Raw genomic sequence first — 57671 nt, 5'->3', positions numbered from 1 at the left:
GGTGGGAGATATGAGCAGCCCGGCCGAAACCCCGCCGCCGCCACCGGAATTCGGACACTTCTCCGACTGGGTCGAACGATGGCTGACCCAGGTGGTCTCCCGGCGCCTGCTGACCGGGAACCGAGAAGGAACCTACAGCTGGTGTGCGCAGTGGTGGCGGCACACCGAAGTCTGCTTCCGGCTCGCGGCCCTGCATCAGGGCTGGGAAGAGGCGCGCGCCAAGGGCGGGTCGGCGATGTCCGGGTGGTGTGTGTACCACCTGGACCCGCAGCTGCGGGTGCTGCTGGACGCGGCGAACGGGCCGATGTGGCGGTGTACCGCCGAACACCACGTCGGAGAACAGACCCTGCCGAGCGAACCCGTCCCCCCTGCCTGGTTCACCATCGACGACCCGCCCAACGCTCCAGCGGGCGACGCGATGGCGGTCGTAGGCACCGACATTTCGACGAAAGAGTAGCGGGCCGATGGATCCAGCACAAGAACAGGCCATGCGTACCGCGTTCGCCGAGGTGTACCGGCTACGCGGCGCGGCAGCCACCACCGACAGCGAGACCGGGGCCCGACAACTCACGGACCAGGCCGAGGCAATATCCGCAGCCTGGCACAGCGGCCCGGACGCGGCCGCGTGGGAGTGGCTCGACCAGGTGACCGAGGACTGGCCCGACGCACCGGATCGAATGCGCCAGATCACCGACAACGTCCGACACGATCTGCGGCTCGGCGAATCACCGTTCACCCCACTCGAATACCGAAGCCTGGACCAGGCCGGCACGCTCGTCGACGCCGTTTATCGAGACGAAAAACGCTGGCGGGCAGAACATCTCGCACTGGCAGCGGAACAGGCGCGGCTGGACGCGCGACTGCACAGCACCGGGGCGAGCGCCGATCTCACAGCAGCCGTGGCGGCAGCGAAAGGCGAAGCCTGGGACGCGGTCTGGGGCCTATACACCGATCAGTGGTCACCCAAACGCCGAGCGTGGGAAATGACCTACGCGATGGACGGCGCCAACCGGGACGAGGAACGCGAGATCTACCTGTCTGTCTACGACAGCGAACGCCATCGCCTCGCGCATCCGGAGATGAACGAGGCCGCCGAAGTGGCCGTCGACATGGCTGCGCGCGGCGCGCGGATCGGCCGGTTGCTGGCCACTGCCACCCCGGCGGCCGACCCGACAACAGCACCATCGGCGGAGCTCTCCCCGGAAGCATCGGCAGCCACAGCGCTGGGCTACCAGCAACCAGACCCCGGAGCAGGCCATGAGCTCGGCTGAGAAGACACCCGACCAGATCATCACCAGCCCGGCCGATATCGACCACAGCCGCTACCGAGTGCTGCTCGGCCCGATCAGGCATATCGCACGGCCGTTCCACGAGATCGGGGAAGTCCGCGTCGTGGGCACCGACTCGCTGAGCACGGCACACTCGTGGCTGCACACGGAACTGGCGCGATACCTCGAACCCGATCACCGCGAACGAGCCGACGGTGCGCGCGCGGCGATCGTCGACGTGGACCGCGCCGCGGCGACAGCCACACTGGTTTCCTCACTGCACGGACCCACCGCGGCGATACTGGACAAGGTCACAGCACTGATGGCCGCGGCCCCGCCTGCATTGTTGCCGGACTTCTCCCGGCCGTACCGTGCCCGCCTCTACAACCGCCTGGATCTGATCACCTACGAGTCCGCGCCCTTCCACACCGAAGCAGCAGCGCGACTATGGCTCCAACACAAAGGTGAGCAGGCGCACAGTGACGGCGTCCAAGCATCCATCACCCGCCTGGACCCCACCCTCGGATGGCCCCGACCGGTATTCGAATTCGCCGCCCTGCGACCAGATTTCGGAGCGAAACTGCACAGCAACCTGACCAACTTGGACAACGCCGACAACGCGTTCCTGCCCCGGGTGCAGCCGGGCGCACCATCGAGCATGCTCGGTGCCGACAGCAACACCGAACCCGTACTGCAGGAGCAAACCTCAGCCAGCGACCTGTTCGGGGAGACGGTCTACCGAGACCGGCTTGCCTACCACCGACATTCCACCCCCGCGCTCGACCAGCCCACCGCAGCCGATTCACATCCGGCGGCGTTCGCGCTACAGGATCATTACCGGGTCCGCCGCGACAACCCAGTACACGCCACCTGGGACACCGCGATGATCACCGCCGCACGCCACGAGGCCGACCGGGCCTTGACCCCACGGCGAGTGTTCCGGTTCCACGACCGCCGCGATACCTCCCGCATCATCGAGGTCCTGTGGACCGGCAGCGCAGTACCTTTGCACCGGCGAGGCTGGTTCGCCACCGAACACCGGCAGACCCCCGAAGCGACGACGTTCGTCGCGATACTCGGGCAGCGCTCGAGCGGGCTCGAGATCCTTACCATGCTGACCGACCGCATGGCCGCATTCAGTACGACCACGCCCGTACTACGCCCCGCGGTCGATATCCCTCGCGAACCGAACCAGGCGATTCTCGCGCTCGATGCCCTGCACAACCGTCTCACATCCCAGGTTCATGAGCTCACCCGCCAATCCGACATTCTCCGGCGGCCGTTCGCCGTGCACAGCAGCGGCCCGGCGAGCACGGCCGAATCGGGCTCGCAGACAGACCGGGACTACCCACCGGACCGTGTTTTCGACTTCTGGCGTGACGGACTATTCCCCGGATCACGAACAGGAGCAATCACCCACAACCCATTGGTCCGGCACAACGATCGCGCCGAGCAGGCCCTGGAGCCGGCGGCCGGTCGAGCAGCAGAACAGCCTGCCGAGCATTCGACGGGCACCGATCCGGCCACACGCACCGAGCGCGGAGGGCGGATCACCGGACTGATCGAGATCACTCATGCACAACAGCCACCCGAACACCACAGCACGCCGACCTTGGAAACCAACCCGCAAGCGATGCCTGACGCCCTCGACCGCAAGCAGGGCCCCGCCGCTAGCCACGAACTCGACTGAAACCACCAGCCATGGTTTCCACGTCCGCCACCTACACGAACCTCACACCTCGAATACCTTGTGTCGCAAGGTATTCGACTCATTTGTGCATGCGGATCACGACAATCACCCGGCTATCCATTTCCAGCATTCAGAGGCGATCGCATGTCTAATCCCCTGTCCGACAACACATCATCGGATCCCGCCGAGGCTGCGCGCGCCGCGATAAGTGGCCGGCTGGACCACTACCACCGGTTGGCCAGCCTGCATCACGTCATCATCACGCTATTCGACGAGCGTGACCAGGAGCGAGTCCAGCGCGGCGAATTTCTCCGGGCCACCGCCAAAGATATCGCTGAAACCGCTCGCACCGCCGGGCTGGACGAGGCAGCCCGAGCCGCCGTGAACGAAGCGCTGCACTTTTATCCCGTCACGCACCGCAACCACTGGCTCGCCCGAAAACCCGGCGACCTGCGCAGCGAATGGGAAACCCTCTGCGTTACGACCGTACCGAGCCTCACGGTGGGGCAGGCATATCCCCCGGGTATCGGTGGTCAGTCCGTGGTGGCGACGGCCCTGGCGTTGGAGAACCGGCTGTTCGAGCTGTACGACATCGAGAACGCTCCTGACGTGGTGCACACCGAAGACGGCCCGAAGCATGTTGTGCTGGATTCCGAGCCGGACCCGGGGCTGGCCGAGTCGATCGCGGATGTGGAGAAGCGGCTCGACAACTACCTTCGGAGCCACCGCGAGGAGTTGGAGAGCGTCGCGGGGTTCGCCGCCTACTACGCCGATCAGGACCGTCGCGCTGCCCGGTTGATGAGCACCCCGCCAGATCTGCACGAACACACTGTGACCATCGGCTACGACGACGAGCCCCCATCGTTCGCTCCCAGGTGGCTGCCCGGCCCACAACTCCAGGCACCCGATCTGACCTCGGCCTATGCTGCGGCCCAGACGATCATTCGGTTCACCCCACCACGCGAGCGGATTCGACTGCGGATCAGCCGGGAAGTCGCTATGCCAGGCGACAGCATGACCGTGACCCACGAGACGGCACACGACCTTGTCGGCACCGCCGAGGAGGTCCTCGGGAAGCTCACCACCTTGCGCGAACAGCACACCAACACCGAGCAGGGCGAAGTGGTGAACGTGATCGACAACCGGATCCCACTATGCCAGCGCGATCCCCAGGCGCACCCGGACCGCGAAGTGTTCGTGGGGTGGGACCGAAGCACGGGAAGCTTCTTCGCGCAAGTCATCGACGGGACGGACCCCGACGGCGAGGATGTGCTGACCGTGAACGTCGGCGCCGACACCATCGGTGAGGTCACCGACCCCCGCCGGGTGATCGACATGGTGCGGCCCTACGCCGCAATTCCCAGCGATCTGCTCGACCGATTGACGAGCCAGCAACGCGGACGGAACTCCGAGGCAGCACTGACCGCGGCGGCGCACGCCGGACACCACTTGACCGCGCCCAGCGCGAGGACCTCGGACGCCGAGACAGACGGAGAACGCATCGGCCGACTGCTCGACTCCACAGCCCGCAGCGAACCACGGCCGTCGACCTCGGCGCCACCCCAGGTGGGTCCGGACACGCCGGCCCCAGCAGACGTGCTCGATGTGCACGCGCCGCACCCCAGGCAGGGCCATGAGCTGGGCTGAATCGACATCGGCCAGCAAACTGGCTGGTCAGGAATAGAGATGGACCGACGAACCTCGATCAGGAGCCATCGGTCCCGGCGTCGCTCGACATGGAGCCGCACCGCAGGGCCGGGGATGCACTCGACGGACGCCGCCGGACACGCAACCGGGAACCCACGCGGATCGGCCCGGAGTGGAGTCAGATGTGAGTACTGACTCGACCGTGCACCAGGATCCATCAGCGATCGACCGCACTCGCTACCGGGTGGCGATCGGGGAGGTCGGACGATTCGACCGTGCCGTTCGCGAGTACGGCCCGCTGCACGTGGCGGGCACAGACTCACTGCACAGCGCCTACGCTTGGATGGCCGAACGGCTGGCCGGATACACCTCCGAGCGAGACGGGAACCGATCCTCTTGGGGCGCGCGAGCGGCCGTGCTGGATGTCAACCAACATCGGGAAACCGTCACCCTGATGCACTCGCTGCACGGGTACCCCGCCCAATTACACACCCAGGTGACACAGCTGATGTCCGGCGAGACCACGGGTGTCACGGACCTCGGGCACCCGTACCGGGCCCGGTTCTACAACGCCGAAGATCGATACACCGCGGAATCTCCACCGTTCAGCAGTGAAGCCGCCGCGCGGATGTGGCTCTCGGACAAGGCCGAAACGTACCTGTCCGACGGCGTAGAAGCAGCGATCACCCGCCTCGACCCGACCAACGGATGGCCGAGACCGATCCTGGAACTGGGCCGAGAACCAGACGGATGGCTGTTCGGTGCCACGGTCAGCAACGACCTGACCGACCTCACGGACGCCGAAGCCGCCTCATTCCTCTCTTTCTCCTTCACGCAGCACGAGGATCTCATCGCCCCCTTGATCGACGCATACCATGACGCCGATAAGACCGTCCACGAACAACGCTCAGCGCACGACCGATTCCTGGCAACGGTCTACCGCGACAGACTTCTGCATCTACTCCACAGCGCCGCCGACGAGCGCACCGCCGGATTCGGGCACGACCATGGGGTCGAGTTCCCGCTACCGGACTCCTACCAGGTTCTCGATCTCAGCGGCGAGCAGCCGAACTGGATAGACGCCTTTGTGCACCAGCTCGACAGGGACCGAGCCGATGCGTTGCGCCCCAGCGAGCAGTTCGTATTCCGCGACCACGACGACCGGTCGCGCGTCATCGAGGTGACCTGGCACCCCGAGCACACCGGAAGTGACCGCCGAGGCTGGTATGCCACCGAATCGGTCGATACCCCGGACGGGCCGCACTTCGTGGCCATGCTGGGGCGCCGCGAGACCGCCGTGCAAATACTCGACATGCTCGCCGACCGGATGATCGGATTCGCCAGCACCCAACCCGTGCAGCGGCCAGCAGTCAACGTGCCGCAAGACCACTGGCAGGCCATCTTGGCTGTGGGCTTGCGGCAGAGACGTTTCACCGGGCAAGCTGAGGCCGTTGCGCAGCAAGCCGACACCCTGCGACGGCCCCTGGGCACCGTCCCCGGGCAGCTGGACAACCCTGGTGAGGCCGGTCCGAGAAATGACGCCACACCACCGTTCGACTTCTGGCGCGACGGGGTGTTCCCGGGCATGCACGTCGACAACGTTGCCTACAACCCGGCCGTATGGGATCTCGCCGACAACGGAACTCTCACACGCAAGGGTATCGGCGCACACACTCACGGCGGCGAAAACACCGACAACGGTCGCCGTATCACCAGGCTACTCGACGCAGCGATTCGAGACCGTGACCGTACCTCGGAGACCAAACCCGCGAGGACGGCTGACCCGGTCGCCGAGGACACGATCACTATCGCTCTCGATCAACAGCAACCCGAGACCGGACATGAACTCGGCTGACCTCGTTCCATTCCGGCAACGAGTACGGCGGAATCAAGCCCAACAGAATCGCCAAAAGGTATTGAAGCGCAATACTATTCGGCAGTCTGCCCAGAAGAGCCTGACGCCGAAAACTGCGCCGCACAGCGAGATCGGTTGTGTTCCTGAGTATCTCACCTTCGGGGTCCGGGTCTTTTCAGGAGGGACTCCATAGGCGGGGCGGCGGGCCGGGTTGGTGTTGTCGGAGCGCAACGGGGCTGCCCCTTCTGCCGGTTTACTCGCGTGGGGTTGCTCCCAGGTCTGCGTTACGGTCCGGGGCGACCGGAGCCGCAGCCGCCGCAGGCGAGATGTCGGCGTCGACCAGCGACTCCGGCGGTGTCAGGTCGGTCTTGCGCGCTTCGGCGATAACCTGTGCTTGGGCGAGAACGGTTCGCCCCTGCTCGGGGTCGTCGAACAGTGCTTCAAGAAGCTGGCCCGAATCCGCGCCGGGAGGCAGGCGGTAGATGACGAATGCGAGCCACGCCACGTGGCTGCGGTCGACCCATTGCTGCTCCGGTTGCCCGCCGAAGGATTCGATCCGCCGCTCGGTGCGCGGGGCGGTGTCGGGATCGAGTACGCACAGCGCCGCGGTGTCCTCATAGAGGAGGCTGTTGATCGTGATATTGCGCGTCAGTTTGTCCATGCCGGGCGCATGGTGTTCGATCACGGCCTCGAGGCGGCCGATCGTCTCGGCTTCCCCCTCACGCCATGCGGCGTAGATTCGCCGAAGCAGGGATTCCCGATACTGTCGATCCGGCGGAATCCGCAGCCGCACCGGCCGGTCCACCAACGGGGTCACCACGACGTGTTGAGAAGGCGCCCTGTCGTCTCTCTCGAGCACATCTTCCGGCACCTCGGCGGCCGGGCGGGCCCGGTCCCGGCAACGCACGTAGACGACCTCCGGCTTCCCCGCGCCGGGGCGACGCTGGCTGATGTCGAACACACCGAGCGCTTGTATTAGTGGCTTGAGCTTGGTGTAGCCGTAGGTGCGGGTATCGAAGTCGGGCTGCTTCTTCGACAGATAATGGCCCACAGCCCCCAGATTCGCCCACCCGGCCTCGTCGGAAGACGCCTCGACTGCCGTGCTCACCATGGCGATCAACTCCGGGCCCGGCACGGCGGCGGCGCGGTCTTCCCGAGCCACCGATGCGGGATGCTCTGGCGCAGTAAGGTTTTCGATATACACGAACTTGTCGCATGCTGCGACGAAGGCGCGGGGCGTCTTGCGTTCGCCCATTCCGAACACCGTCAGACCGGACTCACGCAACCGTGCCGCCAACCGGGTGAAGTCCGAATCGCTGCTCACCAGACAGAACCCGTCGAACCGGCCGGAATACAACAAATCCATCGCGTCGATGATCAAGGCCGCGTCGGTGGCGTTGCGCCCAGTAGTCCAGCCGAACTGTTGTACCGGCTGAATCGACAGCGTCAGCAGATGAGACTTCCATCCCGTGAGATTCGTACTGGTCCAATCACCATAGGCGCGCTTCACATGCGCAGTTCCGTACTTCGCGACCTCAGCCAGCAACAAATCCGCAATCGCCGGTGAGGCGTTGTCGGCATCAATCAGTACGGCCAACCGCATCGATGCCTCCGTCGACACCAGCAGTCCCCCTTCCCTCACCCACGAACACCATTTTCCAGCACGGACGCCGCGACCGGCAGCAGAATCACATGTTCTTCCGAACTCAACCGATCGCACCGAGAACAAGACCGGCCCCTGCCACCATAACGGCAGGCGAAGTCCACACATACCGAAACCCACTGCGGCACAATCCCTTCAACAAAGCACAGCCGCATCGCGAGGTACCGGCTGCGACGCGCGCGAGGCAGCGCCGCCGGAATCAGGGCAGCCACGTATGACTTGTCAGCTCCACCAGCTCGTCATCAACCTTCACCGTGACTTCATCCACCGGCACCACTTCAACACGTGGACCGCGGATTCGCACATGTTCGTCGGGTGACACATAGCCAGATCTCAGACAGCCCCGTAAAGTTTGGTGATCTCACGCAGGGGAGCAAGGGATTTGATTCGAGGGGGACGATCGCGGTGACGGGGTGGGCACAGTGGTGCGCCAGGGTCGAAGACCTCGCCGATACACAGCATGACATGTTCACCACAGGCCAAGTGGTGACGTTGGGTGCTCCCGCACAGATGGTGAAACGATTGACCGGCCCGCACGGTCCCTGGACCCGGCACACACGCGGGGTGTACCGCCTGAACCCGGCCCGTGAAGATCCACACCTACGGACGCGAACGGCCTGGCTGATCCTGGATCGCAGAACGACCGTGGCGCAACGGCTTTCCACATCCAGTGTTCGCGCCCAGGTCGGCGGGCTGTCCGCGGTCTACCTCTACGGCCTCGGGCCCGAACCCGCCGTGCCGCAGTTCGTGGCCCGTGAATCAGTATCACGAGAGTACCGCGACGACATGCTGGTGCAGCGGTGCCGTGACATCCGCACCGAGGAGATCACGGTCGTCGACGACATGACCGTCACTACCGTCGAACGCACCATACGCGACCTCATCCAGCAGCGGACCAGCCCCGATCTGCTGGCCCAGTTCATGATCGACGCGGCCGAGGCCGCCTGCAGGATCCAGCCGCGATCGCCTCCGGTGTGGCGCCGGTACTCGCCGCGGGAGAACGCACGATGCACGACGGCCCCATGCTGCTGCTGAAGATCGCCGCACTGCTGGACCACATGCCACCGGCCATGCACACCCACCGCATGCGCTCCCCCGCATGGTTCGACACACTGACGGTGACCGAGCGCACCAGCCGCCTCGAACAAGCGTTACACGAACTGCTCGCCGCCGCGGAATCACACGGCGCCCGCACCCGCTCCACTCACGTCCCCGCCATCAAGGCAGTGCCCATCGACACCACACCCTCACCTCGAGCCCGTGAAAACACCGAATCGGTTCTGGCGCGGCCGGTCTCGAACGAGGATCGAGATCTGCTCGGCTACGGCGACCTCGACGGCTACGGCCGGTTCGGGATTCTCGACGACGACGGCCACACCATCATGTGCCACGAATGCGGCGTCCGATTGAAATGCCTCACCGCCCACGTCCCCCGTCGGCACGGTATCGCGGTGCGTGAGTACAAGATTCGTCACGGCCTGCCACTTCGTCAGCCCCTGCTGGCCCAAGCCAGCCGAGACAAACAAGCCCACCGCGCCCGCGCCCGCGGGCACACAACAATGCACGCACTACGAGAACGCATCGCCCCCGACACACGCGGCGGAATCCAGCCCGCCTACCGGTCAGCACGCCGACGCCGCACCGGCCGCGAGCAACTCGCCGCCGGTAACCGCCCCACCGTGCACACCTGCCCGATCTGCGGCGCGCAATGGACCAACCGCCGCAACGGCATCACACGCAAGACCTGCTCCGAACCCTGCCGCCGCCAACTCACCGCCCGCACAAACCAGCACAACCGCCACCAACACCGTATCGGCACCGACTCCACCTGAAAGCACTCCGCACCGCTACGCACCGACCCCGGACACCACCGCCACCGCAGCACGAAACACTGATTCGACGCCGCGCCAGTGCCTACCCATCCCGGAATCGGATCAGCGCCCCGCTGGCAGACCTGGCGACGCAATGGGCATTGGACAAGGACCACTATGCCCGCGATCTCGAGGTCGGTGATGTGCATCGCTCTGTGGTGACGAGCGAAAATGCGGCTGCTGTGTGTGGCTGCTCGTTGTAGTGTCGTTGGCTTCGGCATTGGAATGGCGCTCTGTGGGAAGGCGGCAGTTGGTGACCGAGTTCGATCGCAGACTCGATGATTTCGACGCCTATCAGCACACCCCATGGGGGCGGCTGCGGTATGAGCAGGTCCTGCACAATCTGACGCCGCACCTGCCGCTCCGACCGGTACATGTGCTGGACGCTGGCGGTGGCAACGGCTTGGACGCAATACAGTTGGCCGCGGCCGGGCATCACGTCACCGTGATGGATTCCTCGGCCGTATCGCTGGAGGCTGCCCGAACATCCGCCGCAAGTGCCGGTGTCGGCGACCGCATCGAATACCTACTCGGGGATATCGTGAACTCGGCGGCGGCGCTGGCGGGCCGGGAGTTCGATGTGGTCTTGTGTCACAACGTGATGCAGTACCTGCCCGAACCGGGCGCAGCTACCTCCGCGCTGGTGGGAGTGCTGCGTGCGGGTGGACTGTTGTCGGTGCTGGCGCCGAACCCCCGGTGCGACCCGTTGGTGAGTGCGGTGCGCTCGGGTGACCTGGCCGAGGCGTTGCGGCTTCTGGACACTCCCGTGCGGGTCTCGGCCACCTACGACATCGAATACACGCCCCGCGCGGTGGACGAGGTCGTGGCCGACATTCTCGCCGCGGGGATGAATCCGCCGCTGCGGTACGGGGTGCGGGCAGTCTGTGACCTGATCTCCGACAACACGGCCAAGCACGACCCGGAATTCTTCGACATGTTGATGCGGTTGGAGAACACGATGGCCGACCGCCGGCCGTACATGGACATCGCGCGGTTTTTCCATCTGATCGCCACCAAACCCGACGGCGCCGCAGGCACACTCGCGGAAATGCAGCGGCGGCGGGTGCGGCTGGACATGGAGGATTACGAGACGCGGGTGCGGACCGGACCCTGTTTCATCTGCGGGTTCCTGTCCGGAACACCGGGTTTCGAGCACGAGATCGTGCACGACGACGGCGAGCACGTGGGGTTTGTGAACAAGTACCCGGCTCTGCCCGGGTCTGTGCTCGTGGTCCCCCGCCGGCACGTCCAGGACGTGGTGCGCGAGCTGACGCGACCGCAGTATCTCGCCCTGCAGTCGGCGGTCCACACCGTCGCGTGTGCGGTGGCTGCGGTGATGAATCCCGAACGGGTGTACCTGTTTTCGATGGGGTCCGCCCATGGCAATGCGCATGTCCACTGGCTTCTCTGAACTATGAGGCGTAGCTGATAGGGATACCGATTCGGTGGATGGGCACGCGGACCAGATGCGGCATTGGCCACAGGTTCCGCTACGTCTGCCGTCCGACATCGTGGAGCGAAACGATCCTCTGGCCGTGCCAACGTATGCCATCGATTTTCTAGTTGTCAGTGAGATGTTGAATAATTAGGCCGTTGGATGCGTTCAGAAGCAGGTTGCAGTATCTAGGAGGTATGGGTGGGTCTTTTGGGGACGCCGGTGACTATCGGCAAACGACTGATGACCGCTCGCGATATTCCGGGACCAGAACTATTTGACCTTGGGTTCAGGAAGTTGATCTGGGCTCAGACCGGCAGGGACGCTGCTCTGGAACAGATCGCACGATTGGTCGCGGCGGTCGATCTCAGCGTAATTCACGACAACCGCGAGAGTGTGGAGAGGAACTTCGTCGAGAGTCTCAGCGACGAGCTGCACACAGCGGTGGGTCCGCTTCTGGGGCGCGGCATCGCTTTGCTGTCCCCCTTGTCTTTATATGTCATGATCAAGGAGGCAGTCGAGTTTTCTCCAGCCGAGGGACCTATGCTCAGCGCGGATGAGTTAGCGAAATGCATATTGGGGGTCAGCCACGACCTGGACGATCTAGGATTCGACGAGCAAGCCTTTCCGACCTTTTCTCAGGAGCGACAACGTGAGGTGCAGGATCAAGTCACCGCAACTGACGTTGCCTTGGCATCTTTCTTCCGAAATGACCCTCTGGAAGTAATCGCCGCACAAGCTGAATACGTATGGCGCCAGCCTTGGCCCGTGGAAGAGCCCCACCGTACAAAAGGTTTGGGTGAGTCTCCCGCCGAGGTCTTCCAAGAGGCGATGGGCGTCGCATACGACGACTTTATTCGTGCCGGCTGGGCGATATGGGACCAAGTGCAGTCGGGGACAGTCCGAATCGACCCGGAACTGTTGCGTTCCCAGTACGCAATCGGCGAACCAGTCGTGCGCACCCTGATAGAACACTGCTCAATCACTGTCGAAAACTTGAAGGCTGAGCTGGAGCGTCAACGCGCTGAGTATCAAGCGGCAGACTTATTGCGCTTTCACTTGCAGTGGCGCCCGCTCGTTGTTATGCCCGATCAGACATGGCTCGTTCCGCGTCTCCAATTTGCGGTGCAACGGTTTTTCGGCGACCTGCCGGCATGGGACGTAAAGGAGACGTTGGAGACCATTGATCCTGGCCGAGCGGGTCGCTTCTGGCAGGGTATGGCGTTCGTGTTCGAGCAGCGTGTAGGCGACGTTCTCACGCGATTGTCCACGAGTGAGCCAGGCGGTGTTGTTGTGACAGAGACTTCTATGAAGCTCAAATTCAAGTCTAAGTCTAAGACGCCGAAGATTTGCGACTGGGGGTTCAACTCCGGCCAAATCTGGCTACTACTTGAGGTTAATAATCGTCGCCTGAATCAGAATCTTGCGGAGGGCACAGGAAGCTTCGTTGATTTAAAGAAAGAGATCACCGGCTACCTAGCAGAAACGAAATTCAACCAGCTCTACTCGACGATTGATCTACTGCTGAAGCGAGGCTGGAACGCTGGTCATGCCAAGGTAGATTCCGCAACGACGTTCGTTCCACTGGTGATAGTTCCAGACACAGGGCTACACTCGACTTTCCTTCTAGAAAATGAAATAAAGAATACTGTACGTACACGAATCCAGTCCTACCCGCGCCTGCGCGTGATGCCACCCACTGTAATTACATGGCGCGACCTACTCGTTCTAGAAGGGCTGGCCGAGAAACACGGCATCAACGTCTGCGACGTGCTGCGCGAATGGCGATTCACAGTCGGCGCGCACTATCCAGTCACGCTGGGGGACTTCCTCTTTGAAAAATGGCCTGAGCGCCCACGCAGTTCGTTCGAACTCACGACGGGAAACTCCCTGCTCGCGCTGATTCAGCGAGCGTGACTATATGACCGGCGATTTCTGGGAACTTCGGAACGTTTAAGAACACAGTCGTGGACTGCCGATCGCGGTGGTCGAGCTGTGCGAGTTTGCCCTTGGCGGCGGCGAGGCTGACACGCAGGCCTTCGGCCTCGCCGATCCAGCCCTCGCGATCTGCTTCGGTGATGCGCAACGTGAGGTTGTCGCAAATCTGCTCAAGCCGACCACGCTGAGCTGGGTCGACCCGCAGGACCGGGCAGCGGATGCAGCTGTGCTCATGCTGACAGCTGGTTCCATATGCTCTGCCGCATTCGCCGAGCGCGACCTTGCGTCGCTCGAAATGTCCGAGGAATTCTTCCCATTCGGCGTCGGTGGGTGTCCTGTATTCTTCACTCGGACGCAGAGCTCGGCGGCGTGCTATGAATGCGCGGTGGCCGTTGATCGCTTCTTGGGGATAGACCGCCTTGTAGCCCATTGTTGTGGCTATATGCTTGTGGCCCAACAGTAACTGAGCAATGTGTGGTGGCATGCCGTTGAGAATGGCCTCAGTGGCAAAGATTCTTCGTAAGTCGTGAGGCAGGAAATACAGCGGCTGCCCGTCGGCGTCGGTCAAGCCGGTGGCATCGACGAGTTCTTTGATGGCTGTGCGGATCGTGGCCGCTGAGACGGATTGGCGGTGGCCGGCAAAGGTCCATTGGAACAGCAGTGGCGTCGGGGCGACCCAGACTCGTTCGCAGACATCGTAGAACGGAACTGCCGGGACGGTTCCATCGCTGGCACGGACTCTGGCCACGATGGTGGATAGCACATCGGCGAGTTCGGGGCTGATACGAGGAGGCGTTCCTCGTCGGTCTTGGACGGGGCGATGTGTAGCAGCGGGATGATCTCACTGGTCGTGGGCAGTCGATACTGGGTGATGCTGTGGTGACTGGTTTCGAGCATTTCCTCGATCCGCACTCCGGTGTGGCGAAGGAATTCCACTGCGGCCCAGCCCCAGAAGGCACGGTTTTCGGCCTCGCGGAGACGCCGCTTGCGGCCGTTGGAGTCGGTGACGATGGTGGTCTGTGCCTGTGGCCCTTGCTGGCGCTCGGGGACGGCTTTGATGAAGGTCTCGCCGAGGATGGTGAAAGATTCGCCGGGTCTTGCCGCGAGGACTGCATCGAGCCGGAGGCGAGCCTCCTGCGCATGCTGTTCTGCCGCGCGAACCAGCGTGGGCAGCACGGGGAGCCGGGCGCGCGTGCGCTGGTCCATGCGAGCCTTGCGACGAGAATTCGCCTTCTTGAACGAGATCTCCGAGGCTCTAATCGGACTGGGGACCGCCCACCGTGCCCAGCGACCAGGATCCTCAGTGGCCCATTGTGCGATGTCGAGGTAGAACGCGCGGATCGAGGTGACAATCTCGCCGTAGTAGGCACGCGCACTGGTTATTTCGACGTGGCTGCCATCTGGTAGTCGTTTGCGGGTGGTTTTGGACCGAAGACGATCCTTCCATGCGGCGGCGACCTCCGGCTTGAGCTGCAGCGAGTCGATGCCCGGGTGATGGGTTTCCAGATTCTTCCAGAAGTACAGACCCAGTGCGCGAGACAACGCTTCCAAGCTGATGTAGTCGAGCGCAGGCTGTCGCTCAGCCAAGTAGTAGACGAGCAAGTTCCGCACGTCTCGATTGGCCAGGTGATACCGATCGATGAGTTCCTCGACACTGTGCTGCCCGCTGTAAGCAGTGATCGCCCGCAATGTCGTCGGGGCGCCGGGCGGAAGATCGCCTGCGTTGCGGACCAAGGTGTAGAACTGGTGGCGGCGTGCCCCCTTCAGCTTCAAAGCGACCTCCAGCTGGCGCAGTTCGATGCAGTCGCCGACGGTGATGTCACCGACTCCGCCGCTTTTCGCCAAGACCAGCATCGCGATCTGCCACCGGGCAACGTCGTAGTCGTGTGGTGAGTCGATGACCCCGTCCGCTGCTGCCTGCAGGCGTTCGAATCCTGCTGAATCACGGTGTGCCGCAACGGCAGAGCCCCAGTGCCGGATGCGTGGAAGACTGAGGGTGAACGCCAGATCCAGGTGAATCACCTCCGCGATCGTCAGTATCAGCAATCCAGATTGCAGAACGTTCTTGTCGATCTGAATGCCCTGTGCACCAAGCCAATTCAATGGCGCTAGGGCCCAATCGGACGGATCTTTGCTGGAGTTGCTGCTATCCCAGCGCTGTTGCCAGGTGTCACCTGGAAAGCTCTGCAACCATTCCAGGAGGAGGCGTGCCCCGCGGCGGCGGGCCGTGTTTGTGCCCTTTCTCGGTGAACGGAACTGCGCCAGCCTGATTCGGGCATTGACTTCGTCGATCGTTGCAGTTGTCGCCGGTGACACAGGTGGGACCAGGCGGGCCGGGAACTGCTCCAGCAGCCGTTCGGCGGTCGATCTCTTGGTTGGCCTCGACGCCGTTGCGGCAGTTGCTGTACTGTCTGCTGCCCGGTCGGGCGACGTGGTCGTGCTCGTCTGAGATTTCATCGCGCCTGGTTGCCAAAGAGAATGTCGAGCGTGTGAGGGTTGTAGCCAGCAGCCGGTGGCGCGGGGGGCTGCGCGGCGGCACTGGACTGTCGGGCGTGGTGGGCGAGCACGCTGGTGATCACATCGTCTTGACTGGGAGTGGTGTAGAGCTGAGTGGTGGTCAGGTGGGCGTGGTCGAGGACCCACTGGACGTCGGTGATGTTCATGGCTGGGTCGTCGACCATGCGGTAGGCCGAGGTGTGGCGCAAGGCATGGATCGAATAGTTGGAGCCGAGTGTTTTCTGGGCGCGGGTGAACATGGCTCGGGCGGCGTGATAGGTCAGCGGTCGCCAGGGTCGGCGCAGCGTGAGCCACAGGGGATGGCGGCGGCCGCGGGGAGCGCCATGGCGCCAGAGTTCTTCCTGATAGAGCCGTAGCCAGACGAACGAATCCGGCGAGGCAGGCAGTTGCTGAACCTTCCGGGACCCCTTGCGGGTCACCGCGATCAGCTGCTGGCCGGGGTCTTCGTCGCCTTGTCGCGCGGACAGCAACTCCTCGGCGCGGGCTCCTGTGGAGACCCAGAACGCCAGCAGAGCCCGGTCCCGGTGCGACTTGAGCGCAGCGAACACCATGTTGAAGTGCTCGTCGGGGATCTTTTTTGGAATCCGCTGGGAGACTTTCGGCCGGTAGCGGCCGACCCGTTCCTTCCGATACAGATCCATCGGGTTGTGGTGCTCGTGTCGTCGCTTCGAACGACGCGAGCGGTCCAGTGGGAACGGATTGACCAACGGCCCTTTGCCGATCTCCTGTTGGAAGTCGTAGAACGCCCGCAGCACAGTCTCCGCATGCGCCCGTGTGGACTTCGAGTACTTCGACCCGGGGCTCGATTTGCCTGTGACGGCATTGACGGGCGGCTCGAGGCGGCGACTGCCGCCGTGCCCGGTCGGTCTACTGCTGTCTTTGTCTCGCCAGTGGACACGAATCGGCTTGTCCGCCAACTGCATCCACCGCGCGAAGTCGCGCCCCTCTGCTGGAGTTACCGTGTCCCACGGAAAGTCGATCGCCACCAGGAACCGCCACCAGCGCAACAGGTCATTGCCGTACGAACGGATCGTGGACGGCCGCTTATCCGCAGCCTGTAGCTCGGCGAAATACACTGCCGCGGGTTCGATCACCGCGCCGTTCGCGTCCAACAACTGGTACGGAACCCACGCATCCCCGGTCTCCAGCAGCCGACCGATGTCGGGCACTACAAGTCCCACCAAATCCCGCCCAGTACCCTCATCACGCATGGCGCGGAAAGCTATCAGAAATCGACTTCTACCTGCAATGATTCGCAAGTTAGTTCAGTTAATACGACACATCGCGCCGTTGCCGGCCGGTGTGCCGTACCGGGACCAGCAATTCCGTGCGGTCACCGGCGACAACGGCGTCCTGGCCTACACTCCGGCGGAGTTCGCGGACCTGGCCGGGCGCCTGCGCGCCGCCCTGCCCGAAACTCCGGTCCTGGGCACCGATCGCGGGCCCGCACCGAGTCCGATCCCCGACCCGGCCCACCGAAGCGGACGGTTGGTGGTGATTCGCGGGAACTCCGGGTCCGGGAAGACCACCGTGGCCAAACAGTTACAGCGGCGGTTCGAGCGTGGGGACTGTGTGGTGATCCCGCAGGATGTGGTCCGACGCGAGTTTCTGCGCGAGTCCGATGTTCCCGACGGCCACAACATCGCGCTCATCCGCGACATCGCCGTGCTGGGCCTGATGCGAGGCGCGACGGTCGTGCTGGAGGGTATCCTCACCGCCCGCCGCTACGGTCCCATGCTCGAGCAACTCGCCTCGCGGGCCGAACGCGCCTGCTTCTACGCGTTCGATCTGACCTTCGAACAGACCCTGCACAGGCATTCGAACCGACCCAAAGCCGCAGAGTTCGGGCGCGATGACATGCGCACTTGGTATGGGGGATGGGATCCCCTCGGATTCGTCGACGAGGTCCGCCTCGACGCCACTCTCGGGATCACCGACATCGTCGAGGCCATTTACACGGACATCACCGCTGACTCCCAATCCCCCACCGCCACAACATCACCCACCACGACCTGCGACATCAGTGCACGTTCCCGGCCACACCCCGCATCGGGTAGCCCGATCGTGGTCCGGAGCTGGGGCACCAGCCACACCGAGCACCCGATCGCCACTGCCTCCCGGCTGACCGACCCGGCTAACCTGCCCGAGGTCGGTGCCACGGTCACCGTGGACGGCCACGCTCACGGCGGATTCCTGCAACGCCTGCAAGTCAGCCTTGCAGCGCTGCGCCCCGACGTCGCCGTCACGATCAACAACCATGGCCGGGGCGGGGCCACCAGCCGTGACCTCGCCGCGGCGATCGAGCACGCGGACCTCGACCAAGACCTGGCCCTGGTCGAGTGCGGCACCAACGACGTGCTGCGCCGATACCAGCCCGGCCGCGAACACGACGCGGTCGACATCGACGAGTTCACCCGCAACTACCGGGCCATACTGGACACCCTGACAGCCCGATCGCGGCAGGTGCTGTGCCTCGCTGCACCTCCCGTCCACCCGGCCATCCTCGCGGATGCCGAGCAGATCAACCGGGACCTGTTCACCTGTAACCTCGCTGCCCGAGCCGTCACCCGTGACGCCGGGGCGGTGTTCATCGACCCCTGGGGCACGTTCGTCAGTACAACGGCCCTGCTGCGCGAACACAGTATCGCCAGCGCGTCGGGTCCGTGGGTGGCCGATGGAATCCACCTGTCCCCCATCGGCACAGAGCTGATCCTGCGCAGCATAGAGAACACACTGCTGGACAAGAACATACTCACCACCCTGCTACCGCGCCCGGTCCGCACCACGAACGCCACCGATGTCGTGATCCGCCCTGCCCGCCTCGAAGACATCCCCGCCGCCGTCAAGCTCCACGCCGCCGTCGCCGGAGAGCAACGATGGATCGGTTCGGAACCACCTATCGACGAAACGCGCACCGCCGCCGGGCTGGAGAACCTCATGACAGCGACCGACCCCGCGGTGTTCGTCGGCGATATTTCCCGCGCCGACGCCGACGTCGTCGGGACCGCGACCGTCCATTTCGTTGCGTCCGGGGTCGCCGAGCTCACCATGATGATTGCCGCTGATCACCGGCACCGCGGTATCGGCACCGCCCTACTGGACCGGCTCGTCGAGTGGTGCAGGACCAACCGGGCCCACAAACTCACCCTCCGGGTGTGGCCGCACAACCTCCCCGCGATCGGCCTCTACCAGCGCGCCGGCTTCGATATCGAAGGAACGCTGCGCGCGCACTACCGGCGCCGCAACGGCGAACTGTGGGACGCGATCATCATGAGCCGTCTGCTGTAGGACGGATGGGCCGCCCGGCCGCCCGCGGATTGGTTTCCTCGGCTACCCGAGAATCCGCCCGTTTCCCCGTCGTCCGCGCCCGCCTGCCGCTGAAGTGGCCGGCTGCAGGTTGGTGCGCGACGCTAGCGGCGATCGGAGTCGGGATGCCGGGCGTGAACGGAGACACCCGAAATCGCGTAGGCGCGTTGCGGGTGGGGAAGGTTTCGAAGTCTGAGGGTGTCGGGGTGCAGACTGTATGCCTGTGGACGGTTATCCCGGCGAACTCGACGCCCTGCGTGCGGAGAACACTCGGTTGCGGAATCTGTTGGCGCTGACCGAAATTCAGGCACGCGCCGCGCCACCCGACCAGACGGCAGTCGGGCCTGCGATCCACCGGCATGCGAGCCCGGAGTCGAAGGTCCGGTTCTATCTGGATCTGTTCGGTTGCCGATCCGATGTCTACGCGGTGCGCTGGGAAAACCGCCACGACGGCCGATCAGGATGGGCTCCCGCGATCCGCGGCCACTGGCGCAAAGGCATGTCGACCGCGGACGCGTCATACCTTCCGCTGACCGAAGACGTCGTCGATCGGCATCTGCGGGGCAAGCACCATATCGGGCTGTACCCGCTGGCCGACGACGACACCTGCTGGTGGGTCGCCGCGGACTTCGACAAGGACACCGCCATGCTCGATGCCCTGGCCTATCTGAAAGCCGCTCGCGCCACCGATATTCCGGCCGCCCTCGAGGTGTCCCAGTCCGGTCGAGGCGCGCACGTCTGGATTTTCTTCGCCGCCGCCACACCGGCGGTATCGGCGCGGCGCATCGCTACCGGGCTGCTGGCCGAGGCGATCGGGTTGCGCGGCCGGATGAGCCTGTCCAGCTACGATCGACTGTTCCCGTCGCAGGACACCCACACCGGGCGCGGGGTCGGCAATCTCATCGCCGCGCCCTTGGCCGGGGCCCGCCGCCAGCACGGCACCACCGTATTCCTGGACCCGGCCACCCTCGAACCGTTCGACGACCAATGGGCATATCTGTCCAGCATCGCGCGACTGTCCCCGAAACACGTTGGCACCCTGGCCAACTCGCTGCCCCAACCCAAGACCGGCCACGACGTTCGCCGCCTGCAGCTGCCGACTTCCTCGAAGATCGTGCCCCGGCCCGCGACGCTGGTGCGGGCCTCGTTCGCCGCCCGTATCCAGGTGACGGCCGCCGATCTGGGGCCGGCGATGATCTCGGCAGTCAAGCACGCGGCATCCATCCCGAACCCGGAGTTCTTCGCCCGCCAGCGCGCCCGCCGCAGCACCTGGGACACACCACGATTCCTGCGCAGCTACGACGAAACCCTCGACGGCGACCTGCTCCTGCCCCGCGGACTGGTACCACTTTTGACAACACTGATCGAATCCGCCGGCAGCAGCCTGCACATCGACGACACCCGCATCGAAGGCACTCACCAAACCTTCACCTGCACAGCAGAACTCCGCCCCGAACAACAACACGCGCTGCGCGCCATCGAGCCCGTGGACACGTCACTGGTCGTGGCGCCACCGGGAACCGGCAAGACCGTCATCGCGTGCGCGGCCATCGCCGCGCGATCCACCTCGACGCTGGTCATCGTCGACCGCAAAGCACTCGCCGATCAGTGGCGCGCCCGGATCTCCGAGTACCTCGGCGTGAAATGCGGGCAAATCGGCGGCGGCCGATCCAAAACCACCGGCGTCCTCGACGTCGCCCTGCTGCCCACCCTGGCCCGCCGAGCCAATATCGAGGAACTCACCGGCGGGTACGGGTTCATCGTCGTCGACGAATGCCATCACGTGGCGGCCAGTGCCTTCACCGATGTCCTGAACAAGATCCCGGCCAAGTATTGGCTCGGCTTGACCGCCACACCGTATCGCCGTGACCGGCTCGATGACCTCATCTACCACCAACTCGGTTCCCACACCCACACCATCGAACCCCCGAAAGCGGGCCAACTGCCCTCCCACGGTCATGTCCCGGCACCACATCCGGTGCTGCACGTGCACCCCACCACCTTCGCCTCCGACCCGGACATCGACCCCTCGCAGCCAGGCGCGATGGCCAAGATCTACCGCGCTCTGGTCGCCGACCAGGACCGCCTGGCCCAGATCGTCACCGACATCACCGCCGCACACACCCAAGGCGCGAACATCCTCGTGCTGACCACATGGGTCAACCACCTCACCGCCATCACCGACGAGCTCACCACCGCCGGGCTCGACGAGGTCATGGTCCTGCGCGGCGGAATGGCTGCCCGCGAACGCCAATCGGTGACCGAGGCCATCGCCGCACGCCGCGCCAGCGGGGCACCACTGACGATCGTCGGCACCGGCCCCTACATCGGCGAAGGGTTCGACTGCCCCGCCCTGGACACCCTGTTCCTCGCCGCCCCCGTCAAATTCAAAGGCCGCCTGGTCCAGTACGTCGGCCGCATCACCCGAGCACACCCCGGCAAAACCACAGCCACCGTGCACGACTACCACGACGCCCTCACACCCGTCATCGCCAGAACACTGCACGAACGAGCACCCGGATACACCGAACTCGGCTTCCCCGATCCACGAAAACGCCTCGACGGCTGACCCGTCCGATCAACTCACCGGCGGCCAGAGGCCACCTGACGTGCACCACCACGAGCAAATTCCCTCCATACACCCACGCCTGATGGCGCACTTACTGGAATGCTGAGCCGATGTCGAATACCGAGGATCAGCCCGAGACGGGCACCGAACCCTCCAGGGACACACCGGAATACCGGCTCATCGGGTTGAAACGCATAGCATCCACCCTCGATACCGACAGCACGGACGCCGCAGCCTTCCTATCCGCGACCGTCGCCTTCTACGGCGACGGGGATGCGGTCCAGGAAGCCGAGGTCTTCCAGAAAGCGGCCAACTACTTCCGTGAACACCCCGAACTGTCGGTACACGCAGCCAACTGGACCACCTTTCCTTCCAGCGAAGACGAGCCCGAGCGTTATGCGCTGGAGTTGTCCGTCATGCCACCAGCATGGCTCGATCCCCACACCGCCCGCGCCATCTACCCCAACGCCTGACGGCTGCTCCACGCACGATCACACCTCGACCGCCTAATGTCCGCGCGCACCGGAGGCGTGCGGACGATATCTTACGAAAATGCCACTGGTGCAGCATGAGCCGTTGTCTGATGGGAAGGTATGCGAGTTGTCTGCATCTGCCGTACAGATCCGCATGCTGTCGTGTGATGAGTGGGCAGTGTTCCGCGACATCAGACTCCGCGCTCTGGCCGACGCCCCTGCCGCGTTCGAGGCGAACCTGTCCGAGGCTCGGACCGAGCAGCAGTGGCGCAATCGTATTTCCCAGCGCGCGCAATTCGTCGCGGTTGCTGACCAGGTAACGGTGGGGACAGTAGCCGGTGCTGTCGATACCAACCGTGACAGCGTGCACCATTTCTCTATGTGATCGATCCGAGTGTCCACGGATCCGGCATCGCCGATCGACTGTGCAGGCTGTGATCGGCTGGGCGACCGCCAACGGCCACATCACCGTTCGTCTCGAAGTCGCCGAGGGCGAATTCCCGTGCCGAACCCCTCTGGTACTCCCGCGACCCGATCAAAGCGTGGGAACCGCTGGCCCCTCGGTAGTCCGACGCCGGAGCAGGGGGCGGCATGCGGAACAGCCGTACCTGGTCGGTCTGGCCCGACTCCGCGTCGCAGAAGAAGTACACGCGGATGCGCCGCCGGATCGCAGGACGACGCCTCCCCTGCACTGGTATCTGTTGTGGGATGCGAAAATTCGAGAACGTCGACGTGGGCGGCTACATATTAAGCGCATGTGTCCGCGCCGGAGACGACCCGATGCCGGTGGTGCACATCAACGCGCGCGGCACCGCCCAAGACCAGTGGGACCTCGTGCTCCCGCGCCTGTACCTGCACACGACGGTCACCTACGACCGTCCCGGCCTCGGTGAGAGTGCCCCGTTGCCACCACCATTGGCGGAGCAACCGCGGACCTTGGGGGCGCTGGCCGACGAACTGCACCGTCTGCTCGACGTGCTGCTACTCGAATCGCCGAGGGTCATCGTCGGGCATTCTGTCGGTGCCCTGATCGCCCTCATGTACGCCGCCCGTCACCCGGCGCACACCGCAGGGCTGGTGCTGGTGGACTGCACCACCTTCGAGCACTTCGCCGCCAATCACTGGCCCCCGCGCGAGGGCGACGATGGCCACCCGGGATCGTCGCTGCTCGACACACCGGGCTCGGTCGCCGAACTCGACACCGCGGTCCTGCCACCAGTTCCCGCAGCGGCACTGGCGAGCGCGCCTGGACGATGGGCACGTCTCACGGCGACCGATGTCGCGGAGTTCGCTCCGCTGACACCCCAAGAACTCGATGACCGGTGGCAGCAAGGACAGAGACTGATCGCCGAGAAGCTCGGCGCGCTCTTGGTCGTCGCCGATTTCGCTGGGCACCACATCCCGATAGAGCAGCCCGAGCTGGTGAGCGCCTGTATCACCGCGGTGGCCACCGCCGCCCGCAGTAGCGTGCCGGTCAGCATCCCGCCCGAGCAACTGCGGTACGCGGGCGGGACCTGCCCGGCACGCTGACCCGGACAGCAACTCTCGGATCCGCCATGAGCGGGTACCCGTAGAACTCGCCGAACTTCGGGACCGATATGAAGTTCTGGCCCCTGGCCACGTAGCAACGCGACAATGAGATTGTGGCGGACTGGCAATCTTTCGGGGAGGCTCTCGCACCTCCCGTTCCTCGGAGAGTAACCGTCTCGGTCCGGACCGTTCGGGCGGCCATCGAGACGGCGCTCATGGCTTATACCCGGGTAGAGCTGGAGGTGGTGCTGGCGGATGAGCTGAAATTGCCTTGGACACAGGAGGGCTCACCATCGGACTCCTATAGCAAGCGAGCCCTGATCCAGGAATACACCGACGAGTGGACGCTTCCGCAGCTGATCGGCTTGGCCCGCCGGATAGTGGCGGAGTATGACGCACGCGGCGGCGAGTTGCCAGAGCTTCTCGCCGAATACGACAAGAGCGGCGGTGTGGGGGCACCGGTCAAGAACCTCATCTTCGCCGCGAACGGTCGCAAGCCGGAGCTTGTCTTGCGTGATGCTGTCAGCAACGACATCGAAATCGTGAAGAACGCGGAGTACTGCCTCGTCTATGACCAGCCCCTCCCGACGGGAGGTCTGACCTTCCGGCATCTCATCGAATGGTGGAGAGCACGTGAGGGTTTGGAAGATCGGGACGACCGAGCGGTGGGGCTTTTGCTGCACCAGCGGCTGAGCGCGAGCCTGGCGGGCAACGATGCTGAGCAGTTGATCTTCAACGTATACAGTCAGCGTTACGGCAAGCTCGGGTTCGATATTCCGGCGCTGATTCCGCAGGTCTACCTCCACTACGACCCCTACACCCTCCGCCAAAGGGGTACCGAGAGTGGGCCTCTGGCGCGGCAGCGGATGGATTTCCTGTTGTTGTTCAGCGATCGCCAGCGAGTGGTGATCGAGCTCGATGGGAAACAGCACTATTCAGATGACCGCGGTAGAGCTGACCCATCGCGCTACGCGACGATGGTGGCCGAAGACCGTCGACTCAGACTCGCGGGCTACGAGGTCTACCGCTTCGGGGGGCAAGAACTCGTGGGAAGTGGAGCCAAAGCAACGGTGGCCGCCTTCTTCGATGCGCTGCAGGAACGGATGAGATGAGCAGGTCTTCGACGTAGCCAAGCTCGGCGGTGCCAACCCGAATACACTGTGCGCCAGCGTGATTGCAGGCACCCTGTTGGTACGGCGTGAGCGGCGATTACTCCGGTTCACACCTGCGCGGTGTGCCGACAGAAGACCTCCCGACTTCTCGGTTTACCGCGTTGGTGCCGCTTGTCGCCGATGGCGGTGGGCGGCCCAGCAGGCATATCGCGGTTCTGGGAACCTTGTGCGGCCCACCGCGATCAGGTATCGGCGCAGTTCGCCGATGAGGCCTCGGCGAAGGGCACGGTGACGTGGATGTGCGACGAGCCGGTCGTGCTGCGGCCGGACGATGTTGAGAACTGGTATGCGGAGATGGATCAGCTGTATGTCGGCGTTCATGGAATTCCCCAGGTTGAGCCGGTTTTCGTTCACGTAATTCCCCAGGGTCGCGTTCACGTAATTCCCCAGCGGGAAGGCGGGCGGACAGTTGGTGTGGTCCTCGCAGGAGTTGGCTGCTCCCATCTGATGAAGGTGATGGGAGCCAGGAATGGCGAGGAGAACGTTCGACGTGGTCGATGTGACCGAGATCTTGATTCACTGGCATGCGGGCAGGTCGCAGAGCCAGATCGCGGAAAGCCTTGGGCTGGACCGCAAGACGGTGAAGAAGTATGTGGACCCAGCCGTCGCGGCGGGGATCGCTCCGGGTGGGCCGTCGAAGTCGGCAGCGGAGTGGGGCGAGCTTGTGCGGGAATGGTTTCCGCAGATCACCGACACCCGTTTGCGGCAGACGACGTGGCCGGAGATCGAGAAGCATCGCGACTTCATCGTCGCGATGACCAAGGCCGGGGTGACGCGGCAGACGATCTGGCAGCGCCTGCGTGATGAGCATGGGCTGAGTGCGTCGGTGTCGTCGCTGAAGCGGTTCATGGACGCGAACCTGCCTGATGAGACGCTGCGGTCGAGGGTGACGGTGCTGCGGGAGGATCCGCCGGCGGGTGAGGAAGCCCAGATCGATTACGGGTATTTGGGGTCGTGGGTGGAGCCGGTCGGTGGGAAACGCCGCCGGATCTGGGCGTTCGTGATGGTGCTGGCGTGCTCGCGGTTGATGTTCGTGCGGCCTGTCTTGACGATGGATCAACGGGCCTGGACCGAGGCGCATGTGGAGGCGTTCGCGTTCTTCGGCGGTGTCCCGAGACGTTTGGTGCCCGACAACCTGCGAACCGGCGTCGCGCGCCCGGATCTGTATGACCCGAAAATCAACCGCTCCTATGCCGAACTCGCTCATCATTATGGTGCTCTCGTGGATCCGGCGCGGCGCGGGAAACCCAAGGACAAGCCCCGGGTCGAAAGACCCATGCCCTATGTCCGGGACTCGCTGTGGCGCGGCCGGGAATGGACATCACTGGCCCAGATGCAGCAGGCCGCTCTCGTGTGGTGCCGCGACGTGGCAGGGCAGCGAGCATGCCGCCCGCTTGAAGGTGCTTCCCCGATGACGGTGTTCGAAGCGGTCGAGAAAGACGCGCTTCTTCCGTTGCCGGACAAGGACTTCGTGCTCGCGGACTGGTCGACCGGGACCGTCGGCCCCGACATTCATGTGAAGGCAGGACGGACGTTGTATTCGGTGCCGTGGCGGCATATCGGCCGCAAGGTCGATGTTCGGTCGACGTATTCGATGGTGCAGATCTTCGACTCCGGTGAGCTGATCGCCACCCATGTGCGCAAGCCGTTCGGCAAGCAGTCGGACCTGTCGCACTATCCGCCGGAGAAAATCGCTTTCGCCATGCGGGGACCGACCTGGTGCCGCAACACCGCCGCCGAGATCGGTGCGGCGACCGTCGCGGTGATCGCCGAACTCCTCAGTGAGAACGCGCTTTTCCGGTTGCGGGCCGCTCAGGGCGTGCTCGGGCTGGCCGACCGACATGGCAGCGCCCGGCTCGAATTGGCGTGCGCCAAAGCGATCACCGTCGGCGACCCGTCCTATCGGACCATCAAGGGCATCCTCGCTGCCGGGCTGGAAGCCGATCCGCCACCGCCCAGCTCCGGCGATGGAGGAGCCGCGGCGTTCCTGCATGGTCCTTCGCGGCTGTTCGGCAACGTCGTGGCCCTGCCCAATCCGAACTCCCAGGCCGCGATCCGCGCCACCACGACCACCGTCGCGGATATCACCACCGCGGACGCCGACCACGATGGCGCTGCGGAAACCGAACCAGGACAGGGGGTGTCGGCATGATCGTCGATGTCGCGCTCGAACAGGCATTGCGGACGCTGAAGCTGTCCGGGATGCTGCAAACCCTGGAATCTCGTCTGGCTCAGGCCCGCGCTGGGGATCTCGGGCATATCGAGTTTTTGCAGGTCCTCTGCCATGACGAGATCGCTCGCCGCGAATCCCAGTCGATCGCCCGCCGGATTCGCCGGGCCCAGTTCGAACAACAGGTCACCCTCGAGCAGTTCGACTTCACTGCCAGCCCGAAACTGCCTGCCGCGCAGATCCGCGATCTCGCGGCGCTGCGATGGATGCCCGTCGGTGAGTCGGTCGTGCTCTATGGGCCCGTCGGGGTCGGGAAAACACATGTGGCGCAAGGGCTCGGGCATCTGGCGATCCGCCAGGGCGCCGAGGTCCGGTTCCTCAAAACCAGCCGCCTGCTGGCCACTTTGGCCGGTGGTCACGCCGACCGGACCTGGGACAAACGCCTGCGGGAATTCGTCCGGCCCGCTGTGCTCATCCTCGACGACTTCGGCATGCGCGAACTCACCGCGCCCCAGGCAGACGACCTCTACGAGCTGATCTCCGAACGCAGCGCCGCTGGCGGGTCGATGATCCTGACCTCGAACCGGTCGCCGGTCGACTGGTATCCGCTGTTCCCGAATCCCGTTGTCGCCGAATCACTTCTGGATCGGCTCATCAATACCAGCCACCAGGTGTTCATGAACGGGCCCTCCTACCGGCCCAACAAACGACCCGGCACCAAGAACCAAACCAAGACACCGAACAAGGAGGTCGGGTAGAACATCAATCAGGACCCACCACCTGCGGAATAACGTGAACGCGGGCACCGGGAATTGAGTGAACGCTGACAGTACGCCGATGCGGTGCATACGTCTGGTTCGGAACCCGCCGGCGGCTGCGGAACCGACGTGGGCCATCTGGTATCCATACTTACCCGAGGGGGATGATCTCGACGGTGTCCCAGGTCAGGCCGCCGGAATCCTTGTCAGCGTGGACGTCTACCAGCCGGAGCTCGTTGATCGCCACCGGTGCGTGCGATGGGTCGACCGCGCGCAGGTGTCGCTGGACCAGGTCGGAGTCGACCTGGCGGTAGCAGTACCCCAGTGAGATGTGCGCTTTGGAGATATCGGCGGTGGTGGCGTCTGCTCCGCGTGTGGCCTGCACGGCGGCGCGGATGCGGCGGTGCAGCGCGGCCAGCGGCTCGGCAGGGCTGATGTTGACCACTGCGCCCGATGAGGTGGACAGGCATCCAGCGGCCAGACCTGTGTAGGGCGGAGCGCCGGAGACTGCGGCGCGGACCGCGTTGGCCAGCTCCCGACGTTCGGCCGTGCTGATCCGCGCCGCCGGGGTGTCGGTGATCGCCTCAATGGTGATGTGCAGTGCGGGATCCGGGAGCAGCCTGATTGGGTCGGAGGCGATAGCTTCACGCCACCGTGAGATCACTTCGGCCAGTTCGGGATTGGCTGCAAGGTCGATAGGGGCGTACACGTGCAGAAAACTGGCCCGGTCCGGCCACGGCCGTCCCGCCAGCCCGAACTCGTACGGCTTCATGTCCCTCCACTACGGCTATATCGCTGCGAGCGGGATCGTCTCGCAGGTTTCGGGCAACCCGTCCTGACTCACAGGACCTGTCGGGATGTTCGGGTGTACCAGCACGAGGCCGGGATTGATCCACATGGTGGTCTTCTCCGGGAGCACCGTTCCGATATCCCAGCGGATACTCGCGGCGTCCAATGCGCGCAGCAGCGAGACATCACCCGGGTCGAAGTCGCAGTGGACATTCCGCGCGTACGACATCAGACCTCGCCCCAGCGGCGGGTCGGCCGCGGGTTCGTAGGGCATGGCCGGTTGCGGCCAGCACCAGCGCGGCTCGCGTATCCGGCGCAGCAGATCCTCTCGCAGCGCGGCATGAAACGTGACGATCTGCTCGATCGAGGGATCCGGCCACGGCGAGAGCCTCGCAGTCCACCACCGTGCCGCAGTCTCCGCCTCACGTACCCCATCCGATTCCACGGATATCAGCCTGCCACAGTGACCCGGCAGCGAAAGCCCAACCGGCGGAATAGATCCTCTTGCCCGCCGTCGTCGCGAAGTGTTCTGAACGGACGGCCCTGGACCACACACCAGGGCCGTCCTCGACCGCTGTCCCGATGTAGGGGACGGGACCTCGGTCTCACCGAAATCATGCCAACCTGCACCGACAACTCACTCCCACCAACTACGCCCGTCAAGGCAAACTGCATGCGACCACGAAGATCACGACCTTACTGCCCCGGGGAGGGACTCCACGATGATTCGGCAACGGACGAGCTCGAACCACGTCAGGTTCGCCAGCTACAACTTGCTCGACTACGGGCTGCTCGACAGCCCCGACGAGCTGCAGCGCCGCGAACTCGTACACGAGACCATCCGGTCCACGGCTGCGGATGTCGTGGCTGTGCAGGAGTTGCGTGCTGAAGGACCCGAAGAAGGCACGCGCGCCGCGGCGCTGCTGCGGGAATTGGCCGAAGCGACCGGAATGAGTTGCGAGCTGCCCGACGGCAGCGCAGCCGTGGCGTTGGGCAACGTGAGCTTTCACGTTGGCCTGCTTTGGAATCCCGCGATCGAAGCAGTGTCCTGGCGCACCTGGTCGGGCCGCCAGTTCTGGCATTCCTGTGGGCGGGTCGTGCTCGATGTCGGCGGGCCGCTGGTCGGGCACGCGGCCTTCCACAACCGGCCGTTCGGCCGCTACGCCCGCGCCGACGAAACCGAGCGATTCGCCAGCGTCCTGCTGCGGCCGCACGACGGCTATCCGACGATCGCCGGTCTCGACGGCAACGTGACCTATGCGTGGCGCAACCCGGACGGCAGCTGGTACGACCCGGACCCGTTCGCCGGTCAACCGGTCAACCGCGACACCATTCACCAGTGCACGTGGACCTACGACGAGACTGGTGAACGTGTCTTCGCCGTCGACCGCGGTCCGGGTGAAATCCTCGCCGTCTCAGGGCTGATCGACGCCGCATTCGCCACGGGAGCCCCTTATGCCGCCACGACGGGGCACTGGTTCCACGATCAGGTCGATCGCAGGATCGACGCGATCCTCGGCACTCCCGAATTCGCGTCCGCGTTCAAGTCGTACGCCGTTGACCACAGCGATCTGGCCAAGAAAGCCAGCGACCACCTGGACATCTCCGCCGACTACGACGCTCAGGCTCTTTGCTGCTCCCCCTGAATCACCACAGCCCTCCGGCGGGCCAGCTGGGCTGCACATTCCAGAGACGGCGCCGGGGGCTTTGTTCGTGCGGGTTGCGCCGACGGCGATGATTTCTTGGACGGCGCCGATGTCCGGTTCGGCGTGATCACGAAAGGTGCTTACCCTGAGAATGATTCGGATGCTGTCTTCTGGGTAACGGGTTTCTGGAGACAGACGCTATCGCAGAGATCGGTCCGTCGTCTGGTCGTGGTGGCGGGGTGATCTATCGTCGCCGTTTGCCGCTGAGTGTGTCGAGGGATTCTTGGACGGTGTTGCTGATGCGCTGGGATTCGGTGGCGCGGGCGATGGTGTCGAGGTGTTTGCGGTAGGCGCCGGCGGCCATCGCCGCGGCGAGGTGGATCGCGGCGATGGGTTCACGGCGCGCGGCGCGTTCCAGGGTGGGCACCATTTGCGAGAGGCCGCCCGCCATCATGGCGTTGAGCAGGTCGGTTGCGATGAGAGGTGCGGTGGCTTGGTGTGCGGGCGGGCACATCGGTCCGAGTAGGGGTTCTGCGTCGGTGACGACTTCGACGAAGCTGCCGCCCCCAGCGTCGGCCATGATCCGGGCCAGTTGCTCGCAAATCCAGCCGCACGCGCGCGGTGCATCGGACGGGCGCACGTGTCGTAGTTCCTCGGCGCACAGCCGCGCCCACGATCCGGCGAGGGCTTGGGTCTGCTTGAGCAGGCGAGCGGCGTTGCGGCGCTGGTGGTATTGCTCGGTGGTCTCGTCGGATGCTTGCGGCGCGAAGTGCTCCATCGGCACGTCGAATCCGCCGTCACCGGCGTAGGCGTAGTAGTTGAGCAGGAACAACCCGGCGTGCATGACGGTCTCGAGTTCGCGGCTCGCCCAGGTCAGTCCTGGAGCATCACGGCGTGGCCACGGCGCGTCGGGGGCCATACCGATGACTCGGCGAGGACGCCGGTCTCCGCTACGTGGTCGCCTGGTGTTGCTCGCCATTCCCGCCACTCTATTCGGTACGGGACCTGTACATGGGTTCGGCCGATCAGTCCCGGCGGGGACGCCGCGCGGTGGCCGGGAGTGGTTGGTTCGGTTGCGACGCCCCACCCAGTAGATGCGGGACCGGCTGCCCGACAGCATGTTTCGCAGAATCTTGCCGCAGGCTGCCTCACGCGGAGTGCCGGGCGGCGGCTCCCCGCTGCGGATCCAGCGGTCGCGCATCCGCACCACCCATCACGCGATGCGCGCCAAGAGCGCCTGGACGGGGAACGCTCGCGCCACCATCGATCCGAACCACAGCGCCGGGGTGGAGGGGGGACCACTATCTGACCGCCACCACCCCAGGCCAGCAGCACGCCGTCGACACGATCATCGAGGACGCACAGCACGATCTGCTGCGCCGGGCACACCCGCCCACGGTGATCACCGAGGCGGACACCACTGCCCTTGCCCGCGGATATCCGCAGCTGATCGCCGCGATGAGCATGGATGACACCGTCATCGGGGAGCTTGTGGGCGGAGCGCGCGACGTGTTCACCGCGGCCTGTGCCGATCAGCTCAGTGGCCTGCACGGTCCGGCCGGCAAGCCCTGTCCTGCCCGTCCATGGGTTTGTCTGCTGTGTCCGCTGGCGGTGTTCGCGCCTCGGCACGCCGTGAACTTGTTGCGGCTCAAGGCATTCTTCGCCCGCCAATGGCGGCAGATGCCCGCTGCCCACTTCATGGCTGTCTTCGGTCCTTACGCGGCACGAATCGACCACATTCTCCACCGGTTCGACCCGGCCGACCTCGCCGCCGCGGCCACCCATATCACTGATATGGACGACGAACTGCCCCTACGCCCCGAGGAACTCACCACATGACGAACGCAACTACCCGCCTCACACATGATGCACCGTCGACATCGCCGTTCATGAGGGCCGACGTCCGCGAGCTGGCCGGACTGTGTCTGCCTGACGGCGCGCGCCGCCCCATGTTCGACGAGGACTCTTGGGACTTCACCGTGATCGGACTTCCGGTCCAGATGGGAAAGGCCAGCCGCCGTTTCGAATTCACCGCAATCCGCGCCAGCCGGTGGCGGCTGGTCGCGAAGGAGTTGATCCTCGCGTTGCTTGCGCCGCAGCATCCCGCTGTCGCGGCGCTGCCACGGGCATACCGAACACCGCTGCACCTGGCCAGCTGCAGCGCCCGGCTCCGCGAAATCGTCCGGCTGTTCGCGTGGCTCGACCAGCGAAACATCTCCTCGCTGACAGCGATCGAGACCGACACCTGCGAGGCATACCTGCAATTCCGCCGCTACGTCACCGCCGACAACGACACGGTCGTCGGAGAGCAGAGTGGCACGACCGGCCGCGGTGCCGCGCAGAGCATCATCGATCTGGTCGACTACCGTGACCTGTTCACCGCCGATCGCGTCTCCGCCGACCTGCGGCCCTGGGGAGGAGCCACCGCCTCGACGGTCGCGGACATGCGTTCCGGTCATGAAGGAAACACCACCCCTGCTGTCCCTGGCGAGATCCTGCAGCCGATGCTGGCCGCCGCTGTGCATCTGGTCCAGGTCACCGGCCCCCACGCCGTCGCGCTGCACACCCAGATGCGACAGAGCAATACCACGATCCGGGCCGTGGAGAAGGCCGGGCTGCCCAACAGCAGCCCGACGGCCATCGACGACATCCTGGAGACCTTGGCCGACTACACCAGGACCGGTACACCGCTGCCGATGCTCGAAAACCACGACGTCACCCGGCGACTCAACAACGGCTGGTCCCCCGAGGATCCCCTACTACCCGTCGCGACCAGCGTCATCGCCCGCCACGCCGGTTACACCCAGCTCTGGCGACACTGGTTGCCGACACTACGTGAACATCTCACTGCCGCACTCGAAGTGGTGGGGGTAGAGCCGTCTTTCGCTCGCGGTGCCGTTCCCGTTCCCGCGGCCGACGGCAGCGGCGACATCCCCTGGGCTCTGCCTCTGCACCGCTCTCAGGCCGTCGCCTTGATCGGAATCGTCCGCACCGCTGCGATAATCCTCCTGGCCGCAACCTCGGGCATGCGGTCGAGTGAACTCATGGAATTGCGTGTGGGCTGCCGACGACCGATCGAAGAGCCGGTTGCCGGGCTCCAGCGGTTCCGCATCACCAGTAAAATCGTCAAGGGCCAGCCGCTCGGCGGCACCGAGGACGAATGGGTCGTCATCGAGCCCGCCTATCGTGCAATCGAACTCGCCGAACACCTCCATGATGATCCCCGCGAGGGAGCGCTCCTGTTCGGCGGTCGATTCTCCTTCGAGGCCCGCTACGGATCGTTCAGGAACTGGGTGAACTCTCCATCGGCAGCACGCCTGGGCCTGGCTCCTATTCCCGAAGGTCCAGTGTCGATGAGGATGCTCCGACAAACTCTATCGCTGGAAATGGCTTACCGCCCCGGCGGTGTCCTCGCCACCAAAATTCACATGAAACATTGCCTCGGCCACGACCGAAGGCTACGTCTCCAAACCCGGTGGGGCACAAGCAGAATTGCTCGCCGAGGTGAACAAGCACGAAGCCGACCGCAATCTCGGCTTGATCCTCACCGAGTTCCGTAACTATCAACAAGGCATCCTGCCAACCGGCCCCGGCGCCCGGGGCCTGATCGAATTCTTCGCCGACATCGACCAGAACCCGGCAATCGAGCCAGCCGCGCCGAAGATCCAGCGCAACGATCGCGACATCCTCAACCTGCTGTCCAAACGCTCCGAGGTGCTGCACCTGGGCCCGGCGAACTACTGCTGGTTCACCGATCCCACCCGAGCACTCTGCCTCAAGCTCGCCGGCACCCCGACAGCGACGAAACCGCTGATCGGCATGTGTGACTCGGCACGATGCCCGCAAGCCACCCACCACCCGATCCACCGTGACGTCTGGGCCGAACACGCCCAACGCACCAAAACCTTCCTCGGCCAGCTCGGCAAGACCCGCACCACCGAACGCGAACGACTGACCTCCGACCACACCCGCCCCCAGCGCATCGTCACCGCCATCGACACCGCAGCCCGAGGAGCATCCGATCAGTCATGAGATTCACCGCTGAACAACGAATTCAGAACGAGAATCGCATCCGCGCGGCCATGGACCGCTTGCTGCGCGGCGAGATACCGCCCGGCGGAGGCTGCGACATCAAAACCCTCGCGACCAGGCAGGCGTCGACCGCACAGCCTTCTACGGCGACCGGCCCTACGCACATTTACGCGTCGAGTTCGAGCACCGACTCGCGCAACTGCGGCAGAACACCGGCGAATCCGCGGACCCGAAAACCGCTCGCATCGAATGTCAGAGAGCCGAGATCGGCAAACTCAAACACCGTCTGGCACAGGCAGAGTCGACGATCGAGGATCTTTCCGACTTCCAGTCCCGCGCCCTAGCCAGAATCGCCGCCCAGCATGAGGAGATCCAACAACTCCGCACCGCCGCGTCCCCAACCCCGGCCGTCACCCGTCTGCCATCTCCCCGACAGACAATCATCGGCCCCTGTTGAGAGAAGCCGCTGCCGAACCCGGACGATCGAGTCGCGGGAAAATGCGAGCGCATGGCTCCGGCAATTGCCGGGTCGGCGTCGTCACATGTACCGCAGGGGATGTCGATGCCCGGATCCGGAAATCGTCTATCCGATGCTGGTTCCACTGCGATGGGCGAATGAGTGCAGTCCGGGCAGATTCGTGGAAGCGGGGTGGCGGATGAGGCTGCGGGTGATCTGCTGGATCGGGGTGCGGTACCGAACTTCGTCGGGTGCGGCCTTTTCGGCGGCGAGCAGCGCGCGGTAGCACAGCTCGGGTTTGTCCCATTGATGGAAGGCGCGCGCAATATCCGACCAGAACCGTGCGCGCCGCTCAGGCGAAGCAATAGCGGCCGGGTCGATTCGCTGTGCGAGTTCGATGGCGGCACCGGCGTCCCCGAGGACCCGCGCGATGCTGATCCGGTAGAGCCCGGCAGCGGTGGTCCCGAACCCGAGGGATCGCGCGCTGTGGTCGAGTCGGGTTGCTGCGCTGATCGATTCGTTGATCAGGGTTGTCGATGTGTCCCGGTCGCCGTCGACAGCGGCAGTATAGGCCGCGGTGGATAGCAGGGAGCCATAGACCGCGAGGTACTGAGGTCCAGCTCCGAGCTTGGGTTGTAGGAGTGTGGCTGTGTCGATGATCAGGTGCCCGGCGGTGTCGGCGTGGCCGGTGCGGCGCAGCACGATCGCCCAGGCCCGGCGGGCGGCGGCCTGAACGAGTAGGTCGTCGCTGTTGTGTGCGATCTGCATGGCTCGGTCGGCGGCGGTCCAGGCGAGTTGGTCGCGTCCGAGTTTGACGGTCACTTGGGATGCAAGCGTGTAGATGCGGGCGAGTTCTGCACTGCGGGAGGTGATTTCGTCACCGCGCTCACCGGCTGCATAGGTGGCGATCGCGGTCGTCAGGAGACCTGGAAGGGCGTTGGCGACCTCCGCGTAGCGGCCGAGGTCGAATTTCGCTCGCGCGGCGGTGATGTCACCGTGCAGCTTCGGGATGCTCGCAGGGATACCGTGTGACGGTGCGGTCAGCAGGACCTGCTCGAGGGCCTGTAGCGGGTCGGCCGACGGGTGCGGCGACGCAGCGGCGACGCTGAGGGCGGTCGTGCCTGCCAGACCGGTGAGCCCGGTCAGCAGCGTGCGACGACGCATATCGCTCTCCTCGTCCAACCCTGAGTTGAGCCCGACGATAGCGGGGCTTCGCGCGATGCGCACCGATCGAGGTGGAGTGTCGGCTACTCCGAGCATGTGCGGCGGAATGTCCAAGGCATCAGCCAAGGTGCGCAGCGTCTGGATATCGGTGAGGTGCTGGATTCCGCGCTCGAGTCGGGACAGTGTCGCGGGCGAATAATTGATGCGGGCCGCGACGTCGGCCAGGGTGAGATTTTTCGCTCGGCGCACGGCACGCACGACCGCGCCGTAGTCGCCGGAATCGGCGGCGGCGCGGACGGCGACGGTATTCCAGATCGCGCGGGCCTGGTCCATCCTGTCGTCCCTTGCTCAGGCCGGGACATCGAGCGTATCGGGCCATTTACCCACCGCGCCACCGCAATTGCACGATCTGCAAACGACGGTCGCACCCTGCAATGCTGCTGGTCGGGAGTGCGTGCGCTGCCGTGTGCTGGACATACCGCAGCCGCTCACCCCTTATCCGTGCTGCGGTGGAGGAAACATCATGCCCACCAGCGCACTTACGTCTGTGTCGCCGCCGACGATGGCGGACACAACCTTCCCTGTCGGCCGCAACCCGCGACCCGCTCAGCTGGCCTGCGACGACCCGCGCGCGGTTACGGCGCCAGCAACCAGATTCCGCAAAATGCACGGCGCCGGGAACGATTTCATCCTTGTCGCCGACTCCGCAGACATGTCCGGCGCTGATCTGCCGCAGCTCGCGCAGTGGTGGTGCGCTCGGCGCACCGGTGTCGGTGCCGACGGGTTGGTGATCACCCGTCTGATCACCGGCGACGTACTGCAGGTCAGGTGTATCAACGCCGACGGCTCCGAGGCGAGCATGTGCGGCAACGCGCTGCGCTGTGCCGCGTGGTGCGCGGCCCGTGACCACGCACTATCCGAGCCGGCGATGGTGATGGCGGGTGTCGTGCATCACGCACAGGTCGGACGAGACCGGACGTGGGTGACTGCGAACCTGGGTGCGGTGCAACCGGACCTGGTGCAGGTCGTGGTGGGCGGTCGCCGCCTGAGTTTCGACGCAGCCTATACCGGCACCGAGCATGTCGTAGCGGTGGTCGAGGACGTCGAGGACATCGACGTGGAAACGGTCGGCCGCCAGGTCCGCAATCACCCCGACCTGGCGCCACGCGGGGCAAATGTGAACTTCGTGCAGCGCGTGGGCCCTCGTCGAGTCCGGCTGCGGACCTACGAGCGCGGGGTCGAAGCAGAGACCTTGTCCTGCGGCAGTGGTGCGGTCGCGGCGGCCGTGATCGCCCACCGGCACAACCTGATCGACCTCGACGCCGCCGAGCAGGTGATCGTGCACAACCGGGCCGGAACCCCACTCGTCTTGCGCCCCCACCCCGACTCACACACCACCGCTTTCTGGATCGGTGGACCCGTGACCTGCGTGTTCGAAGGAGAACTCTCGTGAGCACCCCGATCGCTCCAACCGATGGCCGCCCGATTCGCCGGGCTGCCGAGACCCTGTATGCCTGGCATCAGGATCTCGATCGACCACTAAGGGTGGCGCTGATCTCCGGCGGGCTTTCCGCCGAGGACCAGCTCTATCTCGCCGACAGCCCTGTCGATCAACTGTCGGTAACCGCGCTGACCGGCACTCTGGCCGCGCTGGGTATCCGGTTCGCGGTTCTGGATCCGCGTGATTCCTCGTTCGTGCAGCAAATTGTGGAGTACGACGTGGGGTTGTCGAATCTGCACGGCCCCTACGGCGAGGACGGCAGGCTACAGGGCCTGGTGGACTGGCTGCGAAAACCCCTGTGTGGCAGTCCCGTGGCCGCCTGCGCCGTGGCCGCAGACAAGATCCTGTGCAAGCGGATCATGGTCGGGCTCGGCGTGCCGACCCCGCCCTGGCAGGTATCGATCCCCGGCGCCGGGGCCGAGTGGCGAGGACGGGCTGCAATGGTCAAACCGTCACTCGGCGGGTCAAGTCTGGGCATGAGTCTCGTTCACGACCGCGCCGCCCTACTGCCTGCACTCGAGCACGCCTGGGATGTTGATCGGTCACCGGTGCTGGTCGAGGAGTACATCGAGGGCACCCCGGTCACCGTCGGGCTCCTCGAATTGCCGGGCGGGGTTCTGGTCTTCCCTCCGCTGGCCACCGTGGTCCTCGCCGCGGACTTCTACGACGCCGATGCCAAGCTCGACGCCGACTCGGCAGGCCGAGTCACGCTCGAGCGCGCCGACTTCCCGAAGCCGGTCCTCGATGCGGTGGTGTTCCACGCCCGCCGGCTGTGGGACGGATTGGGCTGCCACGGTGCGGCGCGCGTGGACTTCATCGTCACCTCCGCTGGCGGGGTGCATGCGCTGGAGGTGAACACCACCCCCGGCCTGTCGCGCGAGAGTAACTTCGTCACCGCCGCTCGCTGGTGCGGCCTGGACTTGAACGAAGTCGTGCTGGCGATGCTGCACGAGGCGATGACCCGCCCGGCGTACGATGTGCCCTTGCCCGACCCCGAGTTCCACACGTCGGCGCCCCTGTCCCCACCGGCTGCCTGACCGGGCCCCGTCGCGGAGGTTGCACTGCCTGTGTCCGTTGTTCACGACGTCCCGCTGTGTCGGCAGCTCATCGACCCGGCCGAATGGAACCAGCACGGTGGCTCAGAGCTCGGCGACCGGATGGAGTGGTCGAACCGGGCGTGCGGAATGGCAGCGCTGCGCATGATCCTGCTCGCCTACCAGCGGCCCGCGCCGGTGGTCACCGAGCTGGTGAAACTCGGCGTCGAACGCAACGCACTGACACCCCGCGGATGGTTACACGCCGGGATCGCCGCACTGGCAACCGAATTCGGAGTGCTCGGCCGCGCCGAACCCGTCGCGGCCGAGGAACTCCCCGACCGCATCGCCGCAGCACCGCTGATCATCAGCGTCACCGAACAATTCCCGACCGACGGCCGCACCGGCGGTCACCTCGTGGTCGCCTGCGGCGTCGGTGACGGCCCGGATCCCGCTGTGCATTTCCGCGACCCGTCAGCGTGGGGACAGACCAATGACCAAGTGCGGTTGACCAGGCTGGTGAAGTCCTACTCCGGCCGGGCGATCACCTTCGAACCGTACGGCCGGGCCGGGGCGCGGGCATGATCCCCCTGACCCTCGCCGAGATCGCAGAAGCCACTGGCGGCACCATTCACGACGCACCGGATCCGCTGCGGCAGGTCACCGGCCGCAGTTCCGCCGACTCCCGCGCAGTCGGCCCCGGCGGCATATTTGTGGCGGTGCGCGGTGCCCGGGTCGACGGACACGACTACGTTCCCGACGCGCTGGCTGCAGGTGCTGCGTGTGTCCTGGCCAGCCGCCCGGTCGGTGCACCGGCAGTCGTCGTCGACGACGTGGTCGACGCCCTGGGTCGGCTGGCCCGCCACGTTCTGGGCCGTCTGGGTGCGCAAGTAGTTGCCCTGACTGGTTCGGCAGGCAAGACCACCACCAAAGACCTGTTGGCACAAGTACTGGCCCAGCACGGTGAAACCACCTGCACCCCAGGCTCTTTCAACACCGAAATAGGGCTGCCGCTGACTGTGCTCGGCGCCGAGGAGTCCGCCCGCTACCTGGTGCTGGAAATGGGTGCCCGCCACCAGGGCGATATCGCCTATCTCGCCTCGCTGACACCGCCGAGTCTCGGGGTCGTGCTCAACGTCGGCTCTGCCCACATCGGCGAATTCGGCGGGCGTGAAGCCATCGCCGACGCCAAAAGTGAACTGGTCCAAGCACTGCCGCCTGCTGTGGATGGCGGTGTCGCGGTCCTGAACGCTGATGACGACCTCGTTGCCGCGATGGCCAGCCGGACCACCGCGAAGGTCGTGACCTACGGCCTCGGCGAGTGCGCCGACATCCGGGCGGCCGATGTCCGTCTCGACGCTGGCCGAGCGGTGTTCACGCTGCTCACAGCCGACGGTTCGGCGCCAGTGGCGTTGCAACTGCTCGGCGCACATCAAGTCCACAACGCGCTCGCCGTCGCCGCAGCGGCCCACAGCCTCGGCATGACGGTCGACGCGATAGCGGACGCCTTGACCACGGCCCGGCCGATATCGGCGGGCCGGTTGGAAGTTCTCGAACGCAGCGACGGCGTCACAATCGTCAACGACGCCTTCAACGCCAACCGCGAATCCACCCGCGCTGCCCTGCAAACCCTCGCCCACCTCGCCCAAGGCCGGCGAACTATCGCGGTCCTGGGCGATATGCGTGAACTCGGCAGCACGGCCACCCAAGCCCACCGCGAGGTCGGCAACTGCGTCTCCGATCTCGGCATCGACACCCTCGTCACCGTTGGTAGCACCCATGAGATGGCCGCGCTTGCCGATGGTGCCCGTCAGGGCCGCATACCGCCACGGATAGAGTCCGTCGACGGTCCGGATGCACTGCTGCCCTTGCTGAACGACCTGCTGACGAGCGGAGACGTGGTGCTGATCAAGGCGTCGCGATCGGTGGGGCTGGAGAAGTTCGGCAACGTCCTGCAAGCCTCGGTCCGGGCATAGGCAACTTCAGCAGACGGAAACATCCGTGACGGGCGGTGATGAGATGGGATGCCGTCCGCGACCAGCCGCGGCGTGCGGGTCTGCCACGATTCTCCGGTGAGCACTTTCCTAGTCAGCCATGCGACCGCGACCTACTGGTACCGCGAGGCAGTGCATCAGCTGCAGGCTGGGATCTGGGTCCCGACCGAGCAAGAGACCACGGTCGCCGCGTGGTTGAGCCGAGCCACCCGCTGGCCGACTGCCACGTTGCCGCCCTACGAGGACACCGAGTTGTGGTGGCGGTTGCAACAGATGACGACGTGGGCGGGCGCCGTCAGGCTCGCCATCATGGCCGGCGGGTGGCCGGTTCCCCAGGAGGCGGGTCGGCCCTGGATCCCCGCACCGCAGCCCGAGCAGACCGTCACCCTGTACGACATCCTGACCGCTGTCCTGCAGCTTGCGATCGTCAGCGAGCAATGGGAGCGACAGCACACCCCCGCTTCGCCGATCCACGAAACGCCTGAATTCACCGATCAACTCGCCCAGATGGAGTGCTTCTTCATCGGCTTGGGATCGATCGGTGAACTCTTCTACGCGATCGGATCGGGCGAGGTGTCCGCATAGATCTCATATCGCGCCCGCCGAGCGGTCAGACTTTCGCCAGAGCAGATTCCAGCCAGCAAGTTGGTGATATGCATCACATCATTCTGGTTTTATCGCTACACAGCAGACGAACGACATCATGAACCTGTGTCGACACCTGAAGCCGGAACTGGGGTGTGACCCGAATACGCCAGAAGTCGAACGCACCTGGAACCTGTCCTGGCGCAGTATCTTCCGGCCCCTCGAGATCGACCTGAGCCTGGACGGGAAACTGCCCGAACGGGCTATGACGACTTCTTCGCCCTGGTCCTTCCACCCGACGACGAATAACCACACCGAACAAGCAGCGGGGAGCCCCGGCCACACGCCCGAGGCTCCCGCAGTACGCCTGGAGTCATCTCGCCCTGTTCCACTCCGCGGCTACCTTTGTGCTTCGTGTCAGGCTGAATTCCATGGCCCTTCTCCCGATCGGCGTGGATTCGGGGCCGGTGAACCACTGGGCGAGAGTTTGGCCGTTCTTGTCCAGATTGCATTCCGCGCACGATGGTTCCAGGTTGTGAGGGGAGCTATCGCCTCCGCTCGCTATCGGTCGAACATGGTCGATGCAGGTAGCGGGGGCACCGCAGTACACGCACGGCGAGCCGGGCGCAAGGATCATCCTGCGAAGCGGTTTGGGGATATACCGCGCACGTTCCCGGCAGCCCTGACACCGCCCGCTGAACCCCTGGTCATAGTTGATTTCGCCGCGACATTGCACGCAAACCGACGGTTCCCCGGCGGCTCGCCGAGCGCCCCGCCGCGCCAGCCGGTCCGCTTCGCGTCGCGCGCACGTGGAGTGGAAATCCGCGCCTGTCTTGCTGCGAACAGTCTTGCCGCAGTGGATGCAAGCGCGTGTGGTGTAGGCGGTGTCCACGGGATCGGTCTCCTGGCCAGCGCCGATACCGGCGGCGGTGTAGTCGATCATGTCGAAGTCGCCCGGAATCGGACGCCGTCTATTCGGCGATCTTGAATTTCCTGGTGTACCGGATCTCCTGGAAACTCTCGTACTCTCCTTCACGTCCCAGGCCCTTCAACAGCGCCTCGAACTTCTTCGCGTTCAGCGTCGGCACCAGCGACAGTTCGAACAGCTCCGGTTCCCGCGCCTGGACCAGATCGGGACTGATGCGGCGGCTCTTGACGTCGGTCTCCCAGGTGGCTACTCCCTCGATGCCCGCGGCGGTGCCGATGGTGAGTTTGAGTTCGGTCTCCACCCGCGCCCGCGCGGCGACAGCCCGGTCGAACTCCTGCTTCGCCCGAATCTCCTCGTCATGCAGCTTGATCCACTGACTACGCAGCTCGCGGGTCTGCTCGTCACTGGGCAACTCGGTCGGGTCCGGTTCGATGGCTTCCAACTCCTCGGTCCGGCGCTGCTTGGGCAGATCCTCGGTGACCCAGGTCCGGCAGTCGGAGAACAGTTGCGCGGCTTCGGTTTCGGTGAGGTGGTAGATCTCGGTTCCGCCCTCCGTGCTGCGCCGATGACCCCATACGTCCTTGATGTGCAGCTCGAGAGCCTTGTGCTCGTCGGTTTCGATGGCATCGAACAACTTCAACGGCTGGTCGCACGAGGTTTGCAGCGAGGATCTGCGTTTCTCGGGCGTCATCGTGGTCTGGCCGATCTTGAACTTCTCCAGCGCCCCGAGGCGAAATGCGTAGATGTATCCCACGGTGGTCAATTCCTTTGCGTCGGTGGAACCTTCGGGCGACGATCGCCCGATCTGCATACCGGATACTCCCACGCGCCACCGACAGGTTTCAGATTGAAAAATGCCCCATTTCAGCAGGTAGGGCGGTCGGTTTGCTTTCCCGCGCTGCCCGACTGTTGGCGATTAGCAGTCGCTCCCGAACCCCCGAGCGACAGACACCGGCCTCAGCTACCAGATCCCGCCATTGCCTCTTCTGGCGTATTCGGGTCACCCTTCGAACTCGGCCTTGCCGAATACAACACGAAGCCGACCACACACGGCCACTGCGAAGACAAGGGGCATGCTGGCGATCACGCTCTACGCCCTCGCTCTCCGTGACCAGCAGCCGATTCCCGAGGTGACGTTGAGCCGGATCCTGGTTCCGCTGCTGGACCGAGACGATTTCCTCGCCCAGGCGAAGGTGCTGTCGGCTGCGGGGCACGATCTGGACACCGACACCGCCGCCGGGTCCGACACTGGCGAGGATCCTGTTGCACAGCAGTGGAAATGGCTGCTACGCACATGGGATCCGCAGGAGACGCCGGGAGCGCGGTGGGACGGAATGACCCGCGGTATCGCGCGAGGGCTGGCTGATCCGGCGATCGATGTGCTGCACAGCTGGGCACGCGGGGCGGTGGAAGTACCACTGGTGGCGCAGCGAGGCGGCCTCGCGCACCGAACGACGGTCGAAGTCACCACCGGCCCGCACGCCGGTGTTGTGGGCCACGTGGAAGTCGCGGTCTTCGAGCGTGCTGCCGATGATCGGCACGACCTGGCGCCGGGTCCGCCGGCGCGTTACGGCGTCAACCTCGGTTCCGATCACGGTTTCCGCATCGAACTGATTGCCGCCGAACACATCTCGGTGATCGAATCACATCCCGCGTGAGGCCCGCCGTGGTGCTGGCGAGCGCGTCAGGACTGCTGGTTTCCGAACGCTGTCCTCGCGCTTGCACCGGGCCACGACCACGAGCCCGAGGGCCGCGAATGCGGCCAGGCACACGCCGTCGACACCGGCCAGCAGTAGTCGCCCGCCTATACTGCCCGGCGCTACCGTCACCGTGATCGCGGCGAGCATCACGAACAGGACGGCCGGAACAGCGATCGCGCCGCGCCGCGCCGCGTTGACATCGGCGTCGGCCGGTGCGTGCGCCCTCTGGAGGGAATCGCTCATGAACGCAGTGTAATTCAGCGACGCACGGTGCAGTTCTCGATTCTCCTCGCCCGCCCGCCACCGGTTAGGGTGAGTGAGCATGGTTCCAGTGACAGCGGTTGCGTACCAGGGGGAATGACAGACAGTGGAGGATGCAGCCCACAGTAGGTCGGCTCCCGCGATCGTGTCGGATGTGCTGGGGACGCTGGGACGAGGGTATGTTCGCCATGCCGCGCCGATCCTGGTGCCGGGCTTGCTCGCTGAGTGGGTCAATCGCGTTCTTCGGTCCCAGCCGCGGGAGCGTCTGGCGCGCACGCGCTCCGGAGAGCGAACCATCACCGATTCCGGCGACCTGATTCAGCGTTACATCGCGCTGTTCGGGGTGTGGGAGCCACATCTGAGCGCCTGGCTCCGCACACGACTACGTCCCGGCGACGGCTTCGTCGACGTAGGCGCCAACATCGGAGTCTTCACGCTGCTGGCCTCCGCGATGGTGGGCGAGCACGGCCGGGTCGTGGCGCTGGAAGCCTCACCGCAGTTCCACCGGCGCCTCGTCGAGCACACTGATCTCAACGGCCGCGCCAACGTGCGCGCGGTGAACACCGCGGTGTCCGACCGGGACGAGGAATTGACGTTCATCCTGGCCAGTACTAGCAACCTGGGGGCCGCCAGCATGGTGCCCTACGACGGTCCCGCCGAATCGGTGTTCACCGTGGACGCTCGCCCGTTGACCGACCTGCTCACCCCCGACGAGATCGCCGCGACGCGAATAGTGAAAATCGACGTCGAAGGGGCCGAAGGCCGAGTGGTGCGGGGCCTGGCCGCGCTGCTGGACCGGCTGCGGCCCGACGCGGAGTTCGTCATCGAGGTCACTCCCGACCGGATGCGCCGCATCGGCGATGACGTGGACGAGCTGTTGACCATCATGCGCGACAGTGGTTTTCACAGCTACCGGCTGCCCACCGACTACCGTGCACGCAGTTACCCGCCCGCGCTGCGCCACCCACAGCCACCGGTGCGCTGGCGTGGCCGAATCGAAGACGAAACCGAACTCGTCTTTTCCCGCATCGACGCCGAAACGCTTCGCTGACCTGCCTCACCAGGTGGTTCCTACGACGTGGACTCTGCGGGTCGGATCGTAGGCGCACAGCGCTGATTCATCTCGACCAGCCCCGTCCGGGATCGCCGTGGTCGGGCACCGGCGTGTTCAGGGCGCTATCGGCGTCCCTGCTTGCGTGCCTTCCGGGATGCTTTGCGGGCCTTCTTCTTCCGGGCGTCTGCCTGCCGCGCCGTAGCTGACGGTGCGGGGGTTGTCTGGGAAGTCGGTGCCGGGGCCCGGCGGGACGCGGCCTCGAAGTCCGCGATATCGCCCTGGGCGAGCTTCATGCTCGCTTCGGACAGATGCCGGAACTCGGCGCGCTGGTCGGGCACGCAGGCGGGGATCTGGTAGAGCGCGCCAGCGAATGCCGCCGCCAGATGCAATGCTTCGTACGGCTGGTCGCGTGCGGCACCGACGATCCGCAGCCGAGCGCGCTCGAGCGGGACAACACCGTAGGCGACGGTGTCGAGTGCGCGCTGCACATCGGCGCGGCGTTCAGGTGCGACCAGGCCGTCCAACAGCACCGTCATCGCCGGGAGCAGGTCGCCGATCGTGGCCTCGTAGCGGCTGGTGGTCCACCAGTCGGTGGCGATGGTGATGATCGCTTCGACCGCGTCGCCGGCGTCGGAGGGCCGGATGTGCATCAGCTCGTCGGCGACCTCGGCCGAGTAGTCGGCGGACATCACGTGGGCTTCGGAGAAGTCTTGTGCCAGCTGCGTGCGTTGGGTGTAATCGGCGTCGGATTCACCGGGCAGGCGTGGTGCCACGAGCCGGTCGGGCAGGTCGAGTTCACGGTCGTCGATCGAGCACAGGTAGTGCACCAGCAAAGTCCGACCACCCAGATGCCCCTGCATGACGCGCACGGCCCATTGCGGATCGCCGCGCTCGGGCTGCGGTGAATCAGCGGCCATATATTCCGACAGCTCGTAGGGGCGCGCGGGCCGGTAAGGCTCGCGCGCTTGGGAACTTGCTTCGATGACGTACCGCAGCGGTGTGGAACCAGCGTCCCGCACCTCGTCAGGGACATGGGTGAGCAGTGCCAGCGCCACGAGGGCTTGGCCGTCCTCACCCCGCTCGTACCAGGCCCGCTCACCGGTGCGCCCTGCGGCTGCCGACTGCTGGCCCGCCAGCGCCGGGCCCTCGTGGCGGCGGCGGTCGATCTCGTCCATCATCCGATGGAACTCCCTGGACAGCGGTTCGCCTTCGGCGGGGACGACCGCCTGGTTGAACGGCGACAGACACGACAGCGAGTCCATCAACCGGCCGGTCGCCAACCTCTCCCACAACTCCATGCCCGATAGATTTCCTAGGTCCGAAGGCCCGTTGACGGTGAGGTTTTCGCGCCAGGCGTAGTCCGCGAGCGCGTAGGTGATCAGCATGGTCGGCACATCGAAAACCTCGTCGGGCATCGTGCCGTCGGCGTTGTGCCGGGAGACCGACAGCTCGCGCATTGCCGCCGCGTAGGTGTAGGCCGCACTCCACGGTGTGGTCGAGTTCGCGGCCTCCCCGCCGTGGGGGCCCGTGTTGGTTCCGGTCATGCACACAGCCTCTCAAGTCGATCACGGACTCGCTGAACTACCGTCCAGACACCGGCAGACCGGAGGGCGGCAACGATTTTCACCGCTACCCTGCTGGCGGTGCACGGCGAGGTGAGGGCAGCGTAATCCGCAGGTCAGCTCCGTCGGTGGTGCGCACGTACAGCACGCCCGGCTCCCATCAGCCCTGGATCCCGATCGCCGCGCCTCGAGAACCACTATCTCGCCGCCACCGGGCCCGACCGCCAACGGCTCCAACTCGACTCGCCACACCCACGCGACGCTAACTCGCGCGTCCAACTCGGACAACGCGTTTCAGACACCTCCAACAGTCCGCCCGGCCGCAACGACGGGAAAGCGGCACTCGGGGCGGGCCCGAGTCCATACGGCGTAGCGCACCCCCAGCCGAAATGTCGGTGTGCACCGCTAGCCTCGGCGATCGTGGGTGCGGTGGGCTGCGGCCCCGACGTGGAGGGAGCGGTTCTCGTGCGGTACGGAACGGTGGTGGATGTGCATCTGGTCCTCATACGCAACGGGCAACTGTTGTGGTCGCGCAGGGCCAACACCGGTTACGCGGATGGCCTCGTCGCATTGGTTTCCGGTCACCTGGAGCAGGACGAAGACGTCCTGGACGCGGCAATTCGCGAGGCGCACGAGGAGGTCGGGATCCGCATCCGGCGCCACGATCTCCAGTGTGTACATGTGGTGCACCACCGCAACGGATCCGATCAACCACGGCTCGGCTTCTTCTTCAAAGTCGAACGCTGGCACGGAGAACCGACCAACCAGGAGCCGGACAAATGCTCAGAACTCCTGTGGCGCAACATCTCCGACATCCCCGAGGACGCGGTGCCCTATCCCGCCTCAGCGATCCACCGAATCCTGCAGGGGGACAGTGTCCTGAGTATTCACGGCTGGGGCGACCCCGCGGTGCCTGTCATCGAATACCGTGCAGGACAATAGATTTTCTGCGGTGACAGTTGTTGAGGAGCATGAGCGGCTGCTGCACAGTCATACCGGCAACGGCATCTGGCTGCTTGCGATCCCGGACACCAGCCGACCCTCGAAGACAGCTAGCCTGGAAGGCTCTCTCACCGGCGATCCCGGGCCAGAGCTTGCAGCCTGCGCCGGGCCTGCTCGAGGACCGGTCCGAGAACGGTGAGGGCGTGGTTACGCACTGCTGGTTCGCCGGGCAGGTCGCGATGCATGCGCACCTCACGCACAGCGATCACGATGAGGTTGACCGCGAAGCCGATCTCGATCGCACCCGCGGTGACGATCGCGTCGATGCGATCCCGGATCGCGGGGGTCGCGGCACCGAACAAAATGTAGGCCACCGCCAGGTCGTAGCCGGGAAGGAAGTATCCGGCGAATTCCCAATCAATCACTGTCGCAGCCGATTCAGCCATCATCACGTTCGTGGCCAACAGGTCGCCGTGGTTGAACTGATCAACCGGCCCAGCCGCAGGTAGCAGAACCTGTAATGCCGCGTGGTCCTCGTCGGTCAGCAAGCCCAGCCGGTGGTACCGCGCCACCCTGTCCCAGTAGTCACCCACCGGACCAACCCCCACCGCTCGGGGAGGCTGCCATCGGGTGATCGCCGAGATCACAGACAGAATTGTCTCGATCTCCCGATCGGTCAGCCGACCTCGCGGATACCGGGCTTGGTCCAGGCACCGTCCCGCCACCCAGTCGAAGACCATCACCCTCGCGTGGTCGGTGTGCCGCAGACGTGGAACAGTCACCGGCACAACCGCCCCCGGCGCGGTGAACACCTGATTGACCCCGATCTCCCGCTGCCACGCGGTAATCCAGAAATCATCCACACCCTCGCGCAGCACCTTGACCGCGACACGCGCCTCCTCGCACCAGCCCGCGAGCACCACCGATTTCTCGGTCCGCGAGACGATCCCGCAGGGGCAGACACCCACCGAGCCGAGCTCGTCGAACACGCGCGACGGGATCGACCAGCCATCGCTCCCGGTGTCCCGGTTGTTCACCGTGGCCTCGACTGTTCCGGTTCGGCCCGGTCGATACCGTACGGCTGATGGCCGGTCGGCCAGGGCCACGGCTGACACGGGGTGCGTGGATCCTCACGCGCGAGTGTGGCGATCCAGCCGTCGAACGCGCCGTCAGGTTGCACGCACAGCCCGCGAACGCGGCCTTCCAATCGGAATCCGTTGTGCCACGCTGTCTTCGCCGATCCCCAGTTCCCGACTATGGCCCGCCACGTCATGAGCTTCTGGCCGTCGTGCCCGAACGCGTAATCCAGCACCAGCGACAACGCGCGGGACATCAGCCCATGACCACGGTGGTCGGGATGCAGCCCGAAGCCCACGACCGCTGTCCCATGTCCGGACGGTCGGTAGTCGATCGTCCCAGCAAACCGAGTCTCATTGGTGACGGCCCAGATCCGGCGGGAAGTAGACGTGTGCTGCGTCCAGCTCGAGCCGGCGAGCTCGAGGAACTCCTGTGCGTTCCGTTCGGTGTACGGCCGCGGAATCGTGGTGTACCGCACCATATCCGGATCTACACATTGTTCGACGATCGCGGGCAGGTCCTCGGGGCGATGGGTACGCAATACCAGCGAGCCGCCGTCGCTCAGGACAGGAACATCGTCGGGGAATCGGAGCACCATGGCTGCTAGCACACCCGGCATTGCTCCGCACAGCAACCCATTTTCCGGCCCGACCATCGAACACGCGCATCCGCGGACAATCCCGTTCCGCTGCGGCCGCCCCAGGTACGAAGCCATTACAGTGCATCGAATCCGACAGTGCACCAATGTTATTGGCTGATCTACTGACGGGCGTGGTTCGGATATCGGGTTGTGGTGGGTGTCCACGGCGATGAGCCGTGTTCAGTCCTGTGCACCACCGTCTTCGCCCCCTCAAGCAGCCACTAGTTGCGACGTGTCGTCAGGTTGGTTACACCGGTGGTGATCTCGAAGGCGAGTTGCTCAGGCCCGAGGACCGGTACAGCCGTCACAGCAATACAAGTCTCGGCGAGTCGGTAAGGTGTAACGGAATCCGGCTGGCGGGCGGTCGATTTCCGAAGCCAGAGGTGGGTACGACGCTGCAGGATCGGCTCTGCCTACCTGAGCCGCCCGACCGGCGGGATCTTTACCGGCTTCTTCAAGCCTTCTTGCAACATCTTGCGCACGAGTGGTTCCAGTCGCTCGCGGGCTACGGCTTGGCCCGCGGACTCCATCCTCTGTCGGGGTCGTTGGCCTGTGTCGCCAAGGTCGATACCCGGTGGCATTGCTGGTGGCGGCGGAATCACGTGCAGTAGTAGGGAGGGGATGGCGATGTTGCTGACATACCAGTGCAGGTTGTCGAGCTCGGGCACAGGTGCGACCCACACCTGACTGGTCGGCCGTTGGATGGCGACGACCGGCCATACATCGACCACCACGGGGGTGCCGAGCGGACAAGAGATCAAGACATCGCCCACGGTAAGCGTGCGCAGGGCCCGGTTGTTGCTTCCGAGTGGCGCATTGATGTCGTCGACAATCCCCTGTGCGGCGGCGACCCGCAGAGCGCGGTGCTTATCGAGATTGGAGTACCGCTGTAGCAGCACCATTGGATGCTCGACCACCATTTGTGTGCCTGTCAGTTCCGCGAACCGCTGACTGGTGGACCCCATGCCCGCCGCACTGTCCGCGTACGGTTGGAGCTTCTGGATTCGTGTCCCCAAGGTCGTTCCGGGACCGAGTTCAGGTACTCCGCGCTGGACTCGTTGCTTCTGCCAGTCTTCGAACCCTGCGGCGTCCTTGGAGACCGGCATGGCGACCGCGTTGGCCTGCTTTTCCGACAGTGGTGCGCCACGCCCGGTTTCGACCGTGTAGTAGACAGTGTTCTCGATCGCAGCACGCAGATGATGCACGGCCTCGCTGAACATCAACGACATCATCGGGGGGATTGGGCGAACGGCTTCAACCGTCAGATCAAGCTGATTGGGCTGAGTCTCCACTGGGGCCAGCTCCAGCGGATCGTTCTGGGACCAGTTCATCGCGAGTTGGCCCAGCTCGAACACCAGCCCATCCACGCGGGCCAGTCGCAGCGCCACTGAATCCAGGTCTTCCGGCAACCAGGCCATCCAATTCGCCACCCCTGCAACCCTACTGCCGAGATTTCGGATGCTCCACGAGCGCCACGGCAGTGGTAGCGCCTCCCGAAGCCGGCGACTCCGAATGCGGCTCGTCTTTCAAGATCGCCATCGTGGAACCAACGTCAGGTCAGCCAGCGATCGGAGGCACCGACGTCCTACGATGGCACGCCTAAGTCGGCCCCGGGCTTTACGGCCGTTGCTGGTGGCGAATGCCGTTGGTTTCGTGGGCACATCGATGACGGTTTCCCCTGCGGTGACCAGCTGGTGAACCAGGCGCTGGCCGACACCGTTGCAGCCCTCGATTGCCCCCACGCGCTCTGGGAATCGTCGTGCGGTGGTAGGCACTTCACCGCATCCGGCGGTGACGGCGCCGCAACGACCGATCGCGAGAATCTGCACGTCAGGGTCGATGATTTCGATGGTGTCCGGGCGTTTACCCAATGTTGACCGGTACCGGTGTCTTTCCAGATCGACGGACAGGTAGCCGACGTTCGTGTAGTTGTTGGAGATATAGGATCCGCCCCGGGTCGGCAAAGGTCGGGCGGGTAATAGGGCCCTTGAGGTGCCGGTGCGGTCTCAGGTGGCGATGCCGTGCTTGGCGAACATCCTTCGGAAGAACTGGGTGAGCATCGGGGTTGGGCCGCTGTGGTCGGGGAGTTCCGCGCCGCCGAATCGGTAAACGGTGTAGCCGCGCAGTTGGAGGTCGCGGTCGAGTGCGGTGTTGCGCGCATAACGGCTCGGCGAGGGCTTGCCGGCCGTGTCGGTGTAGTGGGTTACGCCGTCGACCTCAAGGACTATGCGGTGATGGTTAGGGGCCAGCAGCAGGAAGTCCATCCGCTGTCCGAGCAGCGCCCCCGCACCGCGCTCGCGAACGGTCTTGTGGTCCCAGTGCAGCCACACTTCAGGGAGAAGCGCTGGCAGAGAAGGGATCTGCTCACGGTAGATGTCATGATACAGCTCGAACAGGCGCCGTTGTGGTGGCGAGCCATCCGGCACAGCGTATTTCAGCCGGTTGAACAGGGTTTTCTTGGCAGCATCGTCATCGAGCTCCGGATGGTGGCGTTGCCACCAAGCTTGCAGGTCCTGCCATCGCAGTCCGGCTGGGCCGATCGGGTCGTCGTAGACGAGCGAACCGCGCGCGTCGACGATCTCGATCTCGCTGTCGACGGTGTCGCTGACTCGCAGGTCGGGTTTGTGTTCTGAGCCGAAGATGACCGTCTTCGGCCGTGTTTTCGGCACGCTGGTCGAGACGATCCGGAATTCGGGGTAGCCGTTGTCGTCATCGGTTTCTCGCAGCTCCAGGCCGGCCTCGCGCAGGACCGGAGTCATTGCCGCGACGATGCGCTGCTGATTGGTCTCCTCGATGACAACCCGATGCGAGACAAGTTCTTCGATGAACCCCAGGAATCGGCGGTCGACGGCCTCGAATGCGCCCAGCTTGTCAAACAGTTGCGCAGTCGACCAGTCTCGATTGCGGAAAACATGTTGGTGGATGTCCTTGCGGAGCCGGTCCGCGCCGCTGCCGGGGCCGAATATCTGGGCGAACGTTGAGGTATCGCTGCTATTGAAGATTCCTTCGAAAGGGGATGGTGTGCCCAGAACCCACCAGCGGTCGAGCATGGCTTCGAAGCGGTCGATATCGACGACAAGAGCGTCGATATCGAGGGCGGAGGCCAGCGTACGGCGTGTGCGTTCTCGAATCTTCGGCTCCTGACCGGCCCACAGAAGATCCTGAATCTCGTTGCGCACCATAGCATCCAGTGCCCCAGTGGCCACGAACGACTCGGCGATCCGCCGCAACTCCTCGGCCGGTGCTGCAGCCAGTACCGACTCGACTCGCTGAGCCTTCGACTGTCGGTGATCAGTTTCGGACCAGTGCTCTGAGAGACCGAGAGTCGCGAATCTCTTGGTGATGTCCTCGTGCGTGCCCGTGTTCAGCAGCGTGTACAGCGGACCCCGCAGGACTGTCACATCAACTTGGGGCATTCTCGCATTCTGGCAGAACGGTCCGACACCCCGACGGCTACCGAAGCTTGCGCCGCATCTACTTCAGGAGCTTCAACCGTTCTGGCCTCTGCTGTCGGTGTTGAGCGATAGACCCTTTCGCTATGGACGAGCCCGGAACCGCTGCAAAGGCATCGGAGAAGACGTTCGCCAGAATGCGCGAAGATGTTCCAGAAGAAGAACGCCCCTACGAGGAGCACGTGGCCGAACAGTGGCTTCGGGCGCAGGAACCGGCACTCTGAGTGACGCTTTCATTGCCGAGGGGCGCAAGGAACTGCCAGTAGAGGGTGACTACGGCCACTGGTGCCACGGGCAATGGGTTCGGTGGGAGAGGCCAGGTGCGAGTGGGCTGACCGGTTGGCGCAGGCGGGTTGGCTCCGCACCTGCGAGTCGCTCCGCACTGTGTATTGTCTTCGGCCGGATTTAGTTATGGAGAGCGCAGAGCCGATCCAAGTCGTAGTCATCGACGGCTTGATGCGTGGGTGAGCGCTGCGGCAATGTGGTCGTCCGGCGGCGGTGAGCGACGCCGCGGACCATGCTGGAGGAGATGCCGGTCGCGCCGCATTCGGTGACCAGGCGATCGAAAAAGCTTCTGATGGTTCCCCGCGCTCCTGCGGGATACGCCGGATCGGTGAGCATTTCGTCGATAACCGGCATGTACGGGTTCCAGGTGTGAGGGCCGCAGCGGGTATTGCTTTGTTCATAGCCGCCAGAGCACTCGCCCGCGTGTGACTCACAATCGGCCCTCGCCCGGGGACTAATATGGTTCCACCCCAGGCTATTTCGATGATCCCTAGCTCGACTCGCCGCGGTTTCCGGACTGAAAGTGCTCAGGAGATCGCGTCTACGCAGGCCATGCTGCGGCTCCCAGGCGGTCGAGCGGGAGCCAAAGTCGGCACGGCCAGCCGCAGCTACCACAATGTGTTCTGGGCCTTGAGGCCGACGGTCCCGCGGCGTTTACCTCGGGCTGGTTTCGTCAGGGTCAATTCTTCAGGTGAGAAGCACAGCGTGTCCTTCGATCCGGTGGGCCGGACCCTTAGAAAGTCAGGGTCGACGCGATCGTCAACCCCAATCACCTTGCCCGAATAGCCTTCTCGCATACCGACTGCATGTGCGGTGAACCACACTATCGGCGGTCGACCATCGGTGATATTCGCCGAGATCTGCCGAATATCACTGTCGGACAGGGGCTCTGGACTGGTTCGCGCGGATAACATCGTGCACTCCGTGAGGATCGACGGCCGAATGAATTTCATCATGCCGCACGGCGCCGACAAACCCACCAATGCGACGGGTTCGTCTGGGGATCGCTGCTATCGGATGTGTGTTCACTGTGTAGGCCCGGAGCGGCCGATGATCATGTGTTCGCGTTCTTGTCCTGTTGCCCAGTGGGTGTGGCTGCTGTCGTCGATCTTGTCGACGATGAGGATGTTGTCGAAGTATTCAGCGACATCCTCCATGTGGGTGATCACGGCAACCAGGCGGCCGGCGTCGGCTTGTTGAGTGAGGGCGTCCATGGCTTCGTCCAGGGTGCGGGGGTCCAGTGTGCCGAATCCTTCGTCGAGGAACAAGGATTCGATTCGCCCGCCTCCGCTGGAGGTGAGTTCGATCAGAGCGAGAGCGAGCGCGAGGCTGGCCAGGAATGTCTCGCCGCCCGAGAGGGTCTTGGCTGAGCGTGGTTGTGCGGTTACACAGTCGAAGATCTTGAAGTCGTGGTGGAAGGCGAATCGTTCTTTGGTCATCTCGAGCAGAATCTTGGTTGCCCGCCCCAGTAGGACACCTTGTCGGCGTTTGAGTACCGCGTTCATGAATCTTCCGTCGGACAGCAACGAGTGCAGTTCGCCGAGTACAGCGAGTTGCGGAGTGAGGAGGTCGATGCGCTGATCGATCTCGTCTGCCCGTGGCTTGTCGGCTCGTGCTTTGTCCTGTTCGGCGATGGCCATCCGTCTGCGTGCCCGCGCGTCGTCGAGTTGATCGTCGAGGTCCTGCGCGCTGGATACCTGCGCGCTGTCCAGGATGCTGGTCATCGCAGTGTGTGCGTCGTGAGCGGTTTGGTCACGAACTGTCGCCGCCGCGTAGCAGTTGCGAACTATCGCCTCGGCCGCGGCGATGACCTGGTCCGCCCATTGCGCATCGGTGGTGAGCGATGTGGGCTCCGGACGTGGCGGGATGAGGACGGCGGTGGTCAGCGGTGTGCTGGATGCGGCGCGGTCGGCGAGTACACGGATTTCCCCGGCGATCCGTTCAGCTGGTGTGAAGACCTCGGCACCGAGGCGGTCATTCACCTCATCGAGTGCTGCCCGGTGTTTTTTTGCTTGTGCCTGAATGTTTTTCAATTCCACGGTGAACTGATCGAGTTCGTGTTTGCGGCGTTGGACCTGCTCGATCGCGTCACCGATCGTGTCCTGCCCCATCGGGCCACTGGTGCGGTATCGAGCGGGTGTGGCGTTGTAGATGTCCAGCGCTGCAGTTTTCCGGCGTTCCAGTGCTGCAACCGATTTGGTCAGCACATTGTGTCGGGCCTCGACCGCCTCGTGGAGGCCTGCGATCTCGGTCTCGTCCTTGATGGTGTCCGCACGGGCTTTCTCCGCAGCGTCACCGGCGTCTTTGTGGGCAGCCTTGGCTGTATTGTGGGCCAGGCGAGGTGCGCCGAGCAGGGCTTCGTCGGGGTATTCGAGATCGACGGAACCGACTGCGGCGGTGAGGGATTCGACCGCGGTGATGTAGTCGACACCGGCGTGGGCGCGGGCTTCGGTAGCTACGGCGAGCGTCGATTCGGCGGCGGCATGGTTCCGTTCGGCAGCCTGAAGTTTGTCTGCGGTGGCGCTTTCGCGTCGTGTCGCACTGCTCTGGAGGCGTTTTGCCGCGGCGATGTCGGGAGAGTGCGGGGGTTCGAAGTCGGTGGGCAATGGCCGGGTACACACCGAGCACGGGTCACCGGCGTCGAGGCCCTCGGCGGCATGAGCGGCGGCGTCGGCACGATGGGCGTCCGTTAGTGCGGTTGTGGCGGTCTCGGCCTGCGAACGTGCCTGTGCTGCGGCGTGTTTCGCCTCAGCGAGCGCTGTTGTCGCTTCCTGGAGAACTCCTCGCGCAGTGGTCTGTGCGACGGTGGTGGTCTCGATGTCGCCTGCGGTGCGCCGAACCTCCCGCAGGAGCGACTGGTACTTCTCCAGGGTCTGGGCGGCGGCCTCGACCTCGGATTCGAGACTGGCCGCGTAGGTGCGTGCTTGTTCGGCACGCTCGAGCAGTCCGGCGTGCTCGCCGCGGCGGTGTTCGAGGTGAGCGCGGTCGGTGGCGATGCTGGTGTGTTGGTCGGCGAGGTCGTGTTGTTCTTCCTCGATGTCCGGGAGCTGGCGTTGCACCGATCCCAGATCTTTCAGAAGTGCCACCGTGGCCTCGACGCCGGTGCCGTCGTCGTCGGCACGGGCCAGGGTTTCGGTGATGCGTTCGGACTGGGTGCTGGTCTCGCGCAGCGATGCTCGGGCCGTGGAGAGTTCGGTGGTGAGTGCGGCGTGCTGGTCGAGCAGTTGCTGGTATCGGGCGGCGAAATCCTGCCTTATGCGTTGTTCGAGTTCGTGCGCGGTCGTGCGGAGCACGGCAGCGGCTTGCGTGGCCTCGGTGTGGGTGTTGCTGGCCTCGGTGTGCGTTTTCTTGATCGAGGTCAGTTCGGTGATCTGGCCGTCGAGCGCGGTCAGTTCCCGTGTGGTGGTGGCGATGACTGCGTCGGGGTCGGGAGTGAGCGGAGCGCGTTGCCGCTCGAGCTGGAGCAGATGCGGCTCGAGGCGGTGTTGTGTGGCGGACGCTTGTTTGCGGACCTCGGAGATCTGCTCGAGTCCCAGGACGGCTCTGAGGATCGGGGGGCGTTCGGAGTCTCCGGCGTGCAGCAGCTCCTGGAATTTGCCTTGGGGGAGGATGACCGCCTTGAGGAATGCTTTGTAGTTCAGGCCCACGAGCTGTTCGATCTTGGCTTTGATCTCGGTGCTGGAGTCCAGGGGTTCGACTCGGTCGTCGTCCAGGCAGCGTAGTTCGTGGTTGGCGGGCCGTCGGCGGGAGGTGGTGCGGGTCACCTGCCATGTTTTGCCTTTGGCCACGAAGGTCAGGATTGCGGTGGCAGTGCCGTCGCCGTCGTCGGCGATCAGTGGTTTGGCCGATCCTTCGGGCCAGGTGGGAAGCCCGTAGAGGGCGAAGCAGATGCCTTCCAAAATCGAGGATTTCCCCGCGCCGGTGGCTCCGATGATCGCCATCAGGCCGATGTCGCTGAAGTCGATGTGCTGGGATTCTCGGTAGGAGCGCAGGCCTTTGATCGTCAGTGTGAGCGGTCGCATCAGAGGTTCTCCTCGGTCGGCAGACTCGGGTTCGCGCTGAGCGGTTGAGTCAGGGTGTGTTCCTCGGGCATCAGGAAGGGGCGTTCTTCTTCCAGGCAGGACCAGATGTCGGCGAATACCCGGCTGACCGCGTCGGCGGTAACGGTTTTGCTGCCGTGAGCGGACAGGTAGTCGTCGAACAATGCGGGCATGCTGGGTTCGGTGCCTGCGGTCTCAGGGTCGGGGCTGAGGATGGGCAGCTTTTGCCCGGGACAGTCGGTGATTACCTCGAGCACGGTCGCGTCCGGGATGATGGTCCGCACCTGCTCGGACAGTGTGAGGTCGGGGGCGTCGGTGCGGATGGTGATGTGGCACAGGTCCCGTCCGATGAGTGTGGCTTGCGAGCGCAGTTCGTCGAGGGTGCCGTGGAAGCGACGTAGTTGCCGGCCGCCGGACAGCTCCCGCAGGGTGATCTGGGCCGGGCGGCCGGGTTCGGCGTCGACCAGGACCACGCTCTTGGTTTCGCCGAGTTCGCCGAAGTCGAGCTGGATGGGTGATCCGGCGTAGCAACCGGTGACCTTGCCCGGCAGCGGTTGTGGTTTGTGGATATGCCCGAATGCGGCGTAGGACACCTCGGGAATGTGCGCGGTGTCGGTGGCGTAGTAGTCCGCGATGTGTGCCTTGCGTTCGCTGCGGGCCAGGTTG

At 64.7% G+C, this 57671-nt stretch carries 50 protein-coding genes and 1 pseudogene (2 of these 51 running past the window's edge); 32 read left to right on the top strand and 19 right to left on the bottom strand.

The annotated features are described in order from the left end of the window. The 6 genes from NM2_RS07945 to NM2_RS07920 form a co-directional block, all read left to right on the top strand. A protein-coding gene (locus NM2_RS07945; protein WP_067666043.1) for a type IV secretory system conjugative DNA transfer family protein crosses the window boundary here: on the top strand, positions 1-14 show its 3' end. The gene continues 1858 nt to the left of window position 1, outside the view; the window shows 14 of its 1872 coding nt (coding positions 1859-1872); its start codon lies off the left edge, out of view; the stop codon is at positions 12-14. Next, the gene (locus NM2_RS07940) at positions 11-457 is read left to right on the top strand and encodes a DUF4913 domain-containing protein (RefSeq protein WP_067666040.1); all 447 of its coding nucleotides are present in this window, start codon (positions 11-13) and stop codon (positions 455-457) included. The genes NM2_RS07945 and NM2_RS07940 overlap by 4 nt, the downstream gene beginning before the upstream one ends. A 7-nt stretch (positions 458-464) precedes the next feature. Next, the gene (locus NM2_RS07935; RefSeq protein WP_067666037.1) at positions 465-1271 is read left to right on the top strand and encodes a hypothetical protein; all 807 of its coding nucleotides are present in this window, start codon (positions 465-467) and stop codon (positions 1269-1271) included. Then, positions 1258-2958, top strand: coding sequence for a hypothetical protein (locus NM2_RS07930; RefSeq protein WP_067666034.1), 1701 nt, complete (start codon positions 1258-1260; stop codon positions 2956-2958). The genes NM2_RS07935 and NM2_RS07930 overlap by 14 nt, the downstream gene beginning before the upstream one ends. Before the next feature lie 144 nt (positions 2959-3102). Then, on the top strand, positions 3103-4605 hold the full coding sequence (locus NM2_RS07925; RefSeq protein ID WP_067666031.1) for a hypothetical protein: 1503 nt from the start codon (positions 3103-3105) through the stop codon (positions 4603-4605). A gap of 184 nt (positions 4606-4789) precedes the next feature. Further along, on the top strand, positions 4790-6460 hold the full coding sequence (locus NM2_RS07920) for a hypothetical protein (RefSeq protein ID WP_067666027.1): 1671 nt from the start codon (positions 4790-4792) through the stop codon (positions 6458-6460). 253 nt (positions 6461-6713) lie between these two features. Here the strand turns inward: NM2_RS07920 and NM2_RS07915 are convergent, their stop codons facing one another. Beyond that, a complete protein-coding gene (locus NM2_RS07915) occupies positions 6714-8063 on the bottom strand; it encodes an NYN domain-containing protein (RefSeq protein ID WP_084530603.1) in 1350 nt (449 codons plus the stop codon). A 525-nt stretch (positions 8064-8588) separates the two neighbouring features. Between NM2_RS07915 and NM2_RS07910 the strand changes: the two genes are divergently transcribed. From NM2_RS07910 to NM2_RS07895, 4 genes are all read left to right on the top strand, one after another. Beyond that, positions 8589-9158, top strand: coding sequence for a hypothetical protein (locus NM2_RS07910; RefSeq protein WP_157120963.1), 570 nt, complete (start codon positions 8589-8591; stop codon positions 9156-9158). Then, positions 9131-9955, top strand: coding sequence for a MucR family transcriptional regulator (locus NM2_RS07905; protein ID WP_157120962.1), 825 nt, complete (start codon positions 9131-9133; stop codon positions 9953-9955). Before NM2_RS07910 ends, NM2_RS07905 begins: the two co-directional genes overlap by 28 nt. 292 nt (positions 9956-10247) lie before the next feature. Then, positions 10248-11405 carry a methyltransferase domain-containing protein gene (locus NM2_RS07900; protein ID WP_169816131.1) on the top strand — a complete coding sequence of 386 codons (1158 nt, stop codon included), beginning with the start codon at positions 10248-10250 and terminating at the stop codon, positions 11403-11405. 225 nt (positions 11406-11630) lie between these two features. After that, a complete protein-coding gene (locus NM2_RS07895) occupies positions 11631-13346 on the top strand; it encodes a hypothetical protein (protein WP_157120961.1) in 1716 nt (571 codons plus the stop codon). Here the strand turns inward: NM2_RS07895 and NM2_RS51420 are convergent. From NM2_RS51420 to NM2_RS07885, 3 genes are read right to left on the bottom strand one after another with little or no spacing between them, the layout of a single operon-like run. After that, positions 13303-13962, bottom strand: a complete 660-nt coding sequence (locus NM2_RS51420; protein ID WP_245717901.1) for a site-specific integrase — start codon at positions 13960-13962, stop codon at positions 13303-13305. The two genes, NM2_RS07895 and NM2_RS51420, sit on opposite strands and share 44 nt — an antisense overlap. Next, positions 13932-15824: a site-specific integrase gene (locus tag NM2_RS07890; protein ID WP_245717892.1), complete on the bottom strand. Its 1893-nt coding sequence runs from the start codon at positions 15822-15824 to the stop codon at positions 13932-13934. The genes NM2_RS51420 and NM2_RS07890 overlap by 31 nt, the downstream gene beginning before the upstream one ends. Beyond that, the gene (locus NM2_RS07885) at positions 15821-17053 is read right to left on the bottom strand and encodes a tyrosine-type recombinase/integrase (protein WP_245717891.1); all 1233 of its coding nucleotides are present in this window, start codon (positions 17051-17053) and stop codon (positions 15821-15823) included. Before NM2_RS07885 ends, NM2_RS07890 begins: the two co-directional genes overlap by 4 nt. Positions 17054-17186: 133 nt before the next feature. On the opposite strand from NM2_RS07885, the gene NM2_RS07880 reads away from it, so the two are divergent. From NM2_RS07880 to istB, 8 genes and pseudogenes are all read left to right on the top strand, one after another. Next, positions 17187-19172: a GNAT family N-acetyltransferase gene (locus NM2_RS07880; protein ID WP_169816130.1), complete on the top strand. Its 1986-nt coding sequence runs from the start codon at positions 17187-17189 to the stop codon at positions 19170-19172. 235 nt (positions 19173-19407) lie between these two features. Next, positions 19408-21759 carry a DEAD/DEAH box helicase gene (locus NM2_RS07875; RefSeq protein ID WP_067666002.1) on the top strand — a complete coding sequence of 784 codons (2352 nt, stop codon included), beginning with the start codon at positions 19408-19410 and terminating at the stop codon, positions 21757-21759. Positions 21760-21869: 110 nt separating this feature from the next. After that, positions 21870-22232 carry a hypothetical protein gene (locus NM2_RS07870; RefSeq protein ID WP_067665999.1) on the top strand — a complete coding sequence of 121 codons (363 nt, stop codon included), beginning with the start codon at positions 21870-21872 and terminating at the stop codon, positions 22230-22232. Positions 22233-22311: 79 nt separating this feature from the next. Beyond that, positions 22312-22617, top strand: coding sequence for a hypothetical protein (locus tag NM2_RS07865; protein ID WP_067665996.1), 306 nt, complete (start codon positions 22312-22314; stop codon positions 22615-22617). A gap of 323 nt (positions 22618-22940) precedes the next feature. Next, the gene (locus NM2_RS07855) at positions 22941-23762 is read left to right on the top strand and encodes an alpha/beta fold hydrolase (RefSeq protein WP_169816129.1); all 822 of its coding nucleotides are present in this window, start codon (positions 22941-22943) and stop codon (positions 23760-23762) included. Between the two features lie 215 nt (positions 23763-23977). Then, complete coding sequence (locus NM2_RS07850) at positions 23978-24874, top strand: putative endonuclease domain-containing protein (RefSeq protein ID WP_067665991.1); 897 nt, start codon at positions 23978-23980, stop codon at positions 24872-24874. 550 nt (positions 24875-25424) lie between these two features. After that, positions 25425-26939: pseudogene (istA, locus tag NM2_RS07840) on the top strand (IS21 family transposase); the annotation flags it as partial. Positions 26940-27082: 143 nt separating this feature from the next. Further along, positions 27083-27862 (top strand): IS21-like element helper ATPase IstB, encoded by a 780-nt coding sequence (gene istB, locus NM2_RS07835; protein ID WP_067665982.1) that lies wholly within the window; start codon positions 27083-27085, stop codon positions 27860-27862. Between the two features lie 151 nt (positions 27863-28013). Here the strand turns inward: istB and NM2_RS07830 are convergent, their stop codons facing one another. Both NM2_RS07830 and NM2_RS07825 read right to left on the bottom strand, forming a co-directional pair. Continuing rightward, complete coding sequence (locus NM2_RS07830) at positions 28014-28634, bottom strand: 2'-5' RNA ligase family protein (RefSeq protein WP_067665979.1); 621 nt, start codon at positions 28632-28634, stop codon at positions 28014-28016. A 15-nt stretch (positions 28635-28649) separates the two neighbouring features. Continuing rightward, positions 28650-29096 (bottom strand): hypothetical protein, encoded by a 447-nt coding sequence (locus NM2_RS07825; RefSeq protein ID WP_067665977.1) that lies wholly within the window; start codon positions 29094-29096, stop codon positions 28650-28652. Positions 29097-29373: 277 nt separating this feature from the next. Here NM2_RS07825 and NM2_RS07820 point away from each other — a divergent pair, with 277 nt between their 5' ends. Further along, positions 29374-30297, top strand: coding sequence for an endonuclease/exonuclease/phosphatase family protein (locus NM2_RS07820; RefSeq protein ID WP_067665974.1), 924 nt, complete (start codon positions 29374-29376; stop codon positions 30295-30297). Between the two features lie 244 nt (positions 30298-30541). Here the strand turns inward: NM2_RS07820 and NM2_RS07815 are convergent, their stop codons facing one another. Beyond that, positions 30542-31276: a hypothetical protein gene (locus NM2_RS07815; RefSeq protein WP_157120960.1), complete on the bottom strand. Its 735-nt coding sequence runs from the start codon at positions 31274-31276 to the stop codon at positions 30542-30544. A 419-nt stretch (positions 31277-31695) separates the two neighbouring features. Between NM2_RS07815 and NM2_RS07810 the strand changes: the two genes are divergently transcribed. The 3 genes from NM2_RS07810 to NM2_RS51415 are packed head-to-tail and all read left to right on the top strand — an operon-like array spanning position 31696 to position 34329. Next, positions 31696-32136: a hypothetical protein gene (locus tag NM2_RS07810; protein WP_245717890.1), complete on the top strand. Its 441-nt coding sequence runs from the start codon at positions 31696-31698 to the stop codon at positions 32134-32136. A gap of 50 nt (positions 32137-32186) precedes the next feature. Beyond that, positions 32187-33857 carry a site-specific integrase gene (locus tag NM2_RS07805; protein ID WP_245717889.1) on the top strand — a complete coding sequence of 557 codons (1671 nt, stop codon included), beginning with the start codon at positions 32187-32189 and terminating at the stop codon, positions 33855-33857. Next, positions 33802-34329, top strand: coding sequence for a hypothetical protein (locus NM2_RS51415; RefSeq protein WP_245717888.1), 528 nt, complete (start codon positions 33802-33804; stop codon positions 34327-34329). Before NM2_RS07805 ends, NM2_RS51415 begins: the two co-directional genes overlap by 56 nt. A gap of 583 nt (positions 34330-34912) precedes the next feature. Here NM2_RS51415 and NM2_RS07800 read toward each other — a convergent pair. Then, complete coding sequence (locus tag NM2_RS07800; protein ID WP_067665970.1) at positions 34913-36283, bottom strand: helix-turn-helix domain-containing protein; 1371 nt, start codon at positions 36281-36283, stop codon at positions 34913-34915. A 331-nt stretch (positions 36284-36614) separates the two neighbouring features. Here NM2_RS07800 and dapF point away from each other — a divergent pair, with 331 nt between their 5' ends. The 5 genes from dapF (at position 36615) to NM2_RS07775 (ending at position 41064) form a co-directional block, all read left to right on the top strand. Beyond that, entirely contained in the window at positions 36615-37403 is a 789-nt protein-coding gene (gene dapF / locus NM2_RS07795) for a diaminopimelate epimerase (RefSeq protein ID WP_067665968.1), read from the top strand. After that, on the top strand, positions 37400-38488 hold the full coding sequence (locus tag NM2_RS07790; protein WP_067665966.1) for a D-alanine--D-alanine ligase family protein: 1089 nt from the start codon (positions 37400-37402) through the stop codon (positions 38486-38488). The genes dapF and NM2_RS07790 overlap by 4 nt, the downstream gene beginning before the upstream one ends. Positions 38489-38518: 30 nt before the next feature. Next, positions 38519-39070 carry a cysteine peptidase family C39 domain-containing protein gene (locus NM2_RS07785; RefSeq protein WP_218025871.1) on the top strand — a complete coding sequence of 184 codons (552 nt, stop codon included), beginning with the start codon at positions 38519-38521 and terminating at the stop codon, positions 39068-39070. Further along, complete coding sequence (locus NM2_RS07780) at positions 39067-40461, top strand: UDP-N-acetylmuramoyl-tripeptide--D-alanyl-D-alanine ligase (RefSeq protein WP_067665963.1); 1395 nt, start codon at positions 39067-39069, stop codon at positions 40459-40461. Before NM2_RS07785 ends, NM2_RS07780 begins: the two co-directional genes overlap by 4 nt. 96 nt (positions 40462-40557) lie before the next feature. Further along, entirely contained in the window at positions 40558-41064 is a 507-nt protein-coding gene (locus NM2_RS07775) for a hypothetical protein (RefSeq protein WP_157120959.1), read from the top strand. 373 nt (positions 41065-41437) lie between these two features. Here the strand turns inward: NM2_RS07775 and NM2_RS52915 are convergent, their stop codons facing one another. Both NM2_RS52915 and NM2_RS07770 read right to left on the bottom strand, forming a co-directional pair. Then, positions 41438-41701 carry an HNH endonuclease signature motif containing protein gene (locus NM2_RS52915; RefSeq protein ID WP_369690308.1) on the bottom strand — a complete coding sequence of 88 codons (264 nt, stop codon included), beginning with the start codon at positions 41699-41701 and terminating at the stop codon, positions 41438-41440. A 334-nt stretch (positions 41702-42035) separates the two neighbouring features. Next, the gene (locus NM2_RS07770; RefSeq protein WP_067665957.1) at positions 42036-42803 is read right to left on the bottom strand and encodes a GIY-YIG nuclease family protein; all 768 of its coding nucleotides are present in this window, start codon (positions 42801-42803) and stop codon (positions 42036-42038) included. Positions 42804-43065: 262 nt separating this feature from the next. Here NM2_RS07770 and NM2_RS07765 point away from each other — a divergent pair, with 262 nt between their 5' ends. Beyond that, positions 43066-43650 carry a hypothetical protein gene (locus NM2_RS07765; protein ID WP_067665954.1) on the top strand — a complete coding sequence of 195 codons (585 nt, stop codon included), beginning with the start codon at positions 43066-43068 and terminating at the stop codon, positions 43648-43650. Here the strand turns inward: NM2_RS07765 and NM2_RS07760 are convergent. Then, positions 43636-43935: a hypothetical protein gene (locus tag NM2_RS07760; RefSeq protein WP_157120958.1), complete on the bottom strand. Its 300-nt coding sequence runs from the start codon at positions 43933-43935 to the stop codon at positions 43636-43638. The genes NM2_RS07765 and NM2_RS07760 overlap by 15 nt on opposite strands. A 124-nt stretch (positions 43936-44059) precedes the next feature. Between NM2_RS07760 and NM2_RS07755 the strand changes: the two genes are divergently transcribed. After that, the gene (locus tag NM2_RS07755; RefSeq protein WP_218025870.1) at positions 44060-45004 is read left to right on the top strand and encodes an FkbM family methyltransferase; all 945 of its coding nucleotides are present in this window, start codon (positions 44060-44062) and stop codon (positions 45002-45004) included. Between the two features lie 125 nt (positions 45005-45129). On the opposite strand, the gene NM2_RS07750 is transcribed toward NM2_RS07755, so the two are convergent. Further along, positions 45130-46551, bottom strand: coding sequence for a hypothetical protein (locus tag NM2_RS07750; RefSeq protein ID WP_067665949.1), 1422 nt, complete (start codon positions 46549-46551; stop codon positions 45130-45132). A gap of 438 nt (positions 46552-46989) precedes the next feature. On the opposite strand from NM2_RS07750, the gene NM2_RS07745 reads away from it, so the two are divergent. Beyond that, positions 46990-47511, top strand: coding sequence for an NUDIX hydrolase (locus tag NM2_RS07745; protein ID WP_245717887.1), 522 nt, complete (start codon positions 46990-46992; stop codon positions 47509-47511). Between the two features lie 128 nt (positions 47512-47639). On the opposite strand, the gene NM2_RS07740 is transcribed toward NM2_RS07745, so the two are convergent. From NM2_RS07740 to NM2_RS07730, 3 genes are all read right to left on the bottom strand, one after another. Then, on the bottom strand, positions 47640-48548 hold the full coding sequence (locus NM2_RS07740; RefSeq protein ID WP_067665946.1) for a phosphotransferase: 909 nt from the start codon (positions 48546-48548) through the stop codon (positions 47640-47642). Continuing rightward, on the bottom strand, positions 48545-49186 hold the full coding sequence (locus tag NM2_RS07735; protein ID WP_067665943.1) for a GNAT family N-acetyltransferase: 642 nt from the start codon (positions 49184-49186) through the stop codon (positions 48545-48547). Before NM2_RS07735 ends, NM2_RS07740 begins: the two co-directional genes overlap by 4 nt. Before the next feature lie 455 nt (positions 49187-49641). After that, positions 49642-50658: a hypothetical protein gene (locus NM2_RS07730; RefSeq protein WP_067665940.1), complete on the bottom strand. Its 1017-nt coding sequence runs from the start codon at positions 50656-50658 to the stop codon at positions 49642-49644. A 264-nt stretch (positions 50659-50922) separates the two neighbouring features. Between NM2_RS07730 and NM2_RS48810 the strand changes: the two genes are divergently transcribed. Continuing rightward, positions 50923-51105, top strand: a complete 183-nt coding sequence (locus NM2_RS48810) for a hypothetical protein (protein ID WP_157120957.1) — start codon at positions 50923-50925, stop codon at positions 51103-51105. Positions 51106-51234: 129 nt separating this feature from the next. On the opposite strand, the gene NM2_RS07725 is transcribed toward NM2_RS48810, so the two are convergent. Beyond that, entirely contained in the window at positions 51235-52644 is a 1410-nt protein-coding gene (locus tag NM2_RS07725) for an AbiJ-related protein (RefSeq protein ID WP_157120956.1), read from the bottom strand. Positions 52645-52766: 122 nt separating this feature from the next. Here NM2_RS07725 and NM2_RS48805 point away from each other — a divergent pair, with 122 nt between their 5' ends. Continuing rightward, the gene (locus NM2_RS48805) at positions 52767-52904 is read left to right on the top strand and encodes a hypothetical protein (protein ID WP_157120955.1); all 138 of its coding nucleotides are present in this window, start codon (positions 52767-52769) and stop codon (positions 52902-52904) included. Positions 52905-53085: 181 nt separating this feature from the next. Here the strand turns inward: NM2_RS48805 and NM2_RS07720 are convergent, their stop codons facing one another. The 3 genes from NM2_RS07720 to NM2_RS07710 form a co-directional block, all read right to left on the bottom strand. Further along, positions 53086-53319 (bottom strand): hypothetical protein, encoded by a 234-nt coding sequence (locus NM2_RS07720; protein ID WP_157120954.1) that lies wholly within the window; start codon positions 53317-53319, stop codon positions 53086-53088. 671 nt (positions 53320-53990) lie between these two features. Further along, the gene (locus tag NM2_RS07715; protein ID WP_067665935.1) at positions 53991-56987 is read right to left on the bottom strand and encodes an AAA family ATPase; all 2997 of its coding nucleotides are present in this window, start codon (positions 56985-56987) and stop codon (positions 53991-53993) included. Beyond that, a protein-coding gene (locus NM2_RS07710) for a metallophosphoesterase family protein (RefSeq protein WP_067665932.1) crosses the window boundary here: on the bottom strand, positions 56987-57671 show its 3' portion. Its footprint extends 572 nt past the window's final position; 685 of the gene's 1257 nt are visible here — the last part of the coding sequence; its start codon lies off the right edge, out of view; the stop codon is at positions 56987-56989. The genes NM2_RS07715 and NM2_RS07710 overlap by 1 nt, the downstream gene beginning before the upstream one ends.

It is taken from the genome of Nocardia miyunensis NBRC 108239, assembly GCF_001613065.1.
In the GTDB taxonomy this organism is placed as follows: domain Bacteria; phylum Actinomycetota; class Actinomycetes; order Mycobacteriales; family Mycobacteriaceae; genus Nocardia; species Nocardia miyunensis.
Note: the sequence above shows the minus strand (reverse complement) of the source record. Positions and strands in the feature narration are given on the sequence as shown.

Coding starts and splice junctions, on each gene's coding strand:
- NM2_RS07735 (WP_067665943.1), bottom strand. CDS start 49,186: ATGGTGCTCCGATTCCCCGACGATGTTCCTGTCCTGAGCGACGGCGGC.
- NM2_RS07815 (WP_157120960.1), bottom strand. CDS start 31,276: ATGGCGAGCAACACCAGGCGACCACGTAGCGGAGACCGGCGTCCTCGC.
- NM2_RS07905 (WP_157120962.1), top strand. CDS start 9,131: ATGCACGACGGCCCCATGCTGCTGCTGAAGATCGCCGCACTGCTGGAC.
- NM2_RS07820 (WP_067665974.1), top strand. CDS start 29,374: ATGATTCGGCAACGGACGAGCTCGAACCACGTCAGGTTCGCCAGCTAC.
- NM2_RS07780 (WP_067665963.1), top strand. CDS start 39,067: ATGATCCCCCTGACCCTCGCCGAGATCGCAGAAGCCACTGGCGGCACC.
- NM2_RS07915 (WP_084530603.1), bottom strand. CDS start 8,063: ATGCGGTTGGCCGTACTGATTGATGCCGACAACGCCTCACCGGCGATT.
- NM2_RS07720 (WP_157120954.1), bottom strand. CDS start 53,319: ATGCCGGTTATCGACGAAATGCTCACCGATCCGGCGTATCCCGCAGGA.
- NM2_RS07725 (WP_157120956.1), bottom strand. CDS start 52,644: ATGCCCCAAGTTGATGTGACAGTCCTGCGGGGTCCGCTGTACACGCTG.
- NM2_RS07875 (WP_067666002.1), top strand. CDS start 19,408: ATGCCTGTGGACGGTTATCCCGGCGAACTCGACGCCCTGCGTGCGGAG.
- NM2_RS48805 (WP_157120955.1), top strand. CDS start 52,767: ATGGACGAGCCCGGAACCGCTGCAAAGGCATCGGAGAAGACGTTCGCC.
- NM2_RS07925 (WP_067666031.1), top strand. CDS start 3,103: ATGTCTAATCCCCTGTCCGACAACACATCATCGGATCCCGCCGAGGCT.
- NM2_RS52915 (WP_369690308.1), bottom strand. CDS start 41,701: ATGATCCTTGCGCCCGGCTCGCCGTGCGTGTACTGCGGTGCCCCCGCT.
- NM2_RS07805 (WP_245717889.1), top strand. CDS start 32,187: ATGAGGGCCGACGTCCGCGAGCTGGCCGGACTGTGTCTGCCTGACGGC.
- dapF (WP_067665968.1), top strand. CDS start 36,615: ATGCACGGCGCCGGGAACGATTTCATCCTTGTCGCCGACTCCGCAGAC.
- NM2_RS07800 (WP_067665970.1), bottom strand. CDS start 36,283: ATGGACCAGGCCCGCGCGATCTGGAATACCGTCGCCGTCCGCGCCGCC.
- NM2_RS07750 (WP_067665949.1), bottom strand. CDS start 46,551: ATGACCGGAACCAACACGGGCCCCCACGGCGGGGAGGCCGCGAACTCG.
- NM2_RS07715 (WP_067665935.1), bottom strand. CDS start 56,987: ATGCGACCGCTCACACTGACGATCAAAGGCCTGCGCTCCTACCGAGAA.
- NM2_RS07765 (WP_067665954.1), top strand. CDS start 43,066: ATGCTGGCGATCACGCTCTACGCCCTCGCTCTCCGTGACCAGCAGCCG.
- NM2_RS07910 (WP_157120963.1), top strand. CDS start 8,589: ATGTTCACCACAGGCCAAGTGGTGACGTTGGGTGCTCCCGCACAGATG.
- NM2_RS07850 (WP_067665991.1), top strand. CDS start 23,978: ATGGCTTATACCCGGGTAGAGCTGGAGGTGGTGCTGGCGGATGAGCTG.
- NM2_RS07770 (WP_067665957.1), bottom strand. CDS start 42,803: ATGCAGATCGGGCGATCGTCGCCCGAAGGTTCCACCGACGCAAAGGAA.
- NM2_RS07930 (WP_067666034.1), top strand. CDS start 1,258: ATGAGCTCGGCTGAGAAGACACCCGACCAGATCATCACCAGCCCGGCC.
- NM2_RS07940 (WP_067666040.1), top strand. CDS start 11: ATGAGCAGCCCGGCCGAAACCCCGCCGCCGCCACCGGAATTCGGACAC.
- NM2_RS07760 (WP_157120958.1), bottom strand. CDS start 43,935: ATGAGCGATTCCCTCCAGAGGGCGCACGCACCGGCCGACGCCGATGTC.
- NM2_RS07855 (WP_169816129.1), top strand. CDS start 22,941: ATGCGAAAATTCGAGAACGTCGACGTGGGCGGCTACATATTAAGCGCA.
- NM2_RS07890 (WP_245717892.1), bottom strand. CDS start 15,824: ATGAAATCTCAGACGAGCACGACCACGTCGCCCGACCGGGCAGCAGAC.
- NM2_RS07830 (WP_067665979.1), bottom strand. CDS start 28,634: ATGAAGCCGTACGAGTTCGGGCTGGCGGGACGGCCGTGGCCGGACCGG.
- NM2_RS07865 (WP_067665996.1), top strand. CDS start 22,312: ATGCCACTGGTGCAGCATGAGCCGTTGTCTGATGGGAAGGTATGCGAG.
- istB (WP_067665982.1), top strand. CDS start 27,083: ATGATCGTCGATGTCGCGCTCGAACAGGCATTGCGGACGCTGAAGCTG.
- NM2_RS07870 (WP_067665999.1), top strand. CDS start 21,870: ATGTCGAATACCGAGGATCAGCCCGAGACGGGCACCGAACCCTCCAGG.
- NM2_RS07935 (WP_067666037.1), top strand. CDS start 465: ATGGATCCAGCACAAGAACAGGCCATGCGTACCGCGTTCGCCGAGGTG.